Below are 57,671 nucleotides of genomic sequence, written 5' to 3'. Positions count from 1 at the left end.
CCGCCACGTCCCGTCGGCCGCGATCGGATACGAGTCGGTCGCGCCGATCCTCCAGTGGTCGCCGCCGTCGTCGCTCACGATCAGCGCCGCGTTGTTCGCGGTGACCCGACTCCCGTCCCAGGTCTCGGTGTTGACACCGAACACGAGCCGGCCCCGGTGCCGGCCGCGGGTGAGCTGGATGCCGTGCACGGGTCCTGTGGCGTACCAGGAGTTCCAGTTCGGAGGCAGGATCTCGTCGCTCAGGTCACGCGGCTGCGACCAGGTGAGACCGTCGTCGTCGCTGTACTGGAGGTGCGGGGTGCGGTCGCAGGGAACCGAGCAACTGGCGCTGTCCGTACGGCCCGTGTTGTACGTCTCGGCGAGCAGGACGCGGCCCGTCCTGCGGTCCACGATGGGTGCCGGGTTGCCATGTGTGTCGCCGCCGCCGTGGCTGACGACCCGCAACGGGCTCCAGGTGAGGCCGTCGTCCGTGGAGCGCTTGACGACGATGTCGATGTCGGCGGCGTCACCGCAGTTGAGGACCCGGCCCTCGGCGAACGCGAGCAGCGTGCCGTCCTTGGTCTTCACGACGGCCGGGATCCGGAAGCAGGCGTAGCCCGCGTCCTGAGGAGCCTTGAAGAGGACCTGCTGGTCGAACTCGGGGGCGGGGGCGGCGGATTGGGCGGTGACGGCGTGCGCGGGGCCCGGGAGCACGAGCAGCGCGGCCAGGGTGAGTGCGGCGGTGAGGGTGGATCTCAGACGTGCGCGAAGACTCGACGGCATGGTGGTGCGACCTGCCCTTCATTCGTCTGGACATCCGGACATCCCACGTCCAACGGGCGCGTCACAGACGTTAGTTGGGGCCTCCGGTGGCTCACAAGAAGCGTGCAGTGCCCGTCGCCCCATAACTTCGCAACGCCGGACGGCTGGTGAGTGATCGTCAGCCGGGGCGGTGCGTCTCAGGGGCGCAGGACGACCTTGCCGAGGTTGCTCCGCGACTCGATCACCTTGTGCGCCTCGGCCGCCTCCGCCAGCGCGAACTCCCCGTGCACGGACGGTTTCAGGGCGCCCTCCGCGAACAGCCGCCACAGCTCCCGCCGCCACCGCTCGTACAACTCCGGCTTCCCGCGCGCGATCCGTGCCATCTGGAACCCGATCACGGACTTGGCGCCCACGAGAAGGTCGTACGCCTGGACCGTCCCGCCACCCGAGCTGTACGCCACGAGCCGCCCGCCCGGGACGAGCGCCGCGACGGCCGGGCTGAGCAACTCGCCGCCCACCGCGTCGAGTACGTAGTCGACGGGCTCGCCCCAGCCGGGCCGGTCCAGACGGTCGTAGGTGATCACCTCGTCGGCACCCAGCGCGCGCACGAAGTCCCCCTTCGCCGCATCGGACACCGCGGCCACGACCCGCCCGGCACCCCGCGCCCTCGCCAACTGCACTGCCAGATGGCCGACTCCGCTCGCCGCGGCCGTGACCAGCACGGCCTCACCGGGTCCGGGACGGGCCGCGTCCAGCGCGCCCAGAGCCACCAGTCCGCTGCGGACCAGCGCGACCGCGTCGACGGCGGAGGCGGAGTCGGGGATCGGGGAGGCCATGGCCTCGTGGAGGACGGCGAAGTCGGCGTACCCGTGCCCGAAGCAGAGCCCGGTCACCCGCTCGCCCGCCCGGAAACGGGTCACGTCCTGCCCTACGGCGACCACCTCGCCGGCGATCTCGCCGCCGAGCGGGATCGGCTCGGCGGCCTCGGTCACCTTGCGGACGACGGGCAGGGTGACCCCGATCGCCTCGGTACGGACGAGGAGTTCGCCGGGGCCCGGTACGGGGACGGGGGTGTCCTCCAGGAACAGCGGGCCGCCGGTGGACTCGTACCGGACGCGACGCATCGCACCTCCAGGGAGCGGTGGTGATAGGTGGAAATCGTTGGGAGTCCCCATGGTATTCACGATTTCATTGGGATGTCCAACGACTTTTCGCTAGACTGCCCGCATGGTCGAAGCACCCCTCCCCGCGATCCGCTCCCTCCCCAGCTGGCTCCTTGGCCGAGCCGCTGCCCGGGGCCGGGCCCTCGTCGCCGACGCGCTGGCGGCCGAGGGGCTGAAGATGTGGCACCACGTGGTGCTCTCCGCCGTGCGCGACCTCGCGCCCGTCGCCCAGGCCGACCTCGGTCGCGGTGTCGGGCTCGACCTCAAGGATCTGGTCGGCGTGCTGAACGACCTCCAGTCCGCCGGCCTGGTCGTACGGGAGCCGGACCCGATGGACCGCCGTAAGAACGCGGTCTCGCTGACGACCGAGGGCGCGCGGGTGCTGAAGCGGTGCGAGAAGGCGGCCCGTGCCGCCAACGAGCAGCTTCTCGCCCCGCTGTCGGAGGCCGAACGCGACCAGTTCATGGGCCTGTTGATCCGGATCTCCGGTACGGACGGCTGACGGGGGCTAACGTTCCGTCATGACCCCACCGCAGACTCCCGAACCCCGGCTCGCCCTCGACCCCGAGCGCACCGCCCTGGTCCTCGTCGACCTGATGGACCGCATCGTCGCGCTGCCGCTCGAACCGTACAAGGGCACCGAAGTCATCGCGGTGGCCGAGGAGTTGACATCCGTGTTCCGCTCCGCCGGTGCGCTCGTCGTGCTGATCCGGGTCGAACGTCCCGGCATCGCCGAGCAGCCCGCCGGCAGTGGACTCGCCGACGGGCTGCTGAGGGAAGGGGACCTGGAGATCGTGAAGCGGACGATCGGGGGCTTCCAGGGCACGGGACTTGAGGAACGGCTGCGTGAACGGGGCGTCGACACCCTGGTGTTCGGCGGGATCGCCACCAACCTCGGCGTGGAGTCCACCGCGCGTGCCGCCGGCGACCTCGGTCACCAACTCGTCTTCGTCGAGGACGCGATGAGTGCGCTCACCGCGGCCGAGCACCAGGCGTCGGTCAGGCTTGACTTCCCGCGGCTGGGGTCGGTGGTGACGGCGGCGGAGGTGCGCTTCGGGGTGGGCGACTGAGGTGCGCCTCCTGTCGGGCGGCGCTCAGGTTCGCCTCACGCGGGATGGTTTTCGGAGGCGGGCGGTGGACGGTCAGACGAGGACCGTGCCGCCGTCCACGACCACCGTCGAACCGGTCGTATAGCCGCCGCGCATCAGATACAGATACGCCTCGGCGATGTCCTCCGGCTCGCCGATCCGGCCGACCGGCAGCGACCCGGCGGCGGACTCGAACAGTCCGTCCCGGATCTCGTCGTCCAACTCCCGCCACAGTTCGGTGCGGACCACGCCGGGCGCGACCACGTTGACCCGCAGCGGGGCCAGTTCCAGGGCCAGTGCGCGGGTCAGCGACTCCATCGCCCCGCACAGCGCGGCGGCGACGGTCGTGCCCGGCAGCGGCCTGCGTCCGGCGGTACCCGTGGTCAGGACCACGGAACCGCCCTCGCGGATCGACGGGGCGCCGTACTTCACCGCCGTATAGGCGCCCCACAGCCGGGTGTCCAGGAAGGCGCGGGCCCGCCCGAGGTCGGACTCGGCGAGGCTCCCCATCAGTAACGCCTCACCGGCCGTGTAGACCAGGTGGTCGTAGCCGCCGAGCCCCGCGAAGAAGGCCCGCACCGCGTCCTCGTCGCTCGCGTCGAGCACCTGGCCCTCGGCGTCCTCCGGGAGCCGTTTCAGCGCCGCGTCCACGCTCTCCTGTCGGCGCGAGGCGACGACCACCCGGGCGCCCTCCCGCGCGGCCGCCTCCGCGACCGCGAACCCGATGCCCGCCGTACCGCCGATGACGACGATCCGCTGTCCTCGCAGTCCCATGTCCTGCACCTTTCGGGTTGTGCGCGTTGTTGTGACGTCATCCAGCCTGCGGTCGTGGTCGCCTCGGCGTCCAAGACCTCTTTCGGCGGTGGCGATACCCTGAAGGCATCGCCGACGGCGGTACGGGAGGAGCGGCACCCATGGACCTCGACCTGCGGAAGGTCCGCTACTTCGTGGCGGTGGCCGAGCTGCTGCACTTCGGGCGCGCGGCCGAGCAGTTGCACATCGCGCAGCCGGTGTTGAGCCGTCAGATCCGGGCCCTGGAGAAGGACTTGGACGCCACGCTCTTCGAACGCGACAGCCACGGGGTGACGTTGACGCCAGCTGGGCGCCAACTCCTGGACGACGGGCGGGCGTTGCTCGCCTCCGCGAACGCGACGCGTCGTAGGGTGCAGCGGTCCGCGCGCGGTCCGCACCGGCTCGTCGTCGGCTTCCGCGCGGGTGTCGTGATCACCCACACGCTGCGTGCCTACGGCGCCGCCCACCCCGGCATCGAGATCAAGGCCCGCCGGGTCGAGTGGGACGACCAGGAGCAGCTGATCCTCGACGGCACCGTCGACCTGGCCTATCTGCGCCGCCCGATCCGCGAGCAGGGCCTCACGCTGCTGCCGCTGTTCACCGAGTCCCGGGTGGCGATGCTGCCCGCCGACCACCGCCTCGCCGGCAAGCAGGACCTCGTGCGGGCCGACCTCGACGGCGAGACCTGGCTGCGGTACGCCGACCCCGGCCCGGACGACGTGCCGATCCGCAGCATCGAGGAGAAGTTCGAGGCCGTGGCCTCCGGCGCGGGCATCACCCTCGTCCCCGTCTCCGTCGCAGAGCAGTACTCCCGCCCCGACATCACCTTCGTCCCCGTGACCGACGCCGAACCGGACGAGGTGATCCTGGCCTGGGAGGCGGCTCGCCGGTCACCGCTGATCGCGGCGTTCGTGGAGACCGCGCAGGGAGCGCAGACCGCGCTGGGCTGAGAGGGGGGCGTGGGCTTCGCGGGTCCGCAAGGTTGGGGCCGCCGTATGCGATATATGCGGCGGCCGCGACCAAGGCGGAGGCCGGGCATGACCTTTGCCGTGGCGCCGTACGGGGTTCACGTGGGGCACGTTCTGCGTGGTGGCCGTCGGCAGGACTGAGGCGGGCACGGCCTTCACGGCAGCCGTCGGCAGGGCGGGGCGGGGCACGGCTCCCGCGGTGCCAGTCGGTCGAGGCTGAGGAGCGGCACGGCCCCCGCGGTACCGGCGGGGTGAGGCCGAGCCGGGGCGCGACCTCCGCGATGCCGGGTAGGGGTGAGGCTGAGGCGGGGCCCCTGCGGCGCAGGGGGCGCTCCCCGCCGGTCGGAGCCCCGCCGCCGTGACGCGGGGCGCGGATCTCAGCCCTGGGCGGCCGCGGCCCGCAGGGCGATGCGGTCCTCGCCCGCGTACACGTTCATGTTGCTGCCCCGCAGGAAGCCCACCAGGGTCAGACCCGTCTCCGCCGCCAGGTCCACGGCGAGAGACGAGGGCGCTGACACCGCCGCCAGCATCGGAATCCCGGCCATCACGGCCTTCTGCGCCAGCTCGAAGGAGGCCCGGCCCGAGACCAGCAGGATCACCCGGGACAGCGGCAGGTCCCCGTTCTGCAGGGCACGGCCGACCAGCTTGTCGACCGCGTTGTGCCGGCCCACGTCCTCCCGTACGTCCAGCAGCTCGCCCTCCTCGCTGAACAGGGCCGCCGCGTGCAGACCCCCGGTCCGGTCGAAGACCCGCTGGGCCGCGCGCAGCCGGTCGGGGAGGCCCGCGAGCAGCGAGGGCTCGACACGGACCGGGGGAGTGTCGGCGATGGGCCAGCGAGCCGTCGTACGGACCGCGTCCAGGCTCGCCTTGCCGCACAGACCGCAGGAGGACGTCGTATACACGTTCCGCTCCAGCGTGATGTCAGGCATGACGACGTCGGGAGAGGTCCGTACGTCCACCACGTTGTACGAGTTCGACCCTCCCCCACTCTCGGCTCCGCTCGAGCGGGAGGGGCCCCCACCGGTCGCCCCCGCGCAGTACACGATGTTCTGCAGATCGTATGCGTTGGCCAGTACACCTTCGCTGACCAGGAAACCGGCGGCGAGCGCGAAGTCGTCGCCGGGGGTGCGCATGGTGATCGCGAGCGGCTTGCCGTTGAGCCGGATCTCCAGGGGCTCCTCGGCGACGAGCGTGTCCGGGCGGGTGGTGACCACGCCGTCCCGGATCCGGGTCACCTTGCGTCGTTCCGTGACTCGTCCCATGTCCTGATCAGCCCCGGTTCTGTACGTGCTGGTGGCCGAAACGGCCCTTGCTGCGGAGGGTGCCGCGGGTCACCGGGTCGTCGTGCGGCGAGGTGACCTGCTCGCTCTCATTGTCCTGCATGTGCGGAGCGGGCTCACGGCCCGCTCGGGTCTCCTCACGCGGCACTCCTCAACGCGAGCAGGTCCGAGATGGCGTGCACGGTGCGCAGGGTGGGCACCTCCACGCCGGTGATCTCCGCCAACTCGACCACGGCCGCGAGGAGTACGTCGAGTTCGAGCGGCTTGCCGCGCTCCAGGTCCTGGAGCGTCGAGGTGCGGTGGTCGCCGACGCGTTCCGCGCCCGCGAGCCGCCGTTCGATGGAGACACCGACCTCGCAGCCCAGCGCCTCGGCGACGGACAGCGTCTCGGTCATCATGATCTCGATGACCTTGCGGGTACCGCCGTGCAGACACATCTGCCGCATGGTGGCGCGGGCCAGCGCGCTGATCGGGTTGAAGGAGATGTTGCCGAGCAGCTTGAGCCAGATGTCGTTGCGCAGATCCGGCTCGACCGGGCACTTCAGCCCGCCCGCCCGCATGGCCTCGCTCAGCGCCAGACAGCGCGCCGAGACGCTGCGGTCGGGCTCGCCGATGGAGAACCTCGTGCCTTCGAGATGGCGCACAACTCCCGGTCCCGCAAGCTCCGTTGCCGCGTAGACGACACAGCCGACGGCCCGTTCGGGCGCGAGCACCGCACTGACCGCGCCGTCCGGGTCCACACTCTCGACGCGCTGCCCGTCGTAGGGGCCGCCGTGCGCGTGGAAGTACCACCAGGGGATGCCGTTCTGGGCGGCCACGACCGCCGTGGTGTCGTGCAGCAGGGGCTCGATCAGCGGCCCGCACGCCGCGTACGAGTTGGCCTTCAGGCCGAGGAGGACGAAGTCGACCGGGCCGATCTCGGCCGGGTCGTCGGTGGCATGGGCGCGGGCGGTGAAGTCGCCGCGCGGGCTGAGGACCTGGACGCCGTGCTGCCTCATGGCCGCGAGATGCGGTCCACGGGCGACGAGATGCACATCGGCGCCCGCACGGTGCAGCGCGGCGCCGACGTAGGCGCCGATCGCACCGGCGCCGAGGACTGCGACTCTCACTGGAGACTCTCCGTTCGGTCGAGGGAGTACCGCGGAGGAGGGTGCCGCCCGGACAGCGCCGGGCGGAGTCTTGGCCGAACAGCTTGGTCGAACACTGTCGACGAAATATTGTCTACAGTATGGAAGATGGGTCGGCAAGGGCTCGGGCGCGGACTGTGTACAGCGGACTGTTCACGACCGACTGTCTACGACGGACTGTGCGCAGAGGGCCACGTACAGCCGACTGGGCCCGGGCGGGCGGATGGCGCTAGCGTCGAGCCCATGATCGTATGGCTCAACGGCACCCACGGCGCGGGCAAGACGACGACCGCTCCGCTCGTGCAGCAACTGCTCCCGGATTCACGGGTGTTCGACGCCGAGAAGGTCGGCGTGACGCTCATGGACATCACGCCAGGGCTGCCCGCGACGGACAACTTCCAGCACTGGCCGCCATGGAGGCCGCTCGTCGTCGAGACCGCCCGCCACGTGCTCGACTACACCGGCGGCACGCTGGTGATCCCCATGACGGTCCTGGTCGAGCGGTACTGGCGCGAGATCAGCGCGGGCCTCGCCCAACACGCCATTCCCGTACGGCACTTCGTCCTCCACACCGACCAGGACACCCTCCGCGGGCGCATCGACGGGGACGCCGTCATGGGCCCCTCCACCTTCCGTCTCGCCTACCTGGAGCCCTACGCCGAGGCGGCCCGCACCTGGCTGCACCGTGACGCCGAGGTCGTCGACACCACGCACCTCACCCCCGCCGAGGCCGCCCAGCGGATCGCGGAGTCCGTCCAGGGCTGAGGCCGGCCCGCCACACGAGAACCGGCGCGGGAGAGAAGCGAGTTCAGGCGCACGAACCGGCGCGGGGAACGGGAGTCGGAACTCCGGGCCGACCGTTCGGCGCATTCTGCATACCGCTCATCGCATACGGTCGACGCGCCGCCTTCTCAACTCCTTTGCCGCTCCCTACCGTCCGGGATCATGAGTCCCCCAGTCGCACCCCCGGGGTGGAGCCGCTGGCTGGTTCCGCCCGCCGCCCTGTCCGTACACCTCTCCATCGGCCAGGCCTACGCCTGGAGCGTCTTCAAGCCGCCGCTCGAATCCTCACTGAACCTCAGTGGCACCCAGAGCGCCCTGCCCTTCCAGCTCGCGATCGTCATGCTCGGCCTGTCGGCCGCGTTCGGCGGCGCCCTGGTGGAACGCAACGGGCCGCGCTGGGCGATGACCGTCGCCCTGATCTGCTTCTCCTCCGGCTTCCTGATCTCCGCGCTCGGTGCGGAGACTAAGCAGTTCTGGCTGATCGTCCTCGGCTACGGCTTCGTCGGCGGGATCGGCCTCGGCATCGGCTACATCTCACCGGTCTCGACCCTGATCAAGTGGTTCCCGGACCGGCCCGGCATGGCCACCGGCATCGCCATCATGGGCTTCGGCGGCGGCGCGCTCATCGCCTCCCCGTGGTCGGCCCAGATGCTGAAGTCGTTCGGCTCCGACAACACCGGTATCGCCCAGTCGTTCCTCGTACTCGGTCTTTCGTATGCGGTATTCATGACACTCGGCGTGCTCCTGGTGCGAGTGCCGCGCACCGAGAAGCCGGTGGAGAACGCGCCCAGCGTCCTCTCCGGCGTACAGGTCTCGGCCAACAGCGCCGTACGCACCCCGCAGTTCTGGTGCCTGTGGGTCGTCCTGTGCATGAACGTGACCGCGGGCATCGGCATCCTGGAGAAGGCCGCCCCGATGATCACGGACTTCTTCGCGGACACCTCCACCCCCGTCACGGTGTCGGCCGCCGCCGGCTTCGTCGCGCTGCTCTCCGCCGCCAACATGGCGGGCCGCATCGGGTGGTCCTCGACCTCCGACTTGATCGGCCGCAAGAACATCTACCGCGTCTATCTCGGCGTCGGAGCGGTCATGTACGCGCTCATCGCACTGTTCGGCGACTCCTCGAAGCCGCTGTTCATCCTGTGCGCGCTGGTGATCCTGTCCTTCTACGGCGGCGGCTTCGCGACCGTACCCGCGTACCTGAAGGACCTCTTCGGGACCTACCAGGTCGGTGCGATCCACGGCCGGCTGCTCACCGCCTGGTCCCTGGCCGGTGTCCTCGGCCCGCTGATCGTCAACTGGATCGCCGACCACCAGAAGGACGCCGGAAAACACGGCGCCTCCCTCTACAACACCTCCTTCATCATCATGATCGGGCTGCTCGTCATCGGCTTCGTCGCCAACGAACTCGTCCGGCCCGTCGACGCCCGCCACCACATTCCCGCCCAGAGGGAGGCCGCCGATGTCGAACGACAGCAGTCAGAGTCCGCCTGACCGACGGCCGCTCATCGCCTTCGCCTGGCTCTGGGTGGGCGCGCCCCTTGTGTACGGCCTGTACGAACTCGTCCTCAAGGCGAAGCAGCTGTTCACCGGCTGAATGTTCGGGCGACACCGTCAATCACAGGATGGATGACAGAAGCCGACAACCCGGACCGTTGTTTCCTGTGGCATCACCTGCCGTCGTACCCGCGAGTCACTGGCAAGACTGGTGGATCCCGCTACCCAAGGCAACGAGGGGGACCACCCATGAACGGCACGCGGATCGCCGCCGTCGGCCACTACCAGCCCGCCAAGGTACTCACCAACGAGGACCTGGCGGGCATGGTCGACACGAGTCACGAGTGGATCACCTCCCGGGTCGGCATCAAGACCCGCCACATCGCCGGGCCCGACGAACCCGTCGACGAGCTGGCCGCGCACGCCGCCGCCAAGGCCCTCGCCGCCGCGGGCCTGACGCCGGGGGACATCGACCTGGTCCTGGTCGCCACCTCCACGGCCATCGACCGCTCCCCGAACATGGCCGCGCGCGTCGCCGCCCGCCTCGGCATCCCGTCGCCCGCGGCCATGGACATCAACGTTGTGTGCGCCGGCTTCACCCACGCCCTGGCCACCGCCGACCACACGGTCCGCGCGGGAGCGGCCACCCGGGCCCTGGTCATCGGCGCCGACAAGATGTCCGAGGTCACCGACTGGACCGACCGTACGACCTGTGTCCTCGTCGGCGACGGAGCGGGGGCCGCCGTCGTCGAGGCCGCCGACGAACCCGGCATTGGACCGGTCCTGTGGGGTTCCGTGCCCGAGATGGGGCACGCGGTACGGATCGAGGGCACGCCCCCGCGGTTCGCGCAGGAGGGCCAGAGCGTCTACCGCTGGGCCACCACCCAGCTCCCACCCATCGCCCGCAAGGCCTGCGAGAAGGCGGGCCTGACCCCTGCCGACCTCGCCGGCGTCGTCCTCCACCAGGCGAACCTGCGCATCATCGAGCCCCTCGCCGAGAAGATCGGCGCCGTCAACGCCGTCGTCGCCCGCGACGTCGTCCAATCGGGCAACACCTCGGCCGCCAGCATCCCGCTCGCGTTCTCGAAGCTCGTCGAACAGGGTGCCGTCCGCACCGGCGACCCCGTCCTGCTGTTCGGCTTCGGCGGAAACCTGTCGTACGCCGGCCAGGTCGTCCGGTGCCCGTGACCTGCGCACCCGCTCAGGTGTGACCTTGGATGTGACGAGGCCGACTCCCGCACCCTCTGGCCACTGTGCGCCGTAGACTGTAGACGATAGACAATCGATACTGGGTCGTACGGCCGTGCCGTGCCGCGTACGCGTACGGCCACTGTCTGCTGGCTACTGTCTGCAAAATGCCGATGTTGCCCAGGAGGGGGACCGCGATGTTGTCGCAAGGACTGCCGCAGGGGGCGGTGCCCAAACTCGAACGTCCGGGTCCGCTGCGCGACCGCGTCTACGAGGCACTGCTCGAACTCATCACCACCCGCGCCCTCCGGCCCGGTCAGCATCTCGTCGAGAGCGAACTCGCCGGACACCTCGGGGTGTCCCGGCAGCCGGTGCGGGAGGCGTTGCAGCGGCTCAACACCGAGGGCTGGGTCGATCTACGGCCGGCCCAGGGCGCGTTCGTGCACGAGCCGACGGAGGAGGAGGCCGACCAACTCCTCACCGTACGGACGCTGTTGGAGGCCGAGGCCGCCCGCCTCGCCGCCGTCAACGCGGGCAGCACCGGGATCGCCGTCCTGGAGGAGCTGTGCGCGGAGGGCGAGCGCGCCGTCGACGCCGACGACGTGGACGCCGCCGTCGCCATGAACGCCCGCTTCCACGCGAAGGTCATGGAGCTGGCCGGCAACGCCGTCCTCGCCGAACTCGCCGCACAGGTCGACCGCAGGGTCCGCTGGTACTACACGCCGGTGGCCCGTCAGCGCGGCCTGACGTCCTGGATCGAGCACCGCACCCTGATCGACGCGATCACCGCCCGCGACGAGCTGCGCGCAGGCCTGCTGATGCGCGAACACACCGAGCACACCCGGCGGTCGTACCACGAGCGCGCCAAGTCCTGAGCCCCACAAGGCTCCTGACGCGCCGACAGACGCGAAGGCGATGGCCCTCCCGTCCCGGGGAGGGCCATCAGGCAGGTCAGGTCTGCGACGAGGTCGGACGAACCGTCAGGTCGCGGGCTGTGGTTGGGGAACCTGGGTCAACTCCCTGTCACCGCGCCCCGGTTGGCGCAGCAGCAGTGCGATCGCCGCCGCCACCATCGAGACTCCGCCGGCCAGCGCGTACGCGCCGTTGTAGCCCCAGGCCGCCACCACCATCGAGCCGAGGCCACCGCCGAAGAGGCCGCTGACGAGCTTTCCGCTGTACACCAGGCCGTAGTTGGTGGCGTTGAAGTTCTCGCCGAAGTAGTCCGGGGTCAGCGCGGCGAACATCGGGTAGAACGCGCCGCCGCCGAAGCCGGAGAGGAAGGCGAAGAGCAGGAACAGCCACTCGCTGCGCAGATGGCCGGCCCAGATCACGCCGAACTGGGCGAGGCCCAGGACCAGGATGACGAAGACCAGGGTGAGTTTGCGGCCCCACAGGTCGGACAGCCAGCCGACGACCGCGCGGCCGATGCCGTTGATGACGGCCATGATGCCCATCGAGGAGGCCGCCACCAGCGGGCCGAAACCGACGTCCTTCGCGAAGTCGACCTGGAAGGAGATCCCGAAGATCGACACCCCGGCGGTCAGCACGATGGACAGCCACATCAGGGGCAGCATGCCGGTACGGATGGCCTCCTTCGGGGTGAACTGCTTTACGGCGGGCGGGTTCTTGGCGAGGCTCGTCGCGCTCTTGCCGCTGCCGCCGTAGGTCAGCGGGTCGATGTCGGCGGGCCACCAGTTCTTCGGCGGGTCCTTGAAGAAGAACGCGCACCCGAACACCACGATCAGGATGTAACAGCCGATCAGATCCAGGACCCGGTGGTAATTCCCGGTGTCGAAGGCGTAGTTGAAGATGAAGATGAACGGCAGCGAACCGTAGGCGAAGCCGCCGTTGACGAACCCGGTGCGGGCGCCCCGCCGTTCGGGGAACCACTTGCCGACCATGTTGATGCAGGTCGCGTAGACCAACCCGGCGCCGATACCGCCGATCACGCCGAAGCCGATGATCGCCAGCCATACGTTGTCCAGGTGGGACAGGGCGAGGAATCCGATGACGCAGAGCACGGAGCCGATGTACATCGCCCTGCGGGCCGACAGGATGCCCTTCTCCCGCATCCAGCCCGCCGGGAAGGCGATGCCGGCCTGGAAGAAGACCCAAATGCTCAGGATCCAGAAGGTGTTGCTCTGCGTCCAGCCGTGCGCGCTGGACAGGGTGTCCTCCGCGGAGCCGTAGGCGTACTCGAAGACACTGATCGCCATCATGGCGATCCACGGCAGATAGATCATGATCTTGCGCGAGTGGCCGAGGATGTCCCGGTCGGTCTCGCCGACGCGGTAGACGCGGCCGTGGGCGTCGGTCACTTCACGGTAGGGACGGTTCGCGGCGCCGGATTCGTTCGTGGTGATGGGATCTGCGGTCATGTCACGCCATCTCCTCGCCGAGCGGGTGCGGATTGGGCACGATGCGCCGGGCGTTGGGCCTGCCCGGAGCCTTGAGGAAGAGCGCCAGCACCGCGGAGGCCAGGCCCACCGAACCGGCCAGGACGAACGCGCCGTGGTAGTCCCACTCACCCACGACGACCGCGCCCAGACCGGAGCCGACGAGCCCCGAGATCAGCTTCGAGCTGTAGACCATCCCGTAGTTGCTGGCGTTGTTGTTCTCACCGAAGTAGTCGGCGGTCATGGCCGCGAACAGCGGGAAGATCGCCCCGCCGCCGAAACCCGAGACCATGGAGCAGAACAGGAAGAACGGCATGCTGCCCATCTGGCCCGAGACCAGCACGCCGAACTGGGCCGTACCGAGCACGAGACACACGATGATCAGCGTGTGGCGGCGGCCGAAACGGTCGGAGATCCAGCCGATGACACCGCGCCCGGTGCCGTTCACGATCGCCTTCAGGGACATCGCCGTGGCCACGATCCCGCCCGCGAAGCCCATGTCCTTGCCGAACGGCACCTGGAAGGCGATGCCGAAGATGTTGATGCCGGCCGTGCACAGCAGACAGAACCACATCATCCAGAGCACGGGGGTACGGGCGGCCTCCTTGGGTGTGTACTGCTTGACGGCCGGCGGGTTCTTCTCCAACGCCCGCCGGATCCTGGGGTCTTGGGCCGCGGTGAGCGGATCGACGTGCGCGGGCCACCAGTTCTTCGGCGGATCACGGAAGAACCAGCCCGCCGACGCCACCACCAGACACAGCCCTACGCCGACCAGACTCAGCAGCACCCTGTAGTTGCCGAGGTCGAGCACGGAGGTGAAGAGGAACACGAACGGCACGGACCCGTAGGCGAATCCGCCGTTGACGAAGCCCGTCTTGCCGCCCTTGCGCTCCGGATACCACTTGCCGACCATGTTCACGCAGGTCGCATACACAAGACCGGCGCCGATACCGCTGCACATGCCGAAGCCGAAGTAGGCGACGAGCACGTTCGGCGCGAAGGCGAGTGCCAGATAGCCCAGCAGCGTGCCGAGCGCACCGATCAACATGGCTGTACGCGCCGGGAGTCTGCCGCTCTCGCGCAACTGCCCGGCCGGGAAGGCCACGGCCGCCTGGAAGAACACCCAGACGCCCATCAGCCAGAAGATGTGTCCACTGCTCCACAGATGCGCGTCGTGGAGCGTGTCCTCCGCCGACGTGAACGCGTACTCGGCGGAACTGATGCCCATCATGCCCACCCAGGGCAGGACGACCATCCACTTGCGCGCCCGGCCCATGATGTCGACATCGGATTCACCGATGCGGTACACGCGGCCGTGACGGTCCGTCACCTCCCTGTGGGAGACGGACGTTGGGTAGTCCGTTGTTGCCATCGCTCAGTGCCCCTTGCGTCGAAAGTTCTGGCCAGCGCCCCCTGTCCAATGCCTTTCGCGTGCGCACGGGTCCCCGGGGCCGACCGACCGCACTGTCGGCCGACCCCGTGATCACCTACGTCATGAACCACCGCCCAACAGGCCTGCCGCACGCGCCCATCGGTACTTCGCGCCCAGCACGGCCACGGGCTTCTCCGTCGTGTACGGGTACGCCACCACCCCGTGCTCGTACAGGTACTGGCAGGCCTCCTCGACCTCGACGTCACCCGCGAGCGACGCCACCACCGGCTTCTCGATGCCGCGTTCCTTGAACTCGGCGACCACGCGCGCGGTCAGCTCCGCGAAGACCATCGGGGGAGTGACGATGGTGTGCCAGTAGCCGAGGACCAGAGCGTGGATGCGCGGGTCCTCCAGACCCAGCCGGATCGTCGCCTCGTACGTCGACGGCGGCTCGCCCCCGGTGATGTCGACCGGGTTGCCCGCGGCCCCGAAGGGCGGGATGAACTCCCGGAAGGACGCGTCCAGATCGGCCGGAATCTCCATCAGGGAAAGGCCGTTGTCGGTCACCGCGTCGGAGAGCAGCACGCCACTGCCGCCGGCGCCCGTGATGATAACGACGTTGTCTCCCTTGGGGGTTGGCAGCACAGGGAGGCCGCGCGCGTACTCCAACATGTCGTTGAGCCCGGGGGCGCGGATGACCCCGGCCTGCTTGAGGATGTCCTCGTACACCGCGTCGTCGCCCGCGAGCGCGCCCGTGTGCGACCCGGCGGCCTTCGCACCCGCCGCCGTACGACCTGCTTTGAGGACCACAACCGGCTTACGGGGCACGGTCTTTCGGGCCGCCTCGACGAACGCGCGGCCGTCCTTGAGGTCCTCCAGGTGCATCGCGATGCACTCGGTGTGCGGATCCTCGCCGAACCACGTCAGCAGGTCGTCCTCGTCCAGGTCCGACTTGTTGCCGAGCCCGACGATCGCCGACACCCCCATCTTCGTGGTCCGCGCGAACCCGAGGATGGCCATCCCGATGCCACCGGACTGCGAGGTCAGCGCCACCCCGCCCTTCACGTCGTACGGCGTGCAGAACGTGGCGCACAGGTCGTGCCAGGTCGAGTAGTAGCCGTAGATGTTCGGCCCGAGGAGACGGACGCCGTAACGCTCGGCGATCTCGACTATCTCTTCCTGGAGTTGGACCTCACCGGTCTCGGCGAACCCGGAGGGGATGAGGACGGCGTTGGGGATGTTCTTGCGTCCCACCTCCTCCAGTGCCGCTGCCACGAACTTGGCGGGAATGGCGAAGACGGCCACATCCACCTCACCGGGAACGTCCGTGACACTCTTGTACGCCTTGCGGCCCAGAATGTCATCGGCCTTGGGGTTCACCGGATGGATCTCCCCGGCGAAGCCGCCGTCGACGAGGTTGCGCATCACCGAATTGCCGATCTTGCCCTGCTCGTTCGAGGCACCGATCACGGCGACCGAGTTCGGCTCCATCAACCGGCGCATCGTCGTCAGGATTTCGTCGCGTGTATACCGTCGACGGGGTACCGGCTGCGACTCGGCGAGGATGACGCGGATGTCCGCCGCGACCGCACCTTCCGGTGTCGCGATCACCGGGTTGAGGTCCACCTCGGCGATCTCCGGGAAGTCCGCGACCAGTTGGGACACCCGGCGGATCTGCTCGGCGATCGCCCACCGGTCGACGGCCGGTGCGCCGCGCACCCCGCGCAGGATCTCCGCCGCGCGGATCGAGTCCAGCATGGACAGCGCCTCGTCAGGGGTGACGGGCGCGAGCCGGAACGTCACGTCCTTGAGCACCTCGACGAGCACCCCGCCGAGCCCGAACGCGACCACCTTCCCGAACGTCGGGTCGGTCACCGCGCCGACGATGACCTCCTGGCCCTGCGGCAGCAACTCCTGTACCTGGACGCCCTCGATGCGGGCGTCGGCGTCGTACGCCCGCGCGTTGTCGACGATCTTGTGGAACGCGGCCCGTACGTCCGCCGGGCCCTCGACCCCGACGATCACGCCGCCGGCGTTGGTCTTGTGCAGGATGTCGGGCGAGACGATCTTCATCACGACGGGCCCGCCGAACCGCGCCGCGAACGCCACCGCCTCGTCGACGTCCGTCGCCAACTCCTCACCCGGTACGGCGATCCCGTACGCGTCGGCGATCACCTTGCCCTCGGGCGCGGTCAGCGCGAACCGTCCCTCGGCCCGCACGGAGTCGAGGAGTGCGCGCACCCTCAGGGTCCGGTCCTCTGCCATCACGTCAGATCACCCCGTTCGACTTGAGGAAGCGCAACTCGTCGTCGCCGAGACCGAGTTCGCCGATGTAGACCTCTTCGTTGTGCTCGCCGAGCAGCGGTGAACTGGTCACGTCCACAGGGGAGTCGGAGAGCTTCAGCGGACTGCCCACGGTGACGAACTCACCGCGCTCGGGGTGCGGCACCGTCACGACCATCTCGTTGGCGACCAGCGACTCGTCCTCGATGATCTCCCTGGTCGACAGGATCGGCCCGCACGGGATGTTGTGGGCGTTGAGCCGCTCCAGCACCTCCCACTTGGGCAGGGTGGAGGACCACTCCTCGATCAGCTGGAACATCTTGGAGAGCTGCGGCAACCGGGCCTCGGGCGTGCCCCACTCGGGGTCCTCGGCCAGCTCGGGCCGGCCGATCAGCTCGGTGAGCGGCTTCCAGCCGACGGGCTGCACGATGACGTACACATAGTCGTTCGGGCCGCCCGGCGCGCACTTGACCGCCCAGCCGGGCTGCCCGCCGCCGGACGCGTTGCCCGAGCGCGGCACCTCGTCGCCGAAGTCGTCGTTCGGGTACTCGGCGAGCGGCCCGTGTGCCAGACGCTGCTGGTCGCGCAGCTTCACCCGGCACAGATTGAGTACAGCGTGCTGCATGGCCACGTTGACGCGCTGGCCGCGGCCGGTGCTCTCCCGTTGAAAGAGTGCCGCCAGTATCCCGGCTACTGTATGCACTCCTGTGCCGGAGTCACCGATCTGAGCGCCTGTGGCCAGCGGCGGCCCGCCCTCGAAGCCGGTGGTCGACATCGACCCGCCCATCGCCTGCGCGACGACCTCGTACGCCTTGAAGTTGGTGTACGGCCCGTCCCCGAAGCCCTTGATGGACGCATACACGATGCGGGGATTGATCTCCTGTATGCGATCCCAGGTGAACCCCATACGGTCGACCGCGCCCGGCCCGAAGTTCTCGACCATGACGTCGGAGCGCAGGATCAGCGCGGTGAGGATCTCCTTGCCGCGCTCGGTCTTGGTGTTGAGGGTGATGCTCCGCTTGTTGCAGTTGAGCATCGTGAAGTAGAGCGAGTCGACGTCCGGGAGGTCGCGCAGCTGCCTGCGCGTGATGTCACCGGTCGGCGCCTCCAGTTTGACGACGTCGGCGCCGAGCCAGGCGAGGAGTTGGGTCGCGGAGGGGCCGGACTGGACGTGCGTCATGTCGAGGACGCGGATGCCCTCAAGTGCCCTTGCGGTCATGGCCGTTCACCTCACTTGTACATCGTCTGGTTCATGGTTCCGGGGGCGTACGCGTCCGGGTCGACCCAGACGTTGATCAGCGACGGCTTGCCCGACTCACGGGCGCGTTGCAACGCGGGGCCGATGTCGGCGGGGTCGCGGACCTCCTCGCCGTAACCGCCCAGCATCTGGGCGAACTTGTCGTAGTGGACGTCCCCGAGGGTGTTGCCGACCCGCTCGCGCTCCAGGCCGTACTTGGCGGCCTGGCCGTAACGGATCTGGTTCATAGAGGAGTTGTTGCCGACGATGCCGACGAACGGGAGGTCGTAGCGCACGAGGGTCTCGAAGTCCCAGCCGGTGAGAGAGAACGCGCCGTCGCCGAACAGGGCCACGACCTCCTTGTCCGGTCGCGCCTGCTTGGCGGCCAGCACGAAGGGGATGCCGACGCCGAGGGTGCCGAGCGGGCCCGGATCCATCCAGTGGCCGGGCGACTTGGGTTGTACGACCTGCCCGGAGAAGGTGACGATGTCGCCGCCGTCGCCGATGTAGATGGAGTCCTCGGTGAGGAAGTCGTTGATCTCGCTGACCAGGCGGTACGGGTGGATCGGTGAGGCGTCCGACTTGAGACTCGGCAACCGCTTCTCGATCGCGGCCTGTTCGGCGGCGCGCAGCTCGTCGAGCCACTCCTTGCGCCGGGACGCACCGCCGTTGATGCGACCGGAGGCGGCCTCGGTGACCGACTTCAGCACGAGCCCCGCGTCGCCGACGATGCCGAGGTCGATGTCCCGGTTCTTGCCGACGGTGCGGTAGTCGAGGTCGATCTGCACGACGGTCGCGTCGGGGGAGAGGCGCTTGCCGTAGCCCATGCGGAAGTCGAAGGGCGTGCCGACGATGACGATGACGTCGGCGTTGGAGAAGGCGTACCGGCGCGACAGTTGGAAGTGGTGCGGGTCGCCGGGCGGGAGGGTGCCGCGCCCCGCGCCGTTCATGTACGCGGGGATGTTGAGCGTGCGGACGAGGTCAATGGCCGCCTCGGTGCCGCGAGTTGTCCACACCTGGCTGCCCAACAGGATCGCCGGCTTCTCGGCGTGGACCAGCAGGTCGGCGAGCTTCTCGATCGCCTCGGGGTCGCCGGCCGAGCGGGTCGAGGCGCGGTAGGCGCCGGGCTTCGGCACCCGCGCCTTGCCCACCGGCACCTTCGCGTCGAGGACGTCGCGCGGGATCTCCAGGAAGGAGGGGCCGGGCGCGCCGTGGTAGCACTCGCGGAACGCCATCGACACCATGTCGGCGGCGCGCGCCGTGTCCGGCACCGTTGCCGCGAACTTGGTGATCGGCGTCATCATGTCGACGTGCGGCAGGTCCTGTAGGGACCCCATCTTGTGCTGGGTCAGGGCCCCTTGACCGCCGATGAGCAGCATCGGGGACTCGGCGCGGAAGGCGTTGGCGACACCGGTCACGGCGTCGGTCGTACCGGGACCCGCGGTGACCACCGCGCACCCCGGCCTGCCGGTGATGCGTGCGTAGCCGTCCGCCGCGTGGGCTGCCACCTGTTCGTGGCGTACGTCGACGACTTCTATGCCCTCGTCGACGCAGCCGTCGTAGATGTCGATGATGTGGCCGCCGCACAGGGTGTAGATGCGGTCGACCCCCTCGGCCTTCAGGGCTTTGGCGACGAGATGACCACCGGAAATCACGTCCTGGGTGTCGTCGGGCATGGCGAAGTCCTGTCCCTTCGTAGGGGGTTGGAACGCTCTCGCGGTACATTGCATACAGTCGACGAATACTGTATGAAACTTGTTATCCCGCATCCGGTGGGTGGTGTCCAGGGGGCGTGCGGCACTTTTCGGGGGGACGGGGTCGCTCCCCGGACAGACACAGCAGTGAGGAGCTCGGATGGATCTGTACGAGCACCAGGCGAGGGAACTCTTCGAGGAACACGGCATCTTGGTGCCCCGGGCCGAGGTCACCGCCTCGTCCAAGGAGGCACGGGAGATCGCCCGCAGGCTGGGCGGACGTGTGGTGGTGAAGGCGCAGGTCAAGACCGGCGGGCGAGGTAAGGCGGGAGGAGTGAAGTTCGCCGCCGACCCTGCCGCCGCCGAACTGACCGCACGGCAGATCCTCGGCATGGACATCAAGGGCCACACGGTCGGCAAGGTGATGCTGGCCCAACCGGTCGACATCGAGAGCGAGTTCTACGTCTCGTACGTCCTCGACCGAGCGGCGGGCCGTTTCCTCGCGATCGCGTCCGCCGAGGGCGGTATGGAGATCGAGGAGATCGCCGCCAGTCGACCGGAGGCGGTCGCCCGCATGCACATCGACCCCGCCGAGGGCGTCACCTCGGCCAAGGCGGGCGAGATCGCCGAGGCGGCCGGCCTGCCGCCGCAGACCGTCGACGTCCTCGTACGGCTGTGGGAGGTGCTGGTCCGTGAGGACGCCGTTCTCGTCGAGGTGAACCCGCTCGTGCGGACGAAGCAGGGGCAGATCCTCGCCCTCGACGGCAAGGTCACCCTCGACGACAACGCCCGCTTCCGGCAGGCGCGTTGGGGTGCCGAGGGGGCGGCGCACGACGATCCGCTGGAGGTGGCGGCCGCCGCGAAGGGGCTCAACTACGTCAAGCTCGACGGCGAGGTCGGGATCATCGGCAACGGTGCGGGCCTGGTCATGTCGACGCTCGACGTCGTCGCAGGCTGCGGCGCCCGTCCCGCCAACTTCCTCGACATCGGCGGCGGGGCATCGGCCCAGATCATGGCCGACGGGCTGTCCGTGATCCTCTCCGACCCGGCCGTGAAGTCCGTGTTCGTCAACGTCTTCGGCGGGATCACCGCCTGCGACGCGGTGGCCGACGGCATCGTACGGGCCCTGGAATCGGTGCAGTTGACCAAGCCGCTGGTCGTCCGGCTCGACGGCAACAACGCGGCTCGGGGCCGGGCCATCCTCGACGGGCACGCGCATCCGCTGGTCCAGCAGGCCACCACCATGGACGGCGCCGCCCGCCGCGCCGCCGACCTCGCCAACGCACGCTAAGGAGCCGGGACATGGCGATCTACCTCACCAGGGAGAGCAAGATCCTCGTCCAGGGCATGACCGGCGGCGAGGGCATGAAGCACACCCGCCGGATGCTCGCGGCAGGCACGAACATCGTCGGCGGCGTCAACCCGCGCAAGGCCGGCCGTACCGTCGACTTCGACGACCGTGCCGTCCCGGTCTTCGGGTCGGTCGCCGACGGTATGCGGTCGACGGGAGCCGATGTCAGCGTCGTGTTCGTGCCGCCGGCCTTCGCGAAGGCGGCCGTGATCGAGGCCGCCGACGCGGGCATCGGCCTCGCCGTCGTCATCACCGAGGGCATCCCCGTCCACGACTCCGTCGCCTTCACGTCATACGCCACGTCGAAGGGGACCCGGATCATCGGCCCCAACTGCCCCGGCCTGATCACCCCCGGCCAGGCCAACGCGGGCATCATCCCCGCCGACATCACCAAGCCGGGCCGCATCGGCCTGGTGTCCAAGTCGGGCACGCTCACCTATCAACTCATGTACGAGCTACGGGACATCGGCTTCTCGACCTGCGTCGGCATCGGCGGCGACCCTGTCGTCGGCACGACCCACATCGACTGCCTCGCCGCATTTCAGGACGACCCCGACACCGAACTCGTCGTCCTCATCGGGGAGATCGGCGGCGACGCGGAGGAGCGAGCGGCCGCGTACATCCGCGACCACGTCACCAAGCCGGTCGTCGGCTACATCGCCGGCTTCACCGCACCCGAGGGCAAGACCATGGGCCACGCGGGCGCCATCGTGTCGGGCTCCTCCGGTACGGCGGCGGCGAAGAAGGAGGCGCTGGAGGCCGTAGGAGTGAAGGTCGGAAGCACGCCGACGGAGACCGCGCGGCTGGTGTTGGACCGGTTGAATCTGCCGTGAGCGGCTCCGGCCCTCCCGTGAGCGGCACGTGATGTCACTCATAGTTGATGTGCCGTGACTGTTGCGCTCCTTCGAGCGTAACTAGCTTCATCTGTACGACAGTTCGTCCGTTGGACCGTTCCTGCCTCACCCCGCCCCGACTGTGCACCGAGAGCGGAGCAGAAGCATGGCATCAACCCTCATGCCCGGTTCCACCCCGACATCCACCCCCGAGCCCACCCTTCACCCCCCGACCCTCAAGGCGGCCACGTCCTGGAGTGACGCCTGGCGGCGTTGCCTCGTCGTCGCGCCCGAGGCGTTCCAGGACGACCGTGTCCTCAACCTCTGGAACGCCGCCTGGCAGCGGGACGGCCGGGCACTGCCCGCCACCAGCCCCGTCGACGGCAGCCCGATCGCCGGGCCGCCCCGCCTGGACCGGTCCACCGCCCATCAGGCCGTACGCGCCTCCCTCGACCAGCACCGCGCCTGGCGTCACGTCCCGCTCGACGAGCGGCGCGCCCGCGTCGCCGCCACGCTGGACGCCCTGACCGAACACCGCGAACTCCTCGCGCTGCTGCTGGTCTGGGAGATCGGCAAGCCGTGGCGGCTCGCGCAGGCGGACGTGGACCGGTCCATCGACGGCGTGCGCTGGTACGTCGACGGCATCGAGCCGATGCTGGCCGGCCGCACCCCGCTCGACGGCCCGGTGTCCAACATCGCGAGCTGGAACTATCCGATGAGCGTGCTCGTCCACGCCATGCTCGTGCAGGCACTGGCGGGGAACGCGGTCATCGCCAAGACCCCGACCGACGGCGGCGTCGCCTGCCTCACCCTGGCCGCGGCGCTCGCCGCGCGCGAGGGGATACCGGTCACCCTCGTCAGCGGCAGCGGAGGCGAGCTGTCGGAGGCGCTGGTCCGCGCGCCCGAGATCGGCTGCGTCTCCTTCGTCGGGGGCCGCGACACCGGAGCCGCGGTGGCCACGGCCGTAGCTGACCTGGGCAAGCGGCACATCCTCGAACAGGAAGGACTCAACACCTGGGGCATCTGGAACCACACGGACTGGGACACGCTCACCGCGGTGATCCCCAAGCTCTTCGACTACGGCAAACAGCGCTGCACGGCGTACCCGCGCTTCGTCGTCCAGCGTGAGCTGTTCGACGAGTTCCTCACCGCCTACCTCCCCGCGGTCCGAACTCTCCGCGTCGGTCACCCTCTTGCGGTCCGGCACGCCCAAGACCCGTACCCGGAACTGGACTTCGGCCCGGTGATCAACGCGGCCAAGGCCAAGGAACTCCACGACCAGGTGGCCGAGGCGATCAACCGCGGCGCCGTACCCCTGCACCGCGGCAAGCTGTCCGAGGCCAACTTCCTTCCCGGGCAGGACACTTCGGCGTACGTCCGACCCGTCACGCTCCTCAACCCGCCTCCGTCGTCGCCGCTGCACCACGCGGAACCGTTCGGCCCGGTCGACACCATCGTCCTGGTCGACACGGAGGCGGAACTGCTCGCCGCGATGAACGCGTCCAACGGCGCACTGGTCGCCACCCTCTCCACCGACGACCGGGCGACCTACGACCGACTGGCCCCGCAGATCCGCGCGTTCAAGGTCGGCCACGGCAAGCCACGTTCCCGCGGCGACCGCGACGAACTGTTCGGCGGCTTCGGCGCGTCCTGGCGCGGCGCCTTCGTCGGCGGCGAACTCCTCATCCGCGCGGTGACGCATGGACCGGTGGGGGAGCGGTTGCCCGGCAATTTCCCGGAGTATCAGCTCATGCCGTGACCGGCGGGTATCCGTTCATGCCGTGACCGGCGGCCGGGTGGTGCTCGCGTCCGTCGAGTGCCGCCCGGCGATGACCTCGTCGGCCAACCAGCGCGCCACGCCCTGCGGATACGGGCGCGGCAGGCTCAGTACGATGTGGTTCATCCCGGCCTCGATGAGCCGCCCGACCATCTCCCGCGTCGCGGCCGGATCGTCGTACGACACCAGGACCTGCACGGAACGCGTGATCTCGCCGGGGTCGCGGCCTAGTCCGGCGCAGTGCGCGTCGAGGACGCGCGCGCGTTCGGCGACGTACTCGACGGTGTTGTGCGGCGGCCCGGGAACGTTCCAGATGTCGGCGTGTTCGGCGACCAGCCGCAGCAGCCGGGTGCCCCAGCCGCCGATGAGCAGCGGGGGGCCCGGCTGCTGCACGGGCTTGGGCTCGCTCCGGTTTCCCCTGAGCCGGTAGTAGGAGCCCTCGAAGTCGAAGACGTCCCGGGTCCACATCCCCTTCAGGATCTCGACGGTCTCCGCGAGCCGCGCGAGGCCCTCACCCGGCGGGACGAGCGAGAGACCGTACGCCTCGTACTCCGCGATCGCCGGATTGGCGCCCTCGATCCCACCGGCCCCCGGCGGCTGATGGGTGCCGCCCACTCCCAGCCCGAGCACCAGCCGCCCGCCCGAGATCACGTCCACGGTGGACGCCATCTTGCCGAGCACGGCCGGCGGGCGGACGCGGTTGCTGGTCACGAGGAGCCCGAGCCGCAGCCGCCGGGTCTGCGCCGCCAGCGCGCTGAGCAGCGTCCAGCCCTCGTGTATCTGCCCGTCCTTGGGCCCGGCGACCGGCAGCAGGTGGTCCCACAGCCAGGCGTCCGCGATCTCCGGCACGGTGTCCGCCTCCAGCCAGACCCGTCGGATGTCCTCGTACGACACATGCATGGGGGTGGTCTTGATCCCGAAACGCACGGTGCTCATGTCAGCCTCGTCTGTCATGGCCGTCAGCATAGCCAATCATCAGGACTACTGACGATCAGGCGAGGGATTCGGTCGGGATACAGTCGACGAATGGCCAACGATCAGCACCCCACCCCCTTGGAGTCCCGGCTCGGCTACCTCCTCAAGCACGCCCAGGCAAAGCTGGCCAGGACGTCGGCCGAGGCGCTGGCGCCGCACGGAGTGGACGGTCATGAGCTGGCCGTACTGGTGGTGCTCGCCGCGGAGGAGCCGTTGTCGCAGGTCGAGGCCGCCGGGCGGCTCGGGGTCGACCGGACCACGATGGTGTCGCTGATCGACGGCCTTGAGGACCACGGTCTGGTGGAACGGCGGCGCAGCCCGAAGGACCGCCGTAAGAACATCGTCGAACTGACACCCGAGGGCCGGGACTGTCTGCGCCAGGCCGAGAAGGCCCGCCGTGCGGCGGAGCGCCGTTTCCTCGCTCCGCTGGACGAGGAGACGGCGGCGTCACTCGTCCGGGCACTGCGGACACTGGTGCTCGTGGAGCGGGAGTGACGGGAGCGGGCGGGAGCGGGCGGGAGCGGGTGGGTGGCGGAGTGGCGGAATCCGGCCGGCGTCCGTAGTCGCTCGTTCACCTGAGGTGGCGACTTCCCGCAGGTCGCGGGCCCTCCGTGACCTGCTCTCCCCGGGGTGGATATGCAGGTGAAAGGCACTCCGAAAGCTTGGTATTGTTGTCCATGTCGCCGCGGGGAACACCCCCGGCCAGGCGGCAGACACCTAGTCCGGGTGGCGGAATGGCAGACGCGCTAGCTTGAGGTGCTAGTGCCCTTTAACGGGCGTGGGGGTTCAAGTCCCCCCTCGGACACAAACAGTACGCACAGCGGTGCTGACCGATTCTCGGTCGGCACCTTTTGCGTTTCGTGGACGTACGTCCGCACGTGTCTCCAAGAACATGCATGGACTCCGGTCACAACTCTTGACGCGTGGTTCACGCGGATGAAGCATGCATCGGCGAGAGAGCGCTCCCAGATCCCCCCACCGTTCATTTCCTGAACCAGGAGTGTCGCCCCGCTATGCCTCCTTCCCCCGCAGGTGCCTCGTCCTTCGGACGAACTCCCCTTGCCCGCCGGTCGGTTCTCGGTGCCATGGCCGCGGCGGCGGCCGGGCCAGGGCTGGTTGCCCTGTCGCCGCCGGCGTCCGCCGCTCCCGAGCGCGCCCTGGACCTGCCCGGAGGCGGCGACCTCGGTCCGAACGTCATCGTCTTCGACCCGTCCACCTCGGGTATCCAGGCCAGGCTGGACCAGATCTTCGCCCAGCAGGAGACGGCCCAGTTCGGCACCGGCCGCTATCAACTGCTGTTCAAGCCGGGCACGTACAACGGACTCAACGCCCAACTCGGCTTCTACACCTCGATCTCCGGGCTCGGTCTGTCTCCCGACGACACCTCGATCAACGGTGACATCACGGTCGACGCCGGCTGGTTCAACGGCAACGCCACGCAGAACTTCTGGCGTTCGGCGGAGAACCTCGCCCTCACCCCGGTCAGTGGCACGAACAGGTGGGCCGTGGCTCAGGCGGCCCCCTTCCGTCGGATGCACGTCCGCGGCAGCCTCAACCTCTCCCCGAACGGCTACGGTTGGGCCAGCGGCGGCTACATCGCCGACAGCCGGATCGACGGCCAGGTCCAGCCGTACTCGCAGCAGCAGTGGTACACCCGCGACAGCGCGATCGGCAGCTGGCTCAACGCCGTCTGGAACATGGTGTTCTCGGGTGTCGAGGGAGCCCCGGCGCAGAGCTTCCCGAGCCCGCCGTACACCACGCTCGACACGACACCCGTCTCCCGCGAGAAGCCCTTCCTCTATCTCGACGGGAGCGACTACAAGGTCTTCCTGCCCGAACTGCGCACCGACGCGCGCGGCACGACCTGGGGCAGCGGCACGCCCAGAGGCACCTCGGTTCCGCTGACCCAGTTCTATGTCGCCCAGCCCGGCGTGACCGCGGCCACCCTCAACCAGGCGCTCACGCAGGGACTTCACCTCCTGCTGACGCCGGGGATCTACCACCTGGACCAGCCGATCGAGGTGACCAGCCCCAACACCGTTGTGCTGGGCCTGGGTTACGCAACTCTCGTCCCGGACAACGGAGTTACGGCCCTCAAGACCGCCGACGTCGACGGCGTACGGCTCGCCGGATTCCTCATCGACGCCGGCACCGTCAACTCCGCCGCACTCCTCGAAGTCGGCCCCACGGGAGCGTCGGCCGACCACTCCGCCAACCCGACCACCGTGCAGGACGTGTTCGTCCGGATCGGTGGTGCGGGCGCGGGCCAGGCCACCACCAGCATGGTGATCAACAGCCGCGACACGATCGTCGACCACACCTGGCTGTGGCGCGCCGACCACGGCACGGGCATCGGCTGGGACACCAACCGCGCCGACTACGGCCTCGTCGTCAACGGCGCCGACGTCCTGGCCACCGGCCTGTTCGTCGAGCACTTCAACAAGTACGACGTCCAGTGGAACGGTGAGGGCGGCCGCACGATCTTCTTCCAGAACGAGAAGGCGTACGACGCCCCGAACCAGGCCGCGATCCAGAACGGCGACATCAAGGGGTACGCGGCCTACAAGGTCGCCGACTCCGTGTCCACGCACGAGGCGTGGGGGCTGGGCAGCTACTGCTACTACAACGTCGACTCGACGATCGTCCAGCACAACGGATTCGCCGTTCCGGACACCCCGGGCGTGAAGTTCCACGACGTGATGGTCGTCTCGCTCGGCGGCCAGGGCCAGTACGAGCACGTCATCAACGAGACGGGCTCGCCGACCTCGGGCACCTCGACCGTGCCGTCCACGGTGACCTCGTACCCCTGACCGGACCGCCTCACCTCATCTCGCCTCACCTCACATCCTGAACTCTGTTGTGAGGGACGGGCGTTGCGCGAGGGCTGGACGCCCGTCCCGAGCGGTGCTGTCATCCATCGACACCGCCCTTCCGTACCGCCCGCCCTTCCGTTCCGCACTTTCCGTCGCTGGAAAGGCAGTTGGCACAGCACCCACCCATGCGGCGGCCCGCCCTGACCCGCTCTCCGGGCCGTCCGCCCCGCTCGGTTCTGTCGGCACGAAGCACGCGCTCTCCGTGACACCCCAGCAGGTGGCACCCCGTCAGGTGGCATCCCGTCACGTGACACTTCGTCAGCAAGGCCTGCTGACAACGATGTCGGACTCTCGTTGCCCATCGAAGGAGCCCCCATGCCCCACTCCGAAGACGACGGCCGCCCTCCCCACCCCACCGGACTGCTCCCGCTGACCAGACGCGACCTGCTGCGCTGGGGAGGAGTGGCCGCCGCAGGTGCCCTCGGCGGCCTCGGCATCGCCGGTTCGCCCGCCCATGCCGCCACCAACACCTCCGCCACTTCCGCCACCAACGCCGCCACCGCCACCCCGTCGGCCGACGCCGCAGCCTCGACATTCAGCCCGCTGCGCCCACCCGCCACCCCCCTCGCCGTGCGGTCCCCGTACCTGACCACCTGGCTCGCCGGGGACAACCTGGCCGGCACCTGGCCCACCTTCTGGAACGGGCGAATCACCGCGCTGGCCGGTATCGCCCGCATCGACGGCACGCCGTACGTGTTCCTCGGTGCCCCGGCGCTGCCCGGCGGTCCGGCGCTCAGCACGATGACGCAGACGTCGTTGCAGCTCACGGCCACCCGGTCGATCTTCACGCTGACCGGGGGCGGCGTCACGCTGACGGTCACCTTCTTCTCGCCCGTGGACCTCGGCAACCTCCAGCGCCAGTGCGTGCCGCTGAGCTACATCAGCGTCCAGGCCGCGAGCGGCGACGGGGCGAGCCACACCGTGGACGTGCATGTCGACGCCTCCGCCGAGTGGGTGCACGGCGACAGTTCCACCCAGGTCACCTGGGCCAAGCAGGCGACCGGCAGCATGACCGCCCTGACCTGCCAACCGGCCTCCCCGGGCGTGCTGGCCGAGAACAACGACCAGGCGTCGTGGGGCTCGCTGGTGCTGGCCGCCCCCACCGCGAGCGGGCTGACCTGGCAGATCGGCCAGGACACCGTCGTACGGGCGGCGTCCGCCGCGAACGGGACGCTGGCCGGTACCTCCGACACCGCCCAGCCCCGCGCGATCAACGACCGCTGGCCCGTGCTGGGCCTCAACCAGAACCTGGGCACCGTCACCGCGGCCGCCCCCTCGGCGGTGTTCCAGGTCGTCGTCGGCCATGTGCGCACCCCGGCGGTGAGCTACCTCGGCACCAATCTGAACCCGTGGTGGACGCACTACTGGAGCTCTTGGACCGCCATGCTCGACTGGTTCAACGGCGACCGCGCCGCCGCCCTGACCGCCGCCGTCGCCTTCGACAAGGCGATCCACGACGATGCCGCGAAGGCCGCCGGCGGCGGTGAAACCGGTGAACACTACGCGGCCGTCTGCGCCCTGGCGGTGCGTCAGGCCGTGGCCGGGACGGAACTCGTCGACCGGAACGGCTCGCCGTGGGCGATGCTCAAGGAGATCTCCTCCAACGGCAACTTCTCGACCGTGGACGTCATTTACCCGGCGTCCCCCGCCTACCTGCACCTCTCGCCCGCGTATCTGCGGCTGCTGCTCGAACCGCACTTCTTCTACGCGGAGCAGGCCGGCTGGCCCAAGGTGTACGCCGAGCACGACCTCGGCTCCAGCTACCCGAACGCGACCGGGCACCTGGACGGCAACGAGGAGGCCATGCCGATCGAGGAGTCCGCCAACATGCTGATCATGGCGGCGGCCGTGGCCCAGCGCCTTCCGGCGGCCGACGCGGCCTCCTTCGCCACCGCGCACTACGCGATCCTCCACCAGTGGGCCGAGTACCTGGTGGCCAACGCCCTCGACCCGGAGAACCAGAACCAGACCGACGACTTCACCGGCTGGATCGCGCACAGCGCCAACCTCGCGCTCAAGGGCATCATCGGCATCGGCGCGATGAGCGTACTGGCCAAGGCGGCGTCCAACTCCTCTGACGCGGCGCACTACTTGACGGTGGCCCGTGGCTACATCAGCCGGTGGGTCTCCCTGGCCCAGGACTCCTCGGGCACCCACCTCAAACTCGCCTACGACCAGGACGGCACCTGGAGCCTGAAGTACAACGGCTACGCCGACCGCCTACTGGGCGTGGACCTGGTGCCGACCGGGGTGGCCGCGCAGGAGGCCGCCTTGTACCGGTCCAAGGCGGGTACCTACGGCGTGGTGCTGGACCCGCGCAACGACTACACCAAGACCGACTGGGAGATGTGGACCGCGGCGTGGCTGGCCGACCACGCCGACACCCGCGCCATGCTGATCAACGGTGTCTACGGCTTCGCCAACTCCACGCCGACGCGTGTGCCGTTCACCGACTGGTACGTCGTCGCCACCGGCGCCCAACGGGGCTTCGCCGACCGGCCCGTGATCGGCGGCGTCCTCGCCCTGATGAACGCCCCGGCGGCCGACTCCGTCTCCTGGAAACGTATCCAGAACAAGAACTCCGGCAAGCTGCTCGCCGTCAGCGGCATGTCCCTGGCCGACAGCGCCGAGGTCACCCAGTACGAGGACAACGGCACCGCCGACCACCTGTGGACCGTGGTGGACAACGGCGACGGCACCGTCAGGATCTACAACCGCAACAGCGGCAAACTGCTCGCCGTCCACGACCAGAGCCTCGACGACGGCGCCCATGTCCAGCAGTACAACGACAACGGCACCCAGGACCACCTCTGGCGCCTCGTCGACAACGGCGACGGCTGGACGAAGATCGTCAACGTGCACAGCGGCAAGCTCATGGCCGTCGACGGAGCCTCCCAGGCCAACGGCGCCCAGGTGACCCAGTGGAACGACAACGGCACCTCCGACCATCTCTGGCGGCTCGTCTGATCCACTTCCGAGGCGGCCGGCCTCCCTGAACGCGCGGCGCGCGGAGTGTCCCGTCCGTGGCACTCCGCGCGCGAAGTCATGTCGCACATCTAGTCATACCGACCAGTCGGTACTAGCCTCCGCTCGAACGGAAGGAGCCCCCACCTCCCGCCGCCCCCTCTTGTCCCCGGCCGTTCCAAAGGGAGCCGTATGCCCTCCGCCTCCGCACCATTCGACACGCGAGGCCCCGGTGCCGACGCGCCCGGCGCCGGTGCTCGCGGCTCGCTCGCCCGGCTGTACCGCCGTGACCTGCCGGCGTATCCGGCCACCGGGCGGCGCATGTCGTATCTGGCGATCGTGGTGCTCACGACCGTCGTGCTCTACTACATGCTCTACATCCAGTACGCGGTGGCGACGTCGATCATCACGCACTTCGACATGACCTACCGCTACTTCGTGTGGGTCTCGGTCATCGGCAACGCGGTCGGGGCCTTCGCCTCACTCGTGGCCGGCCTCGCGGACCGGTGGGGGCGCGCGAACCTCGTGGTCTACGGCCTGCTCGTCGCCGCGCTTCTGGTCTTCTTCGGGCTGCCCAACGCCGGTGACAAGACGACCTACTTGGTGCTGTTCGCGGTCGTCAGCTTCATCGAGGGCATCGTGCTGGTCGCGACCCCGGCGCTGATCCGGGACTTCTCACCGCAGCTCGGCCGGGCCACCGCGATGGGCTACTGGACGATGGGCCCGGTCATCGGCAGCCTGGTCGTCACGTCGGTGACCAGCAGCACGCTCGACACCGCCAGCTGGCAGGACGAACTGCGCTACTCCGGGGCGGCCGGACTGGTCGTGTTCGTCGTCACCCTGTTCGCCCTGCGCGAGCTGTCGCCGGGCCTGCGCGACCAGATCATGGTGAGCCTGCGCGACCGCGCCCTGGTCGAGGCCCGCGCCAAGGGACTCGACACGGAGGCGGTACGGCGCGGGGAGTGGCGGCAGATGCTGCGCCTGGACATCCTCGGCTCGGCCTTCGCGATCGCGGTGTTCCTGCTCCTGTACTACGCGGCGGTCGGCAACTTCGTCGTCTACTTCTCGACCACCTTCGGCTACAGCGAGCAGCGCACCAACGGCCTCGCCAACTGGTACTGGGCCGCGAACGCCCTCGCGCTGATCGTGGCCGGACTGCTCTCGGACCGTTTGCTGGTGCGCAAGCCCTTCATGATCGTCGGCGGGATCGGCGCGATCGTGGCGACGGCCGTCTTCGCCTCGCTGGCCACCCATGCGACGACCGGTTACTACACCTTCGCCTGGCTGTTCGTCGCGATCGGCGTGTTCAGCGGGGTCGCCTACGCGCCGTGGATGGCGAGCTTCACCGAGACCGTCGAGAAGCGGAACCCGGCCGCGACCGCAGCGGGGCTCGCGGTCTGGGGCTGGACGGTACGGATCGTGGTCGCCGTGTCGGCGGCGTTCATCCCGGTGCTGGTCACCTCCGTCACCCCGCTCGTCGAGCACGGCGCCGAGGTGGCGGCCGCGACGAAGCAGGCGGCCCCGGCCCTCGCCATCGTCGACGCCCATCCCCAACTCTTCGCGGAGCTGGGCAAGTACACGCCGACCACGACGCCTCCCGCCCTGGCCGCGCAGGCCGTCAAGGAAGTCGGCCCCGCCGACCTGGCCGTCGTACAGAAGGCACAGCCGCAGCTCAAGGTGCTCAAGGAGCACGGGCCGGAGGTGCAGAAGGCCGTGAAGAACGGACCCGGGGAGTGGCGCACCTGGTGGTGGATCTGCGTGGGAGGGCAAGTCCTGTTCCTGCCCTTCGTGTTCGTGATGGCCGGCCGCTGGAGCCCGAAGAAGGCCCGCGAGGACGCCCAGGACCACCAGGAGGCCGTCGACCGCGAACTGGCCGCGCTCGCCGGGAGCGAGGCCTGACCGACGTGTCCACCGACGCCGCGGCGTGGGCGCAACTGCCCAGCCGCGGCGTGTTGGTGACGTAGCGTCAATTCGTGTCTGGTCGTGTCGGTTTGCTCAGCCGAGGGTGAAGTCGTCGGCGGTGACGTTGGATTGGCCGTACCAGCCGTGGACGAAGACCGTGACGGCTCCGCTGCTGCCGGTGGTGAAGGTGGTCTTGAGCTGGTTCCAGGCCGAGTTGTTCGACCAGGTGCTCGCGGAGGCGCCGCCGGTGACTCCGATGTAGGCGTACGGTCCCTGCACCCAAGCGGTCAGTGTGTAGCTGGTGTTGGGGGACAGGGTGACGTTCTGGTCGCACTCGCCGGTGCTGCCGGCGCTAGGCGTGACCTGGAGGCTGTGGCTGCCGCTGTGGACCGGGGTGGAGACCACCGCGCTGCCGCCCGTGCAGGTCCAGGGGCTCGAACTGCCGGTCTCGAAACCCGCGTTGGTCAGTGAACCCCCGCCTCCTCCGCCGCCTCCGGTGGTGGTGACCGTCAGGGTGTAGGTCGCGCTGTGGCTGCCCGTCGCGGCCGTGCCGGTGACGGTGATCGGATACGTGCCCGCGGCCACGGACGAACCGACCGTCGCCGTCAGTATCGAACTGCCGCCGGACGTAACGGAGTTGGGGCTGAACGAGACACTGACTCCGGACGGCGCGCCCGAGGCGGCGAGGCTGACGGACTCGGCACTGCCGGACGTAACCGCCGTAGACACGGCCGCAGTTGTCGAACCGCCCTGGGTGACCGAGGCCGAACCCGGTGACAGTGACACGGAGAAGTCGCTGGTGGTGCCTCCGCCGCCGCCCGAACTGCCCTCGTAGGGCACGAACGCGTCGGTGAACGCGAGGCTGTTCTGACTGATCTCACTGCATGTGGGCAGGGAGTTGGCGCTTCCGCCGCACGCCTGGTCCCGGGTGATCGCCCAGAACGCCAGCCGTCCGACACTGTTCTGCGCGGCGAAGCTCTCCACCGTCTGGGCGTCGGCCAGCGTGAAGGTGGAACCGTCGTCGTTCTTGCCGATCATCGGCGTGATGCCGAGGTTGGCGTAGGTGTAACCGGAGTCGACGGACTGCATCTGCGCCAGCGTCGCCTTCGCCGCGGAGACCGCGCCCTGGCCCATCTCGGTGCCGGTGCCGGCGTAGTAGTCCATGGCCATGATGTTGACCACGTCGATCTTGATGCCCGCGTTCTTGGCGGCCTTGAGGATGTTGACGCCGTCGCCGGTCAGCCCGCTCGTGAGCACCGGCAGGGTCATGGAGAACTGGAGGTTCGGGTTGGACGCCTTGAGGTCCTTCATCGCCTGCATCTGGCGGGCCGCGGCCGCGGTGTCCGCGATGGCGGCGCCCTCGATGTCGAAGTCGAGCTGGGTGACGCCGTAGTCGTTGATGATGGCCTGGTAGCCGGCGTCGATGCTGCTCTGGGTCGAGCAGGTCCAGGCGAGCGGTTCGCCGCTGGCTCCTCCGGAGGAGACGATGACGGAGGCGCCTTCGGACTTGGCCTTGGCGATCAAGGGGTCGGTGTAGGAGTCGTTGCCGATGGGGAGTGTGTCTCCCCAGATCTGGTTGCAGCCGACGCCGAGCACGAAGGCCGCGGTGTAGGCCTTGAGCTTGTGTCCGGTGATGGCGGTGTCGAGCAGTCCTTCCTGACTGTTCGACATGTCCACGTAGGGGGCCACGGAGTAGACGCTGCTTCCCGCCGCGCTGCTCGCGGGGGCCAGGGCGACGGTGACGCCGGTGGCCGCGAGCGCGAGAGCGGAGACGGTGGCCGCGAATCTTGCCAGGCGCATGACAGTTCCCCTTTCGGGGTGCCCGCTGGGGGGCGAGGGGGGTACTCGGGATATTGGTACATACCAAACAACTCGTGGAGCCCTCCGTCAAGAGGACTAGACCAACTTGGTTCGGTCGGGCCGATTCACGTCAACTCCCGGTGGGAGAACGGCCGTAGAGGTGGTGCATCCCTGGTCGGCTCGCAGTTCGCCCGCAGGTGTGCGCTCGTCGGGAGGCGTGAAAAGGGCCTCTGTTCGGGAGCTAAAACTCCCGCAAAGACTCCGGCGGTTCAGCCCGGGCGGCTCGGTCGTTTCGGCTCCCCTCCGGTCTCCCGGAGGGGTGGTGCGGGTCTACGGCCGCGACAGCCCGGACTCGCGCCGAAGTGCCGACCGGGTTCGGAGTCACCGGGCCCGCCCCATACGCCGGACCAGCCAGGTTCGGCGGGTCCACCGAGACGCGAGCCCCTCGCCGGGCCCGTCCGCAGCCCCCTGCACTCAGGTCATCGGCGTCACGCGCACCCATGATTTCGGACCCTGGCGCACCCCCTCCTGCCCGAGAACTCCGCCCCCAGAAACTCCCGCTCGCCTCGTTGACACACCATCAACACACGCGTTTCACTCGTCACTCGTGCATTGGCAACGTTGTCAGGCCGTGGGAGCGACCAGGAACTGTTGCCTGTCGCCGGCGTTCCGGTGTTCTCCGGTGCGCCGTCACCTGATCTGCGAAGCACGAACCGCTGCGGAGGCGACCGATGGTGAGACCCCGACGTTCAGCCGTGCCACGTGACCGCAACAGATTCCGTCAACGCCTCGCCGTGGCCTGCGTGTTGGGCATGACCGCCCTGCCGCTCACGGCGATCGGCAACGCCCAGGCCGCGAGCACCGCGACGCCCGCGCTCGTGACGGACCCCGCGTCCCTCGTCAATCCGCTCATCGGCACGTCCGGTGCGGTGGACACGTTCCCCGGTCCCGACATGCCGGCCGGCATGGTGCAGTGGGGTCCCGACACCACGCCCAACCGTCCCGAGGGCGGCGGCTACGAGTACAACGACAACAAACTCTCCGGCTTCAGCCTCACCCACGTCTCGGGACCCGGCTGTTCCGTCGCGGGCGACCTGCCGGTCCTGCCGGTGACCGGTTCGCTGTCGGGTGACCTCGGCAGTGCGTCCGTCGGCTTCAGCCACGCCGACGAGCAGGCCGGCATCGGACGCTACAAGGTCACCGACGCGAACGGCGTCAGGACCGAGCTGGCCGACACCACCCGCGCCGGTCTCGGCACCTTCACCTTCCCGACGGGTCAACAGGCCAACCTGCTCTTCAAGTTGAGCGGCGGCGCCACACAGGTGGACGGGACCCGCGTCCAGGTGATCAACAACAAGGAGATCAGCGGCGCGATCGACAGCGGTCACTTCTGCGGCGCGAGCAACAGGTACACGCTGCATTTCGACATCAAGTTCGACCAGCCGTTCACCGCGAGCGGTACCTGGGCCGGCAGCACCATCAACCCCGACGCCAAGTCGCTGAAGGCCGGCAAGGCCCAACTCGCCCCGCAGGCAACCGAGTCGGCGCCGCTGAAGGAGAAGCACTTCATCGTCCCGGCGAAGCCCGCCCCCACCGTTCACGGGACCGGTCCAAAAGCCAAAGCCAAAGCCAAAGCCGCCGAGCCGCCCACGACCGGCGCGAACGGCATGTACCTCACCTTCGACACCGCCGCGAACCCCACGGTGAGCGCGAAGGTCGGCGTCTCGTACACGAGTGACGCGGGCGCCGCGAACAACCTCGCCACCGAGATCAAGAACTGGAACGTCGGCGCCGTGGAACGGTCCAACCACGACGCCTGGAACACCGTACTGAACAAGATCCAGGTGGGCGGCGGATCGGCCGACCAGCAGACGCAGTTCTACACCGCGCTCTACCACGCGCTGCTGCACCCCAACGTCTTCTCCGACGACAACGGCCAGTACATGGGCATGGACAACCAGGTCCACACACTGGCCAAGGGGCAGCAGGCCCAGTACGCCAACTACTCGGGCTGGGACACCTATCGCTCCCAGACCCAGCTGATGGCGATGGTCGAACCCAAGGTCACCGCCGACGTCGTCACCTCGATGCTCAACGGCTATGACCAGACAGGCCTGTTGCCCAAGTGGGCCTCGAACAACGGCGAGAGCTATGTGATGGTCGGCGACCCGGCCGCCGGCATCATCGCCGACGCGTACGCCTTCGGCGCGACCGGCTTCGACACGGCCAAGGCCCTCGCGGCCCTCCAGCACGAGGCCACCGTCCCCAACAACGACCGCCCCGGCGAGTCCGTACGGGACGCGAAGGGCTACCTCCCGCTGGACGAGAACGACTACGGCTGCTGCAACTTCTACGGCCCCGTCTCCACCCAACTGGAGTACGACTCCGCCGACTACGCCATCGCCGCCTTCGCGAAGTCGCTGGGCAAGACGTCCGTCTACGAGAAGTTCGCCACCCGCGCCCAGGACTGGATGAACGTCTTCAACCCGCAGACCGGTTACATGCAGGGCAAGAACAAGGACGGCCAGTTCGCGGGCGGTTTCACCCCCGGCACCTCCAACGGCTTCGTCGAGGGCACCTCCGCGCAGTACACGCCGATGGTCCCGTTCAACCTGCAACAGCTCATCCAGGCCCGCGGCGGCACCAAGGCGTACTCGTCCTACCTGGACAGCCTGCTCGACGACATCACCGCCCCCGGCAACACCGACGCCGACCTCAGCAACGAGCCCAGCGTCGAGATCCCCTGGGAGTACGACTACACCGGCCAGCCCTGGAAGACACAGGCTGCCGTCCGTGAGGCGCAGCAGAAGCTGTACTTCAACGCCCCGGTCGGCTCGTTCGGCAACGACGACCTCGGCGCGATGAGTTCCTGGTACGTCTGGTCCGAGCTCGGCATGTACCCGGAGACCCCGGGCACGGACACCCTGGCGCTCGGCAGCCCGGCGTTCCCGGCGGCCAAGGTGACCTTCGGCAGCGGAAAGACGGTGCGGATCAACGCCCCGCAGGCCGCGCCCGACGCGCCGTACGTGCAGTCGCTCGGCGTCAACGGCAAGGCGTGGAACACCTCTTGGCTGACCTACCAGAAGTTCCAGGGCGCGGGCACGCTCGACTTCACGCTCGGCACACAGCCCAACACGGCCTGGGCGTCCGGCCCTTCGGCGGCGCCGCCGTCGGACACCACGGGCGGCGGCCGGGTGCTGGCCGCGACCGGTCCCTCCAACGGCCTTGTGCTCCAGCCGGGTTCGGCCGGTGACGGCACGCTCGACCTGACCAACCTCGGCAGCACGGCCGTCACGGTCGACTGGAAGGCGACGGCTCCCTCCGGCGTCACGCCGGCCCCGGCGTCCGGAACGCTGACGGTGCCCGCGGCGGGCAGCGCCGAGGCGAAGGTCAAGGTGACGGCAGGCGCGGACGAAGGCCTGTTCCCGGTCACGTTCGCGCTGACCGACCACACCTCCGGTGCGACGCCGGCCGGGGCGACCCTCCGGGTGGCCGTGGCCAAGGCCGGCGCGCTGTGGCCGTACAACACCAACGAGGGCATCTATCCCGACGGCGCCACCTTCTCGGGCGGCTTCGACGGCGGGGGTTGGGCCTTCTCGCAGAACGCGCTGGCGGCCGCCGGCGTCACGAGCGGCTCGCCGCTCACGGTCGACGGCGTCAACTACACCTGGCCGACGGTGACTTCGGGTCAGCTGGACAACCTGGAGATGGCCGGCCAGACCATCTCGATGCCGACCGGCACCTCGGGTGCGTCGCTGGGACTGCTCGGCACGGCGACCAACGCGCCGACCGACGGCAGCGGCGTCTCGGGCACGGTGACCGTCACCTACACCGACGGCACCACCTCCCAGGGGACGGTCGCCTTCCCGGACTGGACCCTCAACGGCGGTTCCAGCAAGCCGCTTCCGGGCGACACGACCGCCGCCACGACGGCCTACCGGAACACCGGGAGCGGGGGCCGGGACAGCGTGAAGTCCTACGTCTTCGCCGCGAAGGTCTCGTTGGACCCGTCCAAGCAGGTCGCGTCGATCACGCTGCCGGTAACGGGTTCGACGGGCACGGACCACTTGTTCTCGTACGGCTTCGGCCAGTAACAAATAGCCAACAGCCAACAGCCAATAGCCAACAGTCAACAGCCAACAGCCAACAGCCAATAGTCGAGGGCTAGTTAGCGAAGGTGGACCAGGATCCGGCCCGCGTTGGTCGGGTCCTGTTCCACGCGGGCGTAGAGCCTCTTGATGTGCTTCTGCGCCAGCACGGCCAGCACCCGCTTCTTCAGCTGGCCCGTGCCCTTGCCCGGGATGATCTGAATGGTGTCGACCCCGGTCGCGGCGGCCTTGAAGAGGGTCTGCCGCAGGGCCGTGTCGATGTCGCGATCGCTGCGGAAGTAGGGGTGCAGATCCAGGGTGATCAGGGCCATCGCCTCCGGGTGTTCTCCAACTTTGGTTCTACGAGGCGGTCGTCCCGTAGCGCGAGGACGGAGCCTCGCCCCGACCCTAGGCTCGATCACATCGAAAGAGCGACAGCTCTTCCGCGGCACCGGCCGGCGCCTGTCCAATTCCCCGAGAACGAAGAGGCGTTGTGTCCCCTTTCGGATTGATCGGATCGAACAGTTCTCCGGGCAGGCAGTCCAGGACGCGCCGCGCCGCCGCCGGAGTCCTGGCCGCCTCGGCCGTCGTCCTCACGCTGAGCGCGCCGACCGCGGCGGCCACCTCCACCTCCACCGACGGGCCCGCCTATGTGGCGCTCGGCGACTCCTACGCCTCCGGGGCCGGCCTGGCCGGTGTGAAGGACAAGGAATGCGACCGTACGACCGGCAGCTACCCCAGTCTGATCTCCCGGCTCGCCTCGAAGGTGGGCCTTGACCACACATTCGACGACGTCACGTGCAGCGGCGCCACCACGAACAACTACTGGAATCCCAAAGGCAGTAAGGCGCCCCAAGCGGACGTACTCACTCCGCGCACGAGACTCGTCACCCTGACCATGGGCGGCAACGACGTCGGCTTCAGCAGTGTGCTCGCCACCTGCGCCCGCGTCGCCGCGACGGACCGCGAGGGCACCCCCTGCAAGCAGTACTTCACGGCGGACGGCAAGGACGTACTGGCCGACCGCGTCGCCACCATGGAGGGGCGCGTCCACGATGTGCTCGCCGACATCAGGCGACGCAGTCCGCACGCCAAGGTGATCGTCGTCGGTTACCCGGCGCTCTTCCCCGACAACGGCGTCGGCTGCGCCGAAGTCCCCTTTGCCAAGGGGGACTTCGCCTATCTGCGGGACACCACGAAGCAGGCCAACGCGGCGCTGCGACGCCAGGCGACGGCCGAGGGTGTGCACGCGTCCTACGCGGACACCTATACGGCGACGGTGGGCCACGACATGTGCCGGCCGCGTGAGGAACGATGGGTCGAGTCGCTCACCCCAGCTGCCAGCACCGCAGCCGCGCACCCCAATGAGTCCGGCCAGTTCGCCGTGGCCATCGCCACCCTGCGGCAGATCTACAAGCCGTAGACGACACACGACACCGGACGGACGACAGCGCCTCAAGGCGTACATCCCGAGACTGACAGGCCGCCCGGATATCCGTCGGAGGCCCGATGACGCTTCCTCGGTCCTGCCTGCAAGGTGGCGGCCATGGGTGAACCCAGAGAACTGACGAAGTGTCATGGACGTTCCTCGGCAGGTAGGTTGATTGCTCTCGCGGCCGTCCTGTGTCTCACCTCGGCCACTGTCGCGCTGCTGCCCACGCCCTCGTCCGCCGTGACGGGGCCGGGTGGCACGACGGTGGCCGAGGGCGGTCACACGGTCCGGATCAGCCGCACCGAGTACGGCGTCCCGCACATCCTGGCCCAGGACTTCGACGGGCTCGGATACGGATACGGGTACGCGTTCGCGCAGGACAACGTCTGTGAACTCGCCGACCACGTGGTGACGTTGAGGGGTGAGCGGTCCCGGTTCTTCGGGTCCGACGGAGGGCCCGGTGAGGGCGAAGCCCAAGGCTCCAACCTCGCGAGCGACACCTACTACAGCGGGCAGCGGCGTGCGGGCACCGTCCGTCAACTCTTGGCCCAGAAAGCCCCGTTGGGACCGACAACGGAACTGCGGCGGATGGTCGAGGGATATGCCGCCGGGTACAACCGATACCTCCGCGACACCGGCGTCGACCACCTGCCGGACCCGACGTGCAAGGGCAAGCCCTGGGTGCGCCCGATCACCGCACTCGACCTGTGGAGCGTCGTCTACGACGTCAACAGGGTGACCGCGACAGTGCCGTTGGTCCCGGACATCGGCGACGCGAAGCCTCCGGCGACGACCGCCGCCGACGGCAAGGACGCGGCGGCCTCCAGCGCAACCGCCGAGATCCCCGCCGTGCCGGCCCTCGCCTCCGCCGATGTCGGCAGCAACGGCTGGGCCCTCGGCCGCGACGCCACCCGCACCGGCAATGCCATGGTCCTCGCCAACCCGCACCTGCCCTGGGCTGTCGGCTACTTCCGTCTCTATCAAGTGCAGTTGACGATCCCCGGCACCCTGGACGTATCGGGTGCCGTCCTCTACGGCACACCCCTGGTCGAGATCGGCCACAACAGAACCCTCGCCTGGACACACACCGCGAGCGACGCCCAACACGCCTCCGTCTACGCGCTGAAGCTCGCGCCCGGCGACCCGACCAGCTACGTGCTCGACGGCAGGACCGTGCCGATGGAACGCCGTACGGTGCCCGTCACCGTCCGGGACGCGAACGGTGACCTCTCGACCGTCGAACGGACCCTGTACTCCTCGCACTTCGGGCCCATCCTGTCCACCGGCTGGACCGCGACGACGGCCTACGCGATCCGTGACGCCAACGCCGGCAACCTGCGCTCCATGAACACCTGGCTCGCGATGGCCAAGGCACGGAACCTCGGCCAACTCCGCGCCGCCCAGGACGAGTTCCAGGGTGTCCCCTGGACCTACACCCTCGCGGCCGACACGAGCGGGGACACGTACTTCACCGAGTCCTCGGCCGTTCCGCACCTCACCGACGCCCAACTCGCCCACTGCACCCTCCCGAACGACGAGGGGCCGCCCGCCCTGGACGGTTCGACGTCGGCCTGTGCCTGGGGGAGTGACCCCGACGCACTCGTACCCGGTATCTACGGCCCTTCGCACCAGCCGAAGTTGAGCCGCACGGACTACGTAGCCAACTCCAACAACGGCCCCCAGTACGTCAATCCGGAGGCGCCGATCACCGGTCTCCCCGGTGTGTACGACACCGATCCTCACCTCGACGGGCGGGCCCAGCTCGGACTCCGCATGATCGCCCAACGCCGGGACGGCACCGACGGGTTGGGCGCACCGGGCTTCACCGAGAGCACCCTGCGCGACGCGATGCTCGGCAACCGCGTCCTGTCGGCCGAGACGGGCCGCGACGACATCGTCGGCATGTGCAGCGCCCACCCGAGCCTGACGGCCACGGACGGCACGCGGGTCGACGTACGGCAGGCCTGCACGACCCTCGCCCGCTGGGACACCCGCGCCGACACCACCAGCCGGGGCATCGTGCTCTGGAGCACGTTCTACGACCGTCTCCTCGACGGCGGCCCGCCCGACACCTGGCGCCGCGTCCCCTACGATCCCGCCCAACCCCTCACCACGCCAAGGGGGTTCAACGGCGAGGACCCGCGCGTGCAGCGCGCCCTGGCCGACGCCGTCCAGGACTTCGCGGCCCGTGACCTCCCGGTCGACGTCGAGCTCGGCGCCGTACAGAAATGGGACGGCATCCCGCTGCCCGGCTGCGACGCGGGCTGTTTCGACGTCATGGAGGCGAGCCCCGACTCGGGCACAGGCACCCCGACCGCCGGGGCTTTCGGCACCACCTTCCTGATGACCGTCGAACTGACCCCCGACGGTCCGCGCGCCCACACCCTCCTCGCCTACGGCCAGTCGGCGAACCCGGCGTCGCCCCACTTCTCGGACCAGACCCGCCTCTTCTCGCGCAAGCAGTGGGTCATGGAACGGTCCACCCCGGCGGAGATTGCCGGCGACCCGGCTCTGGAGGTGACGACTCTGCGCAGGTGACAGGGGCCGACGTAGCGCGGCCGCTCGTAACTCGGCCGCCGCGGTGCGGGGTTGACTGGTCTATACCCTTGACTGGTACATACCAATGCGGTTCAGTGAGGGGCACCATCCCCCACCACGGCCGCCCCCACGCCGTGACCGGTCCGACCGGCCCGTGCGCACAAAGGCTCTGCTTCGCCCTGCCCTTGGCGGGGTACGGCCGTGCTCCACAGAGGAGTTGAACCCTGTGTCGAGACGCCGCATCGCCGCAGTACTGACCGCACTCGTCCTCGGTAGCCTGACGCCCGTGGTCCTTCCCGCCGCCGGCGCGTCCGCCGCCTCCTGTTCGAGCTATCCGAACTGGGTGGCCGGCAAGTCGTACGTCACCGGCAACATCGTCCGCTACACCGACGGCAAGGCGTACATCGCCGAGCACGACAACCCGGGCTACGACCCGGTCATCAGCACCTGGTTCTGGGAGCCGTACGCCTGCGACGGCTCCGGTACGCCCGTGGGCAACTTCGTGGTGAGCGAGGCCCAGTTCAACCAGATGTTCCCGAGCCGCAACTCCTTCTACACCTACAGCGGTCTCACCGCCGCCCTCAGCGCCTACCCGGGCTTCGCGAACACCGGCAGCGACACCACGAAGAAGCAGGAGGCCGCCGCCTTCCTCGCCAACGTCAGCCATGAGACGGGCGGGTTGGTGTACATCGTCGAGCAGAACACCGCCAACTACCCGACGTACTGCGACTGGAGCCAGTCGTACGGCTGCCCGGCCGGCCAGGCCGCCTACTACGGGCGCGGTCCGCTGCAGATCAGCTGGAACTTCAACTACAAGGCGGCCGGGGACGCGCTGGGCATCGACCTGCTGGGCAACCCCTGGCTGGTGCAGAACGACTCGGCCGTGGCCTGGAAGACCGCGCTCTGGTACTGGAACACCCAGAGCGGTCCCGGCTCCATGACCCCGCACAACGCGATGGTCAACGGCGCCGGTTTCGGCCAGACCATCCGCAGCATCAACGGCTCGATCGAGTGCGACGGCAAGAGCCCCGCCCAGGTGCAGAGCCGCGTGGACGCCTACACGCGGTTCACCTCGATCCTCGGGACCAGCACCGGGGCCAACCTCTACTGCTGACCGTGCGGCACGGGCACCGGCTGGACCGTTCCAACGGTCGGTGCCCGTCCCACCCACGCGTTCCAGGGACGGTACGTTCACGCAGGTCAGGCCCTGTGTGAGTGTTCCATCTTCCCGTTTCCCCCGACTGTTCTGGCGGCTGGGACGGATCGCCGCGCAAGCTGCGGTTGTTCGCAGCGAGACCCACCACGAAAACCCGGTGGCTCGCCTTCCAGCACCGCACTCAGGGGGAACCCGATCATGTCCAACGCCATCTTCCGCCGCCGTACGGCACTCCTCACCGCGACCCTCGCAGCGGCCACCTCACTGGCACTGACCGCCTGCGGCACCGACCTGGACTCGGCGGCCGAGAACACCCCGACCGTCGCCGCCGACAACGGCATCTCCTCGACCGCGACGCCCAAGGCGGACGCGGGGGACGCGGGGGACACCAAGACCGCGGCCTCCGGTACGGACGCGTCCGTGACCTCGAAGTCGGGCAGCGGCAGCACCACCGCCAAGGGGCCCACCGGGTCCAAGGGGTCGACCTCCAGCATCGTCACCTGCACCGGCGCCAACACCAAGGTCACCGCGCAGACCGTGTCCCGTCCGCTGAACCACCTGCTGCTGACGGTCAAGAACACCGGCTCCAAGACCTGCTACCTGTACGGCTATCCGGCCCTGCGGTTCACGGACGCCCAGGCCGTGCCTCCGGTCGACGAGGACACGCAGCCGCAGGCGGTCACCACGCTCCGCCCCGGACAGTCGGGTTATGCCGGCGTCCTCCTCTCCGCCGCCGACGGCAGCGGCTCCGGCGGCTACACGGCGAAGACGCTTTCGGTGATCTTCCAGAACCGCGCGCTCGAATTCGTGGGCTCGGGCGTCAAGGTCGCGCTGCCCAGCAAGGGTGTGTACATCGACAGCTCACTGACCACCACCTACTGGCTGACCAACCCCTCGGACGCCCTCAACTAGGCAGCCCGTGCAGCGAAGTCACCCGCCGCACAGAAAGGACGTAGGTGTGCCCAGTACATCGAACAACGTGAACCGGCGGCCCGATCCCGGGGCGCCCGCGCACGAGCACTTCGAGGTGGTGTGGCACACCTCGTCCGACGGCGCGTTCAGGAGAGCGGGCGTGCTGGTCTGGGAGATCATCGGCATCGCGGTCGGCCTGCGGTCCGCCGACGAGGTACAGCCGAGCGCCATAGAGATCCGCGCGTGCGAAGGCCCGATCGTTGTCAGGTTCGCCTACGGCGACGACCGCGAACTCGCCCGCCGACACAGCGCGTTGGTGGAACGCCGGCTCTGGAACTGCACGGTGGGGGAGTTCCTCGCCTTCCTCCACGAGACGGCCGCCGACCCGACGACGCAACCGGGATCCGACCCGACGGCGCAACCGGGATCCGACCCGACGGCGCAACCCGGATCACCGGATTTACCTCTTTTGGATTGCGCGTAGCCGACCCGGGCCGCATCAGCCACTGGAGCCGCTTGAACCAGTCGAGGAGACATCGCCCCATGTTCGACAGCCCACTTCCCGGGAGCCGAGTTCTCCGCCGCCGTACCACGGCGCTCACCGTGGCCGGTACGGCCCTCGCGCTCGCCGTCCCCGTCTCGGCCACGGCCGTCTCCGTCTCCGGCCGCGCCGCCGCTGCCCCCGACCCGGTGTCCTCCTTCTCGTTCACCGCCCAGGAACGCAAGGACGCCCTCGCCTACTGGACCCCGGCCCGGATCAGGGCCGTAGGAAAGTCGGTGGATCTCGGGCCGACCGGGCCGAAGACCAAGACGTGGACCGGTCCACAGCTGAAGACCGTGGGGCGGATGTTCATGGTCAACGCCGCGGGGGCCGACACCTGGTGCACGGCCACCGCCGTGAAGAGCGCCAACCGGTCCGTGGTGATGACCGCGGGGCACTGCGTCCGGCGGTCCGCCTCGCCCGTCAACACCAACATGTCGATGGTGTTCGTACCGGCCTACAGCAAGGGCGAGCAGCCGTACGGCGCCTTCGCGGTGCGCACCGTCCTGACTCCGCGCGCCTTCGCGGAGGAGGGTACGAACGACGTGGCCGCGATGGTCGTCGACGCCGACAAGAACGGTCGTAGGCTCACGGACGTTGTCGGCGGGACGCCTATCGCGTTCAACCGGGCCGTCGGCGGGAAGATCTCGTCCTTCGGTTACCCCGCCACCCATCCGCAGCTCGGCGAGGAACTCCTGCGCTGTGTGGGCACGGAGAAGAAGGAGAACGGCCAGCAGATGATCCCCTGCGACATGACCGGCGGCTCCAGCGGCGGACCGTGGCTGGCCGACTTCAAGGAGACCACCGGGCAGGGCACCCTCGTCTCGGTCAACAGTGCGCTGGACGGCTTCACGCCGACCAAGATGTACGGCGAGATCCTCGGGGCCACGGCCAAGACGATGTACGGGCGGGCCGAACGCGGCTGATCTCAGGGCCCGTTGAGGAGGGCTGCCCCCGCCGACAGGGGCAGCCCTACGCGAATACCGCCAGGGGAGGTGCGGTGCCGGATGCCTTGCCATGACAGCCGTGGGGTTGACCAACACTGCCGGCCCCGACACGTCCCGTTCCCCTGGCGGTAGGACCAGCTTGGGGTGCCGGGCGGGTGCGGGGGGCCCGAACTCCAGGAGATCGGTGGCGATATCGGTGCACGTAGTCGTCGGCGGGGGCTTCGGAGGGGGTACGTAGGTACCGGGTACCTACGCCGACTTGGTGCCCTCGGGCTGTGCCGCCGCCAGGATCTCGGTACGTGAGGTGATGCCCAACTTGGCGAGGATGTGCTCGACATGGGCGTCCACGGTGCGTTTGGAGATGACGAGCCGTTCGGCGATCTCCCGGTTGGACAGGCCCTGGGTGACGAGCGCGGCGACCTCGCGTTCGCGGCGGGTGAGGGGATCGGCGGGGCGGTTGTCCGGCGTCGCGGGGCGGGTCGCGGGGATGCCGGGCGGTTCGTCCGCGTCCGTGCGTACGGCGTCCAGGAGTTCGCGGCCCGACATCCGAGCGCCCGCCGCCCGCCAGCGCTCGTACGGTTCGGCGCCCAACGCCGTTCGTACCGCCCGCTGTTGGGACTCCTGTTCCTCCAGCAGCCGGGGCAGCATGCCGACCGGGTCTCCGCCCAGCCGTCGCGCGTGCTCCGCGTAACCCATCAGCCAGCAGGCCCTGACGTATCGCTTCTGTCCGGCGGCGTGCCAGGCCAGGCCCAGGGACGCGAGCGCCGCGACGAGCACCTCGCCGATCTCGCTCGCCGCCTCCAGGCCCCGGCGCAATGCCGTCGCGCTCTCCTCGGGCCGGCCGACGAGCCAGAGGATGACGCCCTGGACGGAGAGCGTGGAACCGTACAACTGCCGTTCGCCGCGGCCCTCCAGATACGTGAGGCCCGTCTCGCACCACTCCAGCGCGCGGTCCGTGTAGCCCAACGCGGCGTACAGCAGGGCGCCTTCGTAGTGGACGACGCCGATGCCCAGCGCGTCGTCCGCCGCGATCATCCGCCGACGGACCGTTTCGAGTGCGGCCGCCCCCTCCTCCACGGCTCCGCCGAGCACCGTCAGGGCGCCCAAGTAGCCCTCGCTGAACAGCTCCACGCGGCTCTCGCCGACGCGCCGCGCCACGTCGAGGGCTTGTGGGAACCGGTCCAACGCCGTCTCCAGATCGGCCGTCCAGATCCCGAACACCCCGGTCATGAACAGGCCCCAGGCCCGCGTCGCGGAGTCCTGCGGGACGAGGCCGAGCCCCTTGTCGATCCAGTACCGGCCCTCTGAGAGCGTTCCCGCTGCCCGCCAGTACGCCCCGAGCCGCGTCGCCAGCCACAGCGCGTCCGTCGCCCGTCCCTCCGTGGCACAGCCGTACTTCAGGGCGGCCCGTACGTCGGCGATCTCCGCGCGTACGGCGTGGTGGAGTTGGACCTGGCCCCGGCCCATCAGACCGTTCCAAAAACGGCCGACGAGTTCGTCGTAGTGGGCGAAGTGCCGTTGCCGTACGGCCTCGGAGTCCTCGGTGGCGGCCAGGCGCGCGGTGCCGTACTCGCGGATGGTGTCCAGGAGCCGGTAGCGGCCGCCGTCCTCGCCGATGCGCTGGACGACCGACTTGTCGACGAGCCCGATCAGTGCCTCGACGACCTGCTCGCCGTCGAGTTGGACCGTTCCACCAAGGTCGCCGCCCGCGCACACCCGCTCGGCGGCGGACAGCTCGAAGGAACCGGCGAACACCGACAGTCGTGCCCACAGGAGTTGTTCCTGGGGTGTGCACAGGTCGTAGGACCAGTCGATGGCCGCGCGCAGGGTCTGGTGGCGGGTGAGTGCCGTGCGCCGGCCGCCGGTCAGGACCTCGCAGTGGCGGTCCAGACGGGCGACGAGTTCCGCCAGGGGGACGGCCCGCAGGCGGACGGCCGCGAGTTCGAGGGCGAGGGGGATGCCGTCGAGGCGGTCGACGAGGGCGAGGGTGTGCTCCCGGTCGGTGCCGTCGAGCGGGGGGCCGCCGGTGACGGCCGCGGCGCGCTGCGCGAACAGGTCGACGGCGTCGGCGCGGGCCAGCGGGGCGATCGGCAGACAGCGCTCGCCGGGCACGTCGAGCGGCTGCCTGCTGGTGGCGAGGACGCTCAGTCCCGGCGCCTCGCGAAGCAGGATGTCGCAGAGCATCGCGCACGCGTCGACCAGGTGCTCGCAGGTGTCGAGGACGATCAACATCCGCCGCCCGCGCAGGTGTTCCACGATGGCGTCCAGCGGGGTCATGCCGGACTGCTCGGGCAGTTCCAGGACGCCCGCGAGCGTCGGCGGCACCAACTCCGGGTCGTGCAGCGCCGACAGCTCCACCAGCCGCACCCCGTCGGCGAACCGGTCCGCGGCCGCGCGAGCCGCCCGCAGTGCCGTACGGCTCTTGCCGACCCCGCCCGGACCGACCAGCGTGACCAGCCGCGACCGCGCCAACTCGGTGTGCAGCATCCCGAGTTCCTCGGTGCGTCCGACGAAGCTGGTCAACTCCACCGGGAGTTGACCGCCCCGTCGCTGTCCGAAGCCGTATCCCATGCCGCCCCCATACCCGTCCGCCAACCGGTCACCACAGCGTAGGCGAGTGACTCCCGAGCGTGAACGGTAGTCGAGTCCGGCGGGTGGGCGCGAGATCGCGCGGGCGCCCGGCGGCGCGCCGATCAGGCGACGCGCGCGCCGTTCACGCCGGGCTCACCCAGCTGCCGGTCTCGACGGAACGCACCATGGCGTCCACAACTGCCGCGCTGCGTACGGCATCCGGGAGCGTCGCGCCGTACGGAGTGCCCTCGGCGACGGAGCGCAGGAAGCGGTACGCCTCGATCACCTTGAGGTCGTCGTAGCCCATCGCGTTCGCGGCGCCCGGCTGGAACGCGCCGAACTCGCCGTCGCCCGGGCCGATATACACCGTGGTGACGGGCTGGTCCTGGTAGGTCGTGCCGCGGCTGACCGCCAGTTCGTTCATCCGGCGGAAGTCCCAGAACACCGCGCCCTTGGTGCCGTGCACCTCGAAGCCGTAGTTGTTCTGCTCGCCCACCGAGACCCGGCAGGCCTCCAGGACACCCCGGGCGCCGGAGGCGAACCGCAGCAGACAGTTGACGTAGTCCTCGTTCTCGACCGGGCCCGACTCGCCGCCGGTGGCCAGGGCGTGGCCCGCGGTCGCGCCGGTGGGGCGGGCCCTTTGGGGCAGGAAGATCGCGGTGTCGGCGGCGAGGGACGTGATGTCGCCGAGGAGGTGGCGGGCCAGGTCCGCGCCGTGCGAGGCGAGGTCGCCCAGGACGCCGTGGCCGCCGCGCTCCAGTTCGTAGCGCCAGGTCAGGGCGCCGTCCGGGTGGGCCGCGTAGTCGCTGAAGAGGCGGACGCGGATATGGGTGACCGTGCCCAGCTCGCCGGACGCGATCAGGTCGCGGGCGGCCTCCACGGCGGGCGCGTTGCGGTAGTTGAAGCCGACCGTGCCCTGGACGCCGGACTTGGAGACCGCGTCGGCCACGGCGGAGGCGTCCGCCGTCGAGAGGCCCACCGGCTTCTCGATCCAGATGTGCTTGCCGGCCTCCGCCATCGCGACGCCGATCTCGCGGTGCAGGAAGTTCGGCGCGGTGATGCTCACCGCCTGCACGCGCGGGTCGTCGACCACCTCGCGCCAGTCGCGGGTGGTGGAGGCGAAGCCGAACTGCTCGGCGGCCTGCTCGGCCCGCCCGGGCACCTCCTCGGCGACCGTCACGAGCTGCGGCCGCACCGTCAGCTGCGGAAAGTGGTGCGGGACACGGGCGTACGCCTGGGTGTGCACCCGCCCCATCCATCCGAAGCCCACGACGGCAACACCGAGCGAGGTCACCATGACTGCCCTTCTTTGGACCGGTCCATAAACTGTCTCCGCCACAGTGGAACCCATTCATCCTGATGTCAATACATGCACGTCAACACCGAGTGTCCGCGCCTTTGACAGGGGGCGCGACCGCATGGAACGGTCCAGCCATGAGCGCTCCGACCATCCGTGACGTCGCCGAGCGGGCCGGTGTGTCGAAATCCCTGGTCTCCCTGGTGCTGCGCGGCTCCGAGCAGGTCCGACCGGAGAAACGGCAGGCCGTGCTGACCGCCGTGGAGGAACTCGGCTACCGCCCGAACGCCGCCGCCCGCAGCCTCAGCGAACGCCGCACCCGCTCGATCGGCGTCCTGCTGAACGACCTGCGTAACCCTTGGTTCGTGGAACTCCTCGACGGCCTGGGCTCCCGCCTGCACGAGAACGGCCTGCACATGATGCTGGCCGACGGCCGCCTGAACCGTCACCTCGGCGAGGACCTCACCCGCATCTTCACGGAACTCCGCGTCGACGGCTTGGTCGCGGTGGGCACCCTCCCCGGCTCCGACGAACTCCTCGCCGCCGCCGCGACCCGCATCCCCACGGTGGTCGCGGGCGCCATTGAACCGGTCCTGCCCCACGTCGACGTCGTCGCCGGCGACGACTCGTACGGCGCCGCCCTGGCCACCGAACACCTCATCGGCCTGGGGCACCGCCGTATCGCCCACATCGCCGGCCAGGGCGTCGCGGGCGCACTCCGCCGCATCTCCTTCGAAGAGGTCATGCACGACCACGGCCTGACCGACCTCGCGACGGTCGAACAGGGCGACCACACGGAGGAGGGCGGCTACCGCGCGATGGTCCGCCTGCTCACGGCTCCGGAACGCCCCACGGCGGTCTTCGCCTTCAACGACATCGCGTGCGTCGGCGCGCTCTCGGCGGCCGAGGAACTGGACCTCCAGGTGCCTCGGGACCTCTCCCTCGTCGGCTACGACAACACGTACCTCGCACGCCTACGACACCTCTGGCTCACCACCGTCGACAACGGCAGCCACGACATCGGCCGCCGCGCCGCGCAGCTTCTCGTCCAGCGGATGCGGGATCCGAGGCGGATGCCGGAGACGGTGCTGTCGGAGCCGAAGATCGAGGTGCGGGGGAGTACGGGCCCGCCGCCCTCGACGGAGTAACTCCGGCGCGGGCATGATCCATACGGTGTCGAACGAAAGCGTGGAAACGCGCCGCCCGCCTCTGCTCTGGGAACAGCACTGCTGTCTGGCACTGGAGAAACACGCCGACGTCGGCGAACTCGCCCGCTACCGCAGGCCGGGCGGCAGCTTCGTCTCGGTGAACGTGGGCTACGCGCCCCACGGCACCGACGACGTCACCGGTCTCCTCACGAGCTGGCGGCAGCGGATCGCCGCCGACGACCGGCTGCGGCTCGTCGCGAGCGTCGACGACATCGACGCCGCCGGGCGCGCGGGTGAGGTGGCGGTCGCCTTCGACCTGGAGGACTCCGCGCCCCTGGAAGGGGAGTTGGACCGGGTTCGCCACTTCTACGACCTGGGCGTGCGCACGGTGCTGCCGAGCTACAACACCCGCAACGCGGCCGGCGGCGGTTGCCTCGACGAGGTCGACGAGGGACTCACGGCCTACGGCCGGGCGCTGGTACGGGAGTTGAACGCCGTCGGTATGGTCGCGGACGGCTCGCACTGCGGTGCCCGTACCGGTCTCGACCTGTGCGAGGTCTCCCAACTGCCCGTCGTCTACAGCCACTCGTGCATGCGCGCGGTGTGGGACCACCCGCGCAACATCACCGACGAGCAGGCCAGGGAGTGCGCGGCGACGGGCGGGGTGGTCGGCATCACCGGAGTCGGCATCTTCCTCGGCCCCAACGACGCCTCCGTCGACGCCCTCGTACGCCACATCGACCACGCCGTCGACCTCGTCGGCCCGGAACACGTCGGCGTGTCCACCGACTACCCGTTCGACGCGGGGGACTTCAACGCGATGCTCGAACAGAGCCCGGAACTCTTCCCCGACTGCTACACCCGCTGGGGCCCGATCGACTTCATGCCCCCGGAGGGCCTGTTGACCGTCGAGGGCGCGCTGCTCGCCCGGGGGTATCCCGACGACGCCGTCGCCGCGATCCTCGGCGGCAACTTCCGAAGGGTCGCCGAGGCGGTGTGGCGGTAGTACGTAACTCGTATGCGGTGCAGGTCAGTTGACTGGCAGGATGGGTGAGCGTGAGTGAACGCACCGCCTTCATGACCATCGCCAGAGCCGCTGCGCCGCTGTACGTGAGCACCCTCGCCGCGTCGGCCGGGTCGCTTGTCGATACGGCGCTTCTGGGGCGGCACGCCACCGTCTCATTGGCCGCTTTCGCCGTGACGATCGCCGTGTTCAGCCCGGCTACCGCCACCGTGGCGGGGGCGTTGCGTGGGGTGATGCCGTTCGTCGCGCGCCATCGCGAGGACCCGGACGGGCTGTTGCCGCTGGTGCGGAGCGGTATGTGGCTGGCGTTCGCCGTGGGCGGGGTGTGTGCGGCGGCGGTGGCCGCTGTGCCGTTGCTCGGTGGGGTGTTCGGGGTGCCGGGGGCCGTGCTCGATCAACTGGGTCTGTTTCCCTGGATGTTGGCCGGCAGCGTGCTGCTGATCGCCGTCAACTCCTCGGCCTCGTCCGTGCTGGTCGCGCTCGGGCGGTCGGCGCAGGTTATGCGGTCCGGGCTCGTGGGGACAGGCGTGTCCGTGGTGTTGTCGGTGGTGTTGGTCGGGGGACCGGGGGCGCTGCCCAGTTTCGGGCTGGCGGGGGCCGGGGTGGCCATGCTCGGCTCCAGCGCGGTCGGGGCCGGGCTCAACCAGTACGCGCTGCGTCGGCGGACCGTGCTCGCCGGGCGGCCGATCCGGCCCGGCAGGCCCGATCCGCGCGAGGTGCTGCGGCTGGCCCGGGTCGGCGTACCGCTCGGTGCGACCGTGCTGGTGAAGTTCTCCGTGCTGGGCGTGCTGACCTTCGCCGCCGCCCGGATCGGCACCGACAGCGCCGCCGTGCACAGCGTCTCCGAGTCCCTGGTGAACGTCGTCTTCACCGCCGCCGTGGCGGTCGGGCAGGCCACGGTGCCGCTGATCGCCGGATACGCCGAGGATCGCGACCTCGCGCGCATCCGGCGCAGTGTGGACGCCGGGATCGGGGTCGCCCTGTGCGCGGTCGTCGCCCTCGGGGCCGTACTGGTCGTGCTGCGGGACCCGGTGATCGGCCTGTTCACCAAGGACCAGGGGCTGGCGGATCAGGTCGTACGGCTGTTGCCGCTGGTGCTTGCGGTGGTTGTCACCGATGCCCTCCAGGCCGTGGCGGGCTTCGGGCTCGTGGGGCTCAAGCGCACCGTGCCGAGCCTGGTGTCCACGGTGGTGTGGTTCGGCGTGCTCGCGGCCCTGGCCGTGCCGGTCGCCGACACGGCGGGGCTGGTCGGGCTGTGGACCGCGCTGGCCTGCGCGAACCTCCTCCAGGCCGTGACCAAGTTCGTCTCCTTCCGGCGGCACAGCGGGCGGATCGTCGGCGCGGCCGTCCCGGCGGGCGTGCGAGGCGCGAACACCGGCGCGGGCGCGGCCCACGAACCCGGTCGGAGGCGTTGAGCAGTTGCCGAAGCCCCTCCGGTCGTCAACTGGGCGCGCCCGCAACGGTCGTAGGGACCGGTCCAAGTCGGTGAACAGTCGCTGAACATCCTTGGCCCGGGGCGTATCGACGGTGTGCGGGACCCGGGTGTCGGCAACGGGCACCTGGTGCGACGCCGGACCCGTCGGGTGTCCGTGCGATGTGACGTCACGGCGCGCGCCCATTACGGTCGTACGGACGACGGTGGCGCCGGAAGAGGGGCAGCATGAGCAGCCGGAACCTGGGTGAGATCACGCGCATCGAGGACGCTGCGCTCACCCTGGCCGCGCAGGCCGGGGACGTCGCCTCCCTGGGGCTGTTGCTGGAACGGCACCGGGCCGGGATGCGGGCCGTCGCGGTGAGTGTGCTGGGGCCGGGGCCCGATGTCGACGACGTGGTGCAGGACGCGGCGCTGACCGCGCTCCGGCGCGTGGGGGATGTGCGGGACCCGGAGGCCGTAGGACCCTGGTTGCGGATGATCGTGCGCAACCATGCCCGTTCGCTGCTGCGGGGAGTCGTTGATTTCCGGCCGCTCGATGATCTGCATGTGCCCGTCACGGAATCCGGTCCTGAGCGGTGGCTGGAGCGGCACGCCCTGCGGGACTGGATCTGGGAGGCCATCGAGGAGCTGACTCCCGCGTTGCGGTTGCCGCTCGTGCTGCGGCATTTCAGTGTCGGGGTCACGTCGTACGAGCAGATCGCCGAGGCGTGCGGGGTGCCCGTTGGAACGGTCCGAAGTCGGCTCAGTCAGGGGCGGGCCAAGCTCGCGCTGGCCCTCGCCGCCACGGCCGACGCCCCGCACGGAGACGTCGGGCGGCGGACCCGGGCCAGCCGTATCGAGGCGCGCGAGACGCTGCACGCGGCCGAGAGCGGGCACTTCGGGAAGCTGCTCACCGAGCGCTGGTCGCCCGAGGCCGCGCTGGTGCAGGGGAATCAACCGGTGGGCGGCAGAAGCCTGTTGGTGCGCGGGATGGAGTGCGATCTGGAGGCGGGCGTACGGCAGCACCTCGCGCACGCCGTGGCCGGGCGGTCGCTCGTCGTCTGGGAGATGGACATCAGCAATCCCGACGACGACCCCGACCACTGCCCGCCCGCCGTGGCCTGGCTCATGAGTCTGGACGGTGCCGGGCGGGTGCACCGGCTGCGTCTCGTGCATCCCCGGCCGGTGCCGATCCCGCACGCCCCCGTCATGTGACCGGCGTCACGTCGCGCATTTCGAACTTCGTCGTTTCTCCCGCGTCCTGTCCGTGTCATCGCCGTATGCCGAACAGGGAGATCCCATGAGCACCACCCCCACGACCGACCCGCTCGCCACCGGGACCCACACCGTCGGGATCGACGGCGTCACGCAGAGCTACCACGTGCACGGCACCGGACCGGTCTGCATCGCGCACTCCGGCGGGCCGGGCATCTTCTGGGAGTACCTGCGGATGCCCGCGCTGGAGGAGCACCTCACGGTCGTCTACCCGGAGCCCATCGGCACCGGCGCCTCCGGCCGCCTGCCGTCCCACCCGCACGGCTACACCCGGGCCCGTTACAGCCGCTTCCTGGCAGAGCTGATCGAGCACCTCGGCGTCCCCCAGGTGCACCTCCTCGGGCACTCGCACGGTGGTTTCGTCGCCCAGTACCACGCCCTGCACCACCCCGACCGCATCGCCGGCGTGATCCTCTACGACAGCGCCCCGGTGACCGGTCCCGAGCACGGCGCCGAGGCCATGCGCCTGGTGCAGGAGTTCGCCGCCCGGCACGCGGAGAACCCAGGGCTCCCCGAGGTCGTTGGAGCGTTCCAGAGCATCCCCACCATCTCCGGCGACGCGCAGATGACCGCCGTGGCGCGAGGGATCTTCCCCGCGTACTTCGCCGACTTCTGGGGCCGGGAAGACGAGTTCGGACCCGCGCGGGCCGGGGTGACGGCCACGTACATCTCCGGTCTCGACGACGACCTCACCCCGGACGTCATCGACGACCGCGCCGGCCTCGGCTCGCTCACCGTGCCCGCCCTCGTCCTGGTCGGCCGCCACGACGTCATCTGCGGGGTGCGCTGGGCGGAGGAACTGCACGAGCTCATCCCGGGTTCCGAGCTGGTGATCTTCGAGAACAGCGGGCACTTCGGTCACCTGGAGGAACCGGAGGTCTTCGCCAAGGCGGTGACGGCGTTCGTCGAGGCCCCCGCCCGCAACTAGGTCATTTGGTCGAAGCCCCGACGGGCGGTCCGGCCTAGTTTGGACTTGCCCGCAGGGTTTCCGACAAACAAGGAGCATCGGCATGAGTGCCGTGAAGAACATCGTTCTCGTGCATGGCGGATTCGTCGACGGTTCCGGCTGGCAGTCGGTGCACCGCCTGCTCACCCAGGACGGCTACAACGTCAGCGTCGTGCAGAACCCGACCGTGTCCCTCGTCGACGACGTGGCGGTCACCCAGCGGGCCCTCGACGCCCTCGACGGCCCGGCCGTCCTCGTCGGCCACTCCTACGGCGGCGCCGTGATCACCGAGGCCGGCCGCCACGAGGGTGTCGCCGCGCTCGTCTACATCGCGGCCTTCGCGCCGGACAAGGGGGAGTCGGTCGGCTCGCTGGTCGCCGACCCGGCACCCGGGGCGCCCGTGCCGCCGATCCTGCCGCCGGTCGACGGCTTCCTCTTCCTGGACCGTGACAAGTTCGCCGCGTCCTTCGCCGGCGACCTGCCTGCCGAGGACGGCGCGTTCCTGGCCGACGCACAGGTTCCGTGGGGCCTGGACGCGGTGGGCGGAGCGATCACGGAGCCGGCCTGGCGGACCAAGCCGAGCTGGTACCTCGTCACGACCGAGGACCGGATGATCCCGCCGCCGGTCCAGCACCAGATGGCCGAGCGCGCCGGCGCCACCGTGGCCGAGGCCGCCGGCAGCCACGCCATCTACGTCTCCCAGCCCGCCGCGGTGGCGGACCTGATCAAGCAGGCCGCGAACCACCAGGCCTGATGTCCCATCCCTGACCACCTGTCAACTCCCCGCTTCAGCCCGCCTGTTCACAGGCGGGCTGTCCGCGTGGCTTCCCGAGGGAAGCCGAGCGAACCCGAGAGGGAAACAGATCGATGACGACCGTCGTCCAGCCGTCCGTCGCCGAGCAGTCCGAGGCGGAGGCCCTCTACCGATTCCAGACGGAGACCCCCGAGCTCGTCCGTACCGCGCTGGGCATGACCGCCACCAGGATCGGCGGCGGTGTGGTGCTGTCGATGCGCGACGACATCACCCGCTTCTGGAGCAAGGCCCTCGGCTTCGGCGTCACCTCCCCGGTCACGGCCCAACTCGTCGGAGAGGTCTGCGACTTCTACCGCGCGGCGGGCACCCCGCAGGCCGCCTTCCAGATAGCGCCCGCCTTCCTGCCCGAGGACTGGCCGGAGATCTGCGAGCGGGAGGGCATCGTCCAGTCCTCGTCCTGGGCGAAACTCGTCGGCACGACCGAGGAGGCCGTCGCCCGCGCCGACGCCCTGGACGTACCGCCCGACGGCATCAGCGTCACCCCGCTGGAGGCCCAACACGCCCTGGAATGGGGCACAGTGATGATGCGGGCCTTCGGAACACCGGTCGAGCACTACGCCGAGATGGGCGCCGCGACCGTGACCCGGCCGGGCTGGTATCCCTACGGGGCCTGGCTACAGGGGGAGTTGGTCGGCACCGGCACCATGTTCGTGCGCGGTGACACGGCACAGATGTTCGCCGGCGCCGTACTGCCCCACGCACGGGGGCGTGGCGGGCAGACCGCTCTGCTCGCCGCCCGGGCGCGCGCGGCACGGGAGTTGGGGTGCCGAGTCCTCGTCGCCGAGACCGGCGCCGAGCAGCCCGGCACCCACAACAGCTCCCTGCACAACATGCTCCGCCTCGGCTTCGAGGTGGCCTACGAACGCCCCAACTGGACCTGGCAGTCGGAACCCGAGGCGGGCTGAGCGGGAGACGTCACGGCAGGGGTCCGGTCAGCGCGTCGCGCAGGCCACCCCGTGAGGTGACGTTCAACTTCCGGAAGACACTGCGGAGATGGGCCGCCACCGTGCGCGGCGACAGGAAGAGCTGCGCGGCGATCTGCTTGTTGGTCAGCCCGGTGGCGGCCAGTTGAGCCGCCACCCGCTCCTGCGGGGTCAGCAGCGCGTCCCGGTCCCGGCCGTCGGGCTCGACGGGCTTCAGCTGCTTGACGGGAATCCCGCTCGCCCGCAGCTCGTTGGCCGCCCGCGCACTCCACGGGGTGGCGCCGAGCCGCTCGAACGTGCCGAGCGCCGCGTCCAGGTGCACCCGGGCCGCGCCGCCCGCCTTGGCACGGCGCAGTCGCTCGCCGTAGGCCAGGCAGATCCGCGCCCAGTCGAACGGCCAACGCTCGGCACCGGGCGTGGCGATGGCCGCCTCGAACAGGTCGTGGTCGATGACGTCCGGGTCCGCCATCGCCTCGGCGGCGTCCGTCAGCATGGCCGACCGGGGTGAGATCAAAGGGATGTCGGTCTTGCGGACCGCCGCGATGTGCGCGGCCGCCTCCT

At 69.6% G+C, this 57,671-nt stretch carries 45 protein-coding genes, 1 tRNA gene and 1 pseudogene (2 of these 47 running past the window's edge); 30 read left to right on the top strand and 17 right to left on the bottom strand.

Annotated features, from left to right (window positions below):
- On the bottom strand, positions 1-762 hold the beginning of the coding sequence (locus OG194_RS07830) for a sialidase family protein (protein WP_327400124.1). It extends 1,113 nt beyond the left edge of the window; the window shows 762 of its 1,875 coding nt (coding positions 1-762); its start codon is at positions 760-762; the stop codon falls past the left edge of the window.
- A gap of 176 nt (positions 763-938) precedes the next feature.
- Positions 939-1,865: a quinone oxidoreductase family protein gene (locus tag OG194_RS07825; RefSeq protein ID WP_327400123.1), complete on the bottom strand. Its 927-nt coding sequence runs from the start codon at positions 1,863-1,865 to the stop codon at positions 939-941.
- 103 nt (positions 1,866-1,968) lie between these two features.
- Between OG194_RS07825 and OG194_RS07820 the strand changes: the two genes are divergently transcribed.
- Both OG194_RS07820 and OG194_RS07815 read left to right on the top strand, forming a co-directional pair.
- Positions 1,969-2,406 carry a MarR family winged helix-turn-helix transcriptional regulator gene (locus OG194_RS07820; protein ID WP_327400122.1) on the top strand — a complete coding sequence of 146 codons (438 nt, stop codon included), beginning with the start codon at positions 1,969-1,971 and terminating at the stop codon, positions 2,404-2,406.
- Between the two features lie 19 nt (positions 2,407-2,425).
- On the top strand, positions 2,426-2,974 hold the full coding sequence (locus OG194_RS07815; protein ID WP_327400121.1) for an isochorismatase family protein: 549 nt from the start codon (positions 2,426-2,428) through the stop codon (positions 2,972-2,974).
- A gap of 72 nt (positions 2,975-3,046) precedes the next feature.
- On the opposite strand, the gene OG194_RS07810 is transcribed toward OG194_RS07815, so the two are convergent.
- Entirely contained in the window at positions 3,047-3,766 is a 720-nt protein-coding gene (locus OG194_RS07810; RefSeq protein ID WP_327400120.1) for an SDR family oxidoreductase, read from the bottom strand.
- A gap of 140 nt (positions 3,767-3,906) precedes the next feature.
- Between OG194_RS07810 and OG194_RS07805 the strand changes: the two genes are divergently transcribed.
- Positions 3,907-4,734 (top strand): LysR family transcriptional regulator, encoded by an 828-nt coding sequence (locus OG194_RS07805; RefSeq protein WP_327400119.1) that lies wholly within the window; start codon positions 3,907-3,909, stop codon positions 4,732-4,734.
- Positions 4,735-5,129: 395 nt separating this feature from the next.
- Here the strand turns inward: OG194_RS07805 and fdhD are convergent, their stop codons facing one another.
- The 3 genes and pseudogenes from fdhD to OG194_RS07790 form a co-directional block, all read right to left on the bottom strand.
- Positions 5,130-6,014, bottom strand: coding sequence for a formate dehydrogenase accessory sulfurtransferase FdhD (fdhD, locus tag OG194_RS07800; protein ID WP_327400118.1), 885 nt, complete (start codon positions 6,012-6,014; stop codon positions 5,130-5,132).
- Between the two features lie 7 nt (positions 6,015-6,021).
- Positions 6,022-6,138 (bottom strand): annotated as a pseudogene (locus OG194_RS07795) (2Fe-2S iron-sulfur cluster-binding protein); the annotation flags it as partial.
- 31 nt (positions 6,139-6,169) lie between these two features.
- The gene (locus tag OG194_RS07790; RefSeq protein WP_327400117.1) at positions 6,170-7,141 is read right to left on the bottom strand and encodes a 2-dehydropantoate 2-reductase; all 972 of its coding nucleotides are present in this window, start codon (positions 7,139-7,141) and stop codon (positions 6,170-6,172) included.
- 261 nt (positions 7,142-7,402) lie between these two features.
- Here OG194_RS07790 and OG194_RS07785 point away from each other — a divergent pair, with 261 nt between their 5' ends.
- The 5 genes from OG194_RS07785 to OG194_RS07765 all read left to right on the top strand — a co-directional run bounded on the left by OG194_RS07785 (position 7,403) and on the right by OG194_RS07765 (position 11,502).
- Positions 7,403-7,924 carry an ATP-binding protein gene (locus OG194_RS07785; protein ID WP_327400116.1) on the top strand — a complete coding sequence of 174 codons (522 nt, stop codon included), beginning with the start codon at positions 7,403-7,405 and terminating at the stop codon, positions 7,922-7,924.
- A gap of 180 nt (positions 7,925-8,104) precedes the next feature.
- Complete coding sequence (locus OG194_RS07780) at positions 8,105-9,436, top strand: OFA family MFS transporter (protein WP_327400115.1); 1,332 nt, start codon at positions 8,105-8,107, stop codon at positions 9,434-9,436.
- Positions 9,405-9,539: an MFS transporter small subunit gene (locus OG194_RS07775; protein WP_019065011.1), complete on the top strand. Its 135-nt coding sequence runs from the start codon at positions 9,405-9,407 to the stop codon at positions 9,537-9,539. Before OG194_RS07780 ends, OG194_RS07775 begins: the two co-directional genes overlap by 32 nt.
- A 149-nt stretch (positions 9,540-9,688) precedes the next feature.
- Positions 9,689-10,627 (top strand): beta-ketoacyl-ACP synthase III, encoded by a 939-nt coding sequence (locus tag OG194_RS07770; protein ID WP_327400114.1) that lies wholly within the window; start codon positions 9,689-9,691, stop codon positions 10,625-10,627.
- Between the two features lie 197 nt (positions 10,628-10,824).
- Positions 10,825-11,502 carry a GntR family transcriptional regulator gene (locus OG194_RS07765; protein ID WP_327400113.1) on the top strand — a complete coding sequence of 226 codons (678 nt, stop codon included), beginning with the start codon at positions 10,825-10,827 and terminating at the stop codon, positions 11,500-11,502.
- 105 nt (positions 11,503-11,607) lie between these two features.
- Here the strand turns inward: OG194_RS07765 and OG194_RS07760 are convergent, their stop codons facing one another.
- The 5 genes from OG194_RS07760 to OG194_RS07740 all read right to left on the bottom strand — a co-directional run bounded on the left by OG194_RS07760 (position 11,608) and on the right by OG194_RS07740 (position 19,591).
- Positions 11,608-13,005 carry an OFA family MFS transporter gene (locus OG194_RS07760; protein WP_327400112.1) on the bottom strand — a complete coding sequence of 466 codons (1,398 nt, stop codon included), beginning with the start codon at positions 13,003-13,005 and terminating at the stop codon, positions 11,608-11,610.
- A 1-nt stretch (position 13,006) separates the two neighbouring features.
- Positions 13,007-14,395 (bottom strand): OFA family MFS transporter, encoded by a 1,389-nt coding sequence (locus tag OG194_RS07755; RefSeq protein ID WP_327400111.1) that lies wholly within the window; start codon positions 14,393-14,395, stop codon positions 13,007-13,009.
- Between the two features lie 120 nt (positions 14,396-14,515).
- Positions 14,516-16,660: an acetate--CoA ligase family protein gene (locus tag OG194_RS07750; RefSeq protein WP_327400110.1), complete on the bottom strand. Its 2,145-nt coding sequence runs from the start codon at positions 16,658-16,660 to the stop codon at positions 14,516-14,518.
- A 4-nt stretch (positions 16,661-16,664) separates the two neighbouring features.
- Positions 16,665-17,897 carry a formyl-CoA transferase gene (gene frc / locus OG194_RS07745; RefSeq protein WP_327400109.1) on the bottom strand — a complete coding sequence of 411 codons (1,233 nt, stop codon included), beginning with the start codon at positions 17,895-17,897 and terminating at the stop codon, positions 16,665-16,667.
- Positions 17,898-17,908: 11 nt separating this feature from the next.
- A complete protein-coding gene (locus tag OG194_RS07740) occupies positions 17,909-19,591 on the bottom strand; it encodes a thiamine pyrophosphate-binding protein (RefSeq protein WP_327400108.1) in 1,683 nt (560 codons plus the stop codon).
- Positions 19,592-19,769: 178 nt separating this feature from the next.
- Here OG194_RS07740 and sucC point away from each other — a divergent pair, with 178 nt between their 5' ends.
- From sucC to OG194_RS07725, 3 genes are all read left to right on the top strand, one after another.
- Positions 19,770-20,900 (top strand): ADP-forming succinate--CoA ligase subunit beta, encoded by a 1,131-nt coding sequence (sucC, locus tag OG194_RS07735; RefSeq protein ID WP_327400107.1) that lies wholly within the window; start codon positions 19,770-19,772, stop codon positions 20,898-20,900.
- Between the two features lie 11 nt (positions 20,901-20,911).
- Positions 20,912-21,793 (top strand): succinate--CoA ligase subunit alpha, encoded by an 882-nt coding sequence (sucD, locus tag OG194_RS07730; RefSeq protein WP_327400106.1) that lies wholly within the window; start codon positions 20,912-20,914, stop codon positions 21,791-21,793.
- Between the two features lie 181 nt (positions 21,794-21,974).
- Positions 21,975-23,552: an aldehyde dehydrogenase family protein gene (locus OG194_RS07725; protein WP_327407003.1), complete on the top strand. Its 1,578-nt coding sequence runs from the start codon at positions 21,975-21,977 to the stop codon at positions 23,550-23,552.
- A 15-nt stretch (positions 23,553-23,567) separates the two neighbouring features.
- Here the strand turns inward: OG194_RS07725 and OG194_RS07720 are convergent, their stop codons facing one another.
- Entirely contained in the window at positions 23,568-24,524 is a 957-nt protein-coding gene (locus OG194_RS07720; RefSeq protein WP_327400105.1) for an LLM class flavin-dependent oxidoreductase, read from the bottom strand.
- Between the two features lie 72 nt (positions 24,525-24,596).
- On the opposite strand from OG194_RS07720, the gene OG194_RS07715 reads away from it, so the two are divergent.
- From OG194_RS07715 to OG194_RS07695, 5 genes are all read left to right on the top strand, one after another.
- A complete protein-coding gene (locus OG194_RS07715; protein ID WP_327400104.1) occupies positions 24,597-25,040 on the top strand; it encodes a MarR family winged helix-turn-helix transcriptional regulator in 444 nt (147 codons plus the stop codon).
- Positions 25,041-25,265: 225 nt separating this feature from the next.
- Positions 25,266-25,350 (top strand) — tRNA-Leu (locus OG194_RS07710).
- A 208-nt stretch (positions 25,351-25,558) separates the two neighbouring features.
- A complete protein-coding gene (locus tag OG194_RS07705) occupies positions 25,559-27,355 on the top strand; it encodes a coagulation factor 5/8 type domain-containing protein (RefSeq protein WP_327400103.1) in 1,797 nt (598 codons plus the stop codon).
- 378 nt (positions 27,356-27,733) lie between these two features.
- Positions 27,734-30,385: a glutaminase domain-containing protein gene (locus tag OG194_RS07700; protein ID WP_327400102.1), complete on the top strand. Its 2,652-nt coding sequence runs from the start codon at positions 27,734-27,736 to the stop codon at positions 30,383-30,385.
- Between the two features lie 189 nt (positions 30,386-30,574).
- The gene (locus OG194_RS07695) at positions 30,575-32,281 is read left to right on the top strand and encodes an MFS transporter (RefSeq protein WP_327400101.1); all 1,707 of its coding nucleotides are present in this window, start codon (positions 30,575-30,577) and stop codon (positions 32,279-32,281) included.
- 96 nt (positions 32,282-32,377) lie between these two features.
- Here the strand turns inward: OG194_RS07695 and OG194_RS07690 are convergent, their stop codons facing one another.
- On the bottom strand, positions 32,378-34,084 hold the full coding sequence (locus tag OG194_RS07690; protein WP_327400100.1) for a carbohydrate binding domain-containing protein: 1,707 nt from the start codon (positions 34,082-34,084) through the stop codon (positions 32,378-32,380).
- An 812-nt stretch (positions 34,085-34,896) separates the two neighbouring features.
- Here OG194_RS07690 and OG194_RS07685 point away from each other — a divergent pair.
- Positions 34,897-38,178 (top strand): lectin, encoded by a 3,282-nt coding sequence (locus tag OG194_RS07685; RefSeq protein WP_327400099.1) that lies wholly within the window; start codon positions 34,897-34,899, stop codon positions 38,176-38,178.
- A gap of 74 nt (positions 38,179-38,252) precedes the next feature.
- On the opposite strand, the gene OG194_RS07680 is transcribed toward OG194_RS07685, so the two are convergent.
- Entirely contained in the window at positions 38,253-38,504 is a 252-nt protein-coding gene (locus tag OG194_RS07680; protein WP_327400098.1) for a Smr/MutS family protein, read from the bottom strand.
- Positions 38,505-38,680: 176 nt separating this feature from the next.
- Here OG194_RS07680 and OG194_RS07675 point away from each other — a divergent pair, with 176 nt between their 5' ends.
- The 6 genes from OG194_RS07675 (at position 38,681) to OG194_RS07650 (ending at position 45,677) form a co-directional block, all read left to right on the top strand.
- Positions 38,681-39,595: an SGNH/GDSL hydrolase family protein gene (locus OG194_RS07675; protein ID WP_327400097.1), complete on the top strand. Its 915-nt coding sequence runs from the start codon at positions 38,681-38,683 to the stop codon at positions 39,593-39,595.
- 123 nt (positions 39,596-39,718) lie between these two features.
- On the top strand, positions 39,719-42,142 hold the full coding sequence (locus OG194_RS07670; RefSeq protein WP_327400096.1) for a penicillin acylase family protein: 2,424 nt from the start codon (positions 39,719-39,721) through the stop codon (positions 42,140-42,142).
- A gap of 226 nt (positions 42,143-42,368) precedes the next feature.
- The gene (locus OG194_RS07665) at positions 42,369-43,256 is read left to right on the top strand and encodes a glycoside hydrolase family 19 protein (RefSeq protein WP_327400095.1); all 888 of its coding nucleotides are present in this window, start codon (positions 42,369-42,371) and stop codon (positions 43,254-43,256) included.
- 240 nt (positions 43,257-43,496) lie between these two features.
- Positions 43,497-44,210 (top strand): DUF4232 domain-containing protein, encoded by a 714-nt coding sequence (locus OG194_RS07660; RefSeq protein ID WP_327400094.1) that lies wholly within the window; start codon positions 43,497-43,499, stop codon positions 44,208-44,210.
- 46 nt (positions 44,211-44,256) lie between these two features.
- Complete coding sequence (locus OG194_RS07655) at positions 44,257-44,694, top strand: hypothetical protein (protein WP_327400093.1); 438 nt, start codon at positions 44,257-44,259, stop codon at positions 44,692-44,694.
- A 59-nt stretch (positions 44,695-44,753) separates the two neighbouring features.
- Positions 44,754-45,677: a trypsin-like serine peptidase gene (locus OG194_RS07650; protein ID WP_327400092.1), complete on the top strand. Its 924-nt coding sequence runs from the start codon at positions 44,754-44,756 to the stop codon at positions 45,675-45,677.
- Positions 45,678-45,947: 270 nt separating this feature from the next.
- Here OG194_RS07650 and OG194_RS07645 read toward each other — a convergent pair whose 3' ends face one another.
- Both OG194_RS07645 and OG194_RS07640 read right to left on the bottom strand, forming a co-directional pair.
- The gene (locus OG194_RS07645) at positions 45,948-48,269 is read right to left on the bottom strand and encodes a helix-turn-helix transcriptional regulator (RefSeq protein WP_327400091.1); all 2,322 of its coding nucleotides are present in this window, start codon (positions 48,267-48,269) and stop codon (positions 45,948-45,950) included.
- 142 nt (positions 48,270-48,411) lie between these two features.
- Positions 48,412-49,566, bottom strand: a complete 1,155-nt coding sequence (locus tag OG194_RS07640) for a Gfo/Idh/MocA family protein (RefSeq protein WP_327400090.1) — start codon at positions 49,564-49,566, stop codon at positions 48,412-48,414.
- A gap of 137 nt (positions 49,567-49,703) precedes the next feature.
- Here OG194_RS07640 and OG194_RS07635 point away from each other — a divergent pair, with 137 nt between their 5' ends.
- The 7 genes from OG194_RS07635 to OG194_RS07605 all read left to right on the top strand — a co-directional run bounded on the left by OG194_RS07635 (position 49,704) and on the right by OG194_RS07605 (position 57,092).
- A complete protein-coding gene (locus OG194_RS07635; protein ID WP_327400089.1) occupies positions 49,704-50,714 on the top strand; it encodes a LacI family DNA-binding transcriptional regulator in 1,011 nt (336 codons plus the stop codon).
- Between the two features lie 25 nt (positions 50,715-50,739).
- Positions 50,740-51,720 (top strand): dipeptidase, encoded by a 981-nt coding sequence (locus OG194_RS07630; protein WP_327400088.1) that lies wholly within the window; start codon positions 50,740-50,742, stop codon positions 51,718-51,720.
- Between the two features lie 50 nt (positions 51,721-51,770).
- Positions 51,771-53,153, top strand: coding sequence for an MATE family efflux transporter (locus tag OG194_RS07625; RefSeq protein ID WP_327400087.1), 1,383 nt, complete (start codon positions 51,771-51,773; stop codon positions 53,151-53,153).
- 245 nt (positions 53,154-53,398) lie between these two features.
- Entirely contained in the window at positions 53,399-54,367 is a 969-nt protein-coding gene (locus tag OG194_RS07620) for an RNA polymerase sigma factor (RefSeq protein ID WP_327400086.1), read from the top strand.
- Positions 54,368-54,452: 85 nt separating this feature from the next.
- Positions 54,453-55,355, top strand: coding sequence for an alpha/beta fold hydrolase (locus tag OG194_RS07615; RefSeq protein ID WP_327400085.1), 903 nt, complete (start codon positions 54,453-54,455; stop codon positions 55,353-55,355).
- Between the two features lie 82 nt (positions 55,356-55,437).
- On the top strand, positions 55,438-56,127 hold the full coding sequence (locus tag OG194_RS07610) for an alpha/beta hydrolase (RefSeq protein WP_327400084.1): 690 nt from the start codon (positions 55,438-55,440) through the stop codon (positions 56,125-56,127).
- Positions 56,128-56,240: 113 nt separating this feature from the next.
- The gene (locus tag OG194_RS07605) at positions 56,241-57,092 is read left to right on the top strand and encodes a GNAT family N-acetyltransferase (RefSeq protein WP_327400083.1); all 852 of its coding nucleotides are present in this window, start codon (positions 56,241-56,243) and stop codon (positions 57,090-57,092) included.
- 10 nt (positions 57,093-57,102) lie between these two features.
- On the opposite strand, the gene OG194_RS07600 is transcribed toward OG194_RS07605, so the two are convergent.
- Positions 57,103-57,671, bottom strand: the final stretch of a protein-coding gene (locus tag OG194_RS07600) for an ATP-binding protein (protein ID WP_327400082.1). Its footprint extends 2,230 nt past the window's final position; the window shows 569 of its 2,799 coding nt (coding positions 2,231-2,799); its start codon lies off the right edge, out of view; it ends in the stop codon at positions 57,103-57,105.

Source organism: Streptomyces sp. NBC_01288, from assembly GCF_035982055.1.
Classification (GTDB): Bacteria; Actinomycetota; Actinomycetes; order Streptomycetales; family Streptomycetaceae; genus Streptomyces.
The sequence above is the reverse complement of the archived record's forward strand: the minus strand, read 5'-3'. Positions and strand labels throughout refer to the sequence as shown.

Excerpts from the sequence above, each read along its gene's own strand:
- OG194_RS07825 (WP_327400123.1), bottom strand. The coding sequence starts at position 1,865 with ATGCGTCGCGTCCGGTACGAGTCCACCGGCGGCCCGCTGTTCCTGGAG.
- OG194_RS07820 (WP_327400122.1), top strand. The coding sequence starts at position 1,969 with ATGGTCGAAGCACCCCTCCCCGCGATCCGCTCCCTCCCCAGCTGGCTC.
- OG194_RS07815 (WP_327400121.1), top strand. The coding sequence starts at position 2,426 with ATGACCCCACCGCAGACTCCCGAACCCCGGCTCGCCCTCGACCCCGAG.
- OG194_RS07810 (WP_327400120.1), bottom strand. The coding sequence starts at position 3,766 with ATGGGACTGCGAGGACAGCGGATCGTCGTCATCGGCGGTACGGCGGGC.
- OG194_RS07805 (WP_327400119.1), top strand. The coding sequence starts at position 3,907 with ATGGACCTCGACCTGCGGAAGGTCCGCTACTTCGTGGCGGTGGCCGAG.
- fdhD (WP_327400118.1), bottom strand. The coding sequence starts at position 6,014 with ATGGGACGAGTCACGGAACGACGCAAGGTGACCCGGATCCGGGACGGC.
- OG194_RS07785 (WP_327400116.1), top strand. The coding sequence starts at position 7,403 with ATGATCGTATGGCTCAACGGCACCCACGGCGCGGGCAAGACGACGACC.
- OG194_RS07780 (WP_327400115.1), top strand. The coding sequence starts at position 8,105 with ATGAGTCCCCCAGTCGCACCCCCGGGGTGGAGCCGCTGGCTGGTTCCG.
- OG194_RS07775 (WP_019065011.1), top strand. The coding sequence starts at position 9,405 with ATGTCGAACGACAGCAGTCAGAGTCCGCCTGACCGACGGCCGCTCATC.
- OG194_RS07770 (WP_327400114.1), top strand. The coding sequence starts at position 9,689 with ATGAACGGCACGCGGATCGCCGCCGTCGGCCACTACCAGCCCGCCAAG.
- OG194_RS07765 (WP_327400113.1), top strand. The coding sequence starts at position 10,825 with ATGTTGTCGCAAGGACTGCCGCAGGGGGCGGTGCCCAAACTCGAACGT.
- OG194_RS07760 (WP_327400112.1), bottom strand. The coding sequence starts at position 13,005 with ATGACCGCAGATCCCATCACCACGAACGAATCCGGCGCCGCGAACCGT.
- OG194_RS07755 (WP_327400111.1), bottom strand. The coding sequence starts at position 14,395 with ATGGCAACAACGGACTACCCAACGTCCGTCTCCCACAGGGAGGTGACG.
- OG194_RS07750 (WP_327400110.1), bottom strand. The coding sequence starts at position 16,660 with ATGGCAGAGGACCGGACCCTGAGGGTGCGCGCACTCCTCGACTCCGTG.
- frc (WP_327400109.1), bottom strand. The coding sequence starts at position 17,897 with ATGACCGCAAGGGCACTTGAGGGCATCCGCGTCCTCGACATGACGCAC.
- OG194_RS07740 (WP_327400108.1), bottom strand. The coding sequence starts at position 19,591 with ATGCCCGACGACACCCAGGACGTGATTTCCGGTGGTCATCTCGTCGCC.
- sucC (WP_327400107.1), top strand. The coding sequence starts at position 19,770 with ATGGATCTGTACGAGCACCAGGCGAGGGAACTCTTCGAGGAACACGGC.
- sucD (WP_327400106.1), top strand. The coding sequence starts at position 20,912 with ATGGCGATCTACCTCACCAGGGAGAGCAAGATCCTCGTCCAGGGCATG.
- OG194_RS07725 (WP_327407003.1), top strand. The coding sequence starts at position 21,975 with ATGCCCGGTTCCACCCCGACATCCACCCCCGAGCCCACCCTTCACCCC.
- OG194_RS07720 (WP_327400105.1), bottom strand. The coding sequence starts at position 24,524 with ATGACAGACGAGGCTGACATGAGCACCGTGCGTTTCGGGATCAAGACC.
- OG194_RS07715 (WP_327400104.1), top strand. The coding sequence starts at position 24,597 with ATGGCCAACGATCAGCACCCCACCCCCTTGGAGTCCCGGCTCGGCTAC.
- OG194_RS07705 (WP_327400103.1), top strand. The coding sequence starts at position 25,559 with ATGCCTCCTTCCCCCGCAGGTGCCTCGTCCTTCGGACGAACTCCCCTT.
- OG194_RS07700 (WP_327400102.1), top strand. The coding sequence starts at position 27,734 with ATGCCCCACTCCGAAGACGACGGCCGCCCTCCCCACCCCACCGGACTG.
- OG194_RS07695 (WP_327400101.1), top strand. The coding sequence starts at position 30,575 with ATGCCCTCCGCCTCCGCACCATTCGACACGCGAGGCCCCGGTGCCGAC.
- OG194_RS07690 (WP_327400100.1), bottom strand. The coding sequence starts at position 34,084 with ATGCGCCTGGCAAGATTCGCGGCCACCGTCTCCGCTCTCGCGCTCGCG.
- OG194_RS07685 (WP_327400099.1), top strand. The coding sequence starts at position 34,897 with ATGACCGCCCTGCCGCTCACGGCGATCGGCAACGCCCAGGCCGCGAGC.
- OG194_RS07680 (WP_327400098.1), bottom strand. The coding sequence starts at position 38,504 with ATGGCCCTGATCACCCTGGATCTGCACCCCTACTTCCGCAGCGATCGC.
- OG194_RS07670 (WP_327400096.1), top strand. The coding sequence starts at position 39,719 with ATGGGTGAACCCAGAGAACTGACGAAGTGTCATGGACGTTCCTCGGCA.
- OG194_RS07660 (WP_327400094.1), top strand. The coding sequence starts at position 43,497 with ATGTCCAACGCCATCTTCCGCCGCCGTACGGCACTCCTCACCGCGACC.
- OG194_RS07650 (WP_327400092.1), top strand. The coding sequence starts at position 44,754 with ATGTTCGACAGCCCACTTCCCGGGAGCCGAGTTCTCCGCCGCCGTACC.
- OG194_RS07645 (WP_327400091.1), bottom strand. The coding sequence starts at position 48,269 with ATGGGATACGGCTTCGGACAGCGACGGGGCGGTCAACTCCCGGTGGAG.
- OG194_RS07640 (WP_327400090.1), bottom strand. The coding sequence starts at position 49,566 with ATGGTGACCTCGCTCGGTGTTGCCGTCGTGGGCTTCGGATGGATGGGG.
- OG194_RS07635 (WP_327400089.1), top strand. The coding sequence starts at position 49,704 with ATGAGCGCTCCGACCATCCGTGACGTCGCCGAGCGGGCCGGTGTGTCG.
- OG194_RS07620 (WP_327400086.1), top strand. The coding sequence starts at position 53,399 with ATGAGCAGCCGGAACCTGGGTGAGATCACGCGCATCGAGGACGCTGCG.
- OG194_RS07615 (WP_327400085.1), top strand. The coding sequence starts at position 54,453 with ATGAGCACCACCCCCACGACCGACCCGCTCGCCACCGGGACCCACACC.
- OG194_RS07610 (WP_327400084.1), top strand. The coding sequence starts at position 55,438 with ATGAGTGCCGTGAAGAACATCGTTCTCGTGCATGGCGGATTCGTCGAC.
- OG194_RS07605 (WP_327400083.1), top strand. The coding sequence starts at position 56,241 with ATGACGACCGTCGTCCAGCCGTCCGTCGCCGAGCAGTCCGAGGCGGAG.